The sequence below is a fragment of the Streptomyces sp. NPDC001339 genome, from assembly GCF_042895955.1.
In the GTDB taxonomy this organism is placed as follows: Bacteria; Actinomycetota; Actinomycetes; order Streptomycetales; family Streptomycetaceae; genus Streptomyces.
In genome coordinates this window covers 1-57671 of record NZ_JBIAWT010000015.1, presented here as the reverse complement: position 1 = coordinate 57671, position 57671 = coordinate 1, and the positions used below count along the sequence as shown (strand labels likewise).

Here is a 57671-nt window from a genome sequence, read left to right as displayed (position 1 = left end):
CCGGGTGGGCTGCCCATCGCCGGCAGGAACCACGTGATCACGACGGCGGAGACCAATGGCCCGGCCAGCATCACCGCAACGCCCAGGGCCCGGCCGGCACGGTGGCCCGAGCGGTGGGCGCGTATCGCCAGCAGGATCCCGAACAGCCCGGCAATCAGCCCCATGTCCTCCTTGACCGTGCACAGCAGGGCCGCCCACAACGCCGCGGTGCCGTAGCGACGGGCCAGGCCGCGTTCGAGCATCAGGAGGGTGAGCGGCACCGCGAAGGCCACCTCGTGGAAGCCGGTGTACGAGGCGTTCAGCAACGGCCAGCCCAGCGCGTACACCAGCCCGGCCCCGTCGGCCGCCCGGCGTATCACGGACGGAGCGGCGCCTGCGAAGCAGTGCCGGGCGATCCTGCGCACCACGGGTACCCCGACGGCGAACAGCGCGGCCTGGGCGATGAGGAGCATCCGTGGGTCGTCCCACACCCAGTAGAGCGGTGCCAGCAGCGCGAGCACGGGGGAGAAGTGGTCGCCCAGGAGGGAGAAGCCCGGCGGGAACTCGTGATGGACGTTCTTGATCGGTGACACGGGGAGCTCGAAGTGGGCATAGGCCCGGATCGCCTGGTCGAAGATCCCGAGATCGAAGCCCGTCACCCGCAACGCCGTCCAGGACTGCAACCCCACACCGCAGCACACAAGAAAGCACAACAGCGCCAGTGACCAGCCACGCCTCGCGTCCCGGGCCCCCGGCCCACGCCCCGCGGTCCCGGCCCCCGGCACACGAACCAATGTGTGCCGCCGCCGCTGCGCACCGGCCGTACCGGCCGTACCGGCCACCGCCTCGCCATGACGTTGTTGGTCTGGCAGGCGGCCGGTGTCCTGGCTCGGCATTCGGCCCGATCGGAGACTCATGTCGGCGACGCTACGTTGCTGCGCCGTCCCACAGCCCAGAACCTGGTCGCCCGACGACACACCACTTACACGGCCACCCCTACACGGCCACCCCGACCTGCGGACGGTCGGCGGTGAGCTTCGTCAGCTCGCTCCGGTACGGGGCGATGCCGGTGGCAGAGCGGTCCATGGCCGCAGGGTGATGCCCGTCTGGACGACGGCCTTGCCTGCCGACGATGTCCTCCGCGGCCGGCGCCGACTGGATTCCCAGCACACAGCGCTCAACGAATCAGAACCTCAGCCGTTTCGGATCCATACATGAGCGCAAACAGCCTTTGCAATGAAGTCCTGCCGGCAAAGGCTGTTTGCGCCTGGGCTGTGAGATGTGACCGCCGTCGGAGGTCACCCCGCTCATGGATCCCTTAGGACATTTTTTCAGAGTTCGCAGGATCGTCTACGTCGGGTTTGCTGATCATCTGGCGGTGCACCTTGGGAGAGTAGAACCACAAGCCGACGCCGAGCAGGACGACAAGGGCACCGATGACGCCGAAGTACGGTCCCGCAGCAGCCGCGCTGTAGTACTTCGAAACTTGAGCGATGAGCCCCTGTGCTGCGGCGTCGGAAGCGTAATTGAGGCCTACAACCTGAGAGGCAAATGCGATGGGCGCGAGCTGTGTAGTAGCGGACAGGCCGACGGGATTGACGAACAATTCGCCGATCGCAATCAGACCAAGACTGACCAGAGGCCAGGCCGGATTTGCGGGAGTGTGCGGTCCGTCAAGGAGCCAGGGAAAGAAGAGGAGGGCGAATCCGGCACCCGTGAGGATCAATCCGACAGAAAATTTCTGCGGGGCCGTCGGCTGTCGGCGAAGCTTCGTCCAGAGGGAAGCCAGTACAGGTGCGAAGACAAGCATGAAAACAGGGTTGATTGTCTGCACCAGCGTGGGGTCGATATGGAACCCCCAGGCGTCAAGGTCTGTCTGCTCGTCAGCATAGCTTGCCATGACAGTGAATTGTTGTTCCTCGACGAACCAGAACACCACCATCGCAATGAACAGAGGTATAAAGGCCATCACGCGTCCGCGCTCAATAGCGCTGACTTTGCTGCTGCGCAGCATGATGATGAAATACAGAGCTGGCACTACGAGCGCGAGCACGCTAACCGAGTCGACAACACCATCGGCGCTCAGATGGTCGTTGACCGCCAATATGGTGATTACTGCTGCCAGGATGAGGAAGCCGCCACCGAGCGCCCCGTATACGCGGGTTCGATGGTGAGGCTCTAGAGGGTTGGGAGCCTGTATACCAGTCTCACCCAGAGTTCTGCGGGCACGCAGTAGATATTGGAGGAGGCCAATGGCCATACCGACCGCGGCGGCGCTGAATCCCCAGTGGAAATGATTTCCTTGTGAGCTCGTCTGGTCGGGGCTCGTCAATATGTCCCCGACGACGACGGGGGAAATGAAGGCGCCAATTTGCACGCCCATGACGAACAGCGTGAATCCGGCGTCGCGGCGGTTGTCGCCCTTTTCGTAGAGGTCGCCGACGTTCTTCGTGATGTTCGGCTTCAGTAGACCCGTGCCCACGACAAGCAGGATCATGGCGGCATACAGAGCCGGAGCGCCCCCACCCGGCACCGCCAGCGCGACGTGGGCACACATGATGAGGACGCAGCCCCACGCAATAGAACGACGAGCGCCCAGAATCCGGTCGGCTACCCACCCCCCGGCGATGCCGGACATGTAGAGAGCCGCGCCATACACGGAAACGAGGCTCATGGCCAGATTTTTATCGAACCCCAAGCCGCCGTGGGCGGCCTGGTAGTACATGTAATAGAGTAGAATCGCTTTCATGCCGTAGTAGGAAAAGCGCTCCCACATCTCAGTCATGAAGAGCGTGGAGAGTCCCCATGGATGTCCGAAGAATCTCTTTTGCGAAACGGCGTCAGGTGTGGGGTTATTTACCGACACGGGATCTCTTTCTGTCGACCATTCATCCGGAGCGGTATTACATAGGTTGACCTACATAGGTTGACCCGCCAATGGCGCCCTCGGGGCGACATGCCTGTCGAATTGCCGCGCCCTTGGGGGCCGCAGCACAAGCGGCTCGCAAGGCAGACTACTTCTGCGTGGAATCCATCCGCTTCATTCGGAGCCGCAATGGAGCGGTTCGAATCACCCTGAAAGGGTTCCCCGTCATTACTTCATACGGATGCGGAGGAGGGGGTTCCGCGCGTTGTGTTGCGCGATGGGCGTCCAGGATGCACTGCCGACCGACATCCATGGAAACCCCCTATCGCATGAAAATTACTCGCCCTTCGTCATCCGATCACGCCGTCATTGGAGTAGTCAACCCATCTCCTCGAAAACAAGCCAATGGGAGAGGGTTAAACCGGAAGCAAATGTTGAACCTTTAATCATTTGCCCGAAGGGTTTGCGTGCTGCGCTCCGAAGAGGTCGATATTCGTTCAAATCGGTCGCTTAAGTCATTTATTTTACGTATTCCCTTCTGTGTAGGGCACGCGCGCGCTGAGCGAGTTGGGCTTTCCGGTGCGTATCGCCCTGTTGACGTTCGGGCGTCGGCGGCTTCGGCGGCCGGGGCGTACATGGCGAGTACGGATCCGATGGTCAGGCGGTATGTCGCCGGCCGACCGGCGCGAGGTCCGCGCGCCCTCGTCCTGTCAGTGCCCGGCACTTGGGCTCGCCTGCTGCGGGCCTTGGAGATGCCCGTCGCCTTCGAGGAGGGCTCGCAGGACGTCTGCGACTACGACCGGGCCATCGCGTATGTCACCCCGATCGACAAGGAGGAGTATCGGGGCCTGCTGTCCGAGACGGTGCTCGCCGCCGCCCCCGACACCGGCCACGACCTGCCGTACGACCACCTCTATCTGGCCGACGCGGAGACGTTCGCCTCCGACGATCTGCCGTTGCTCGGCATCGACATTCATGTGGACGATGCGGGCGATGAGCCCTGGCCGCGGGAGAAGCCGTTCCGTGTTCCGGCCCTGCACGTGGCCGGCGTCGAAATCAACGACAGCATCGGCAACTTGTTCTTCCGCGAATTCCACGACTCCGACTGGTCGGACTTCGAGGTGCATGTGGCGGGGCCAGGGACGGCTGTGTACGAGGAGTTTCGCCAGATGGATCAAGAGGACGAGGACGAGGACGGCGGCTGACGGGGTGTGAGCCGGTCACATGGAGACGGGCCCGCGCCAACCGGTCGGCGGCTCGGGCGGAGGCGGGCGCGGGACAGTCGGGCCGCAGGGTGGTTCCGGGGCGTGCTGTTTCCTCGGCACCCGGTCAGGCCGCGGCCGGAGCGAGACCGCGGTGACCGGCGTCAGCCCGAGGTACTCGCCACGGCCCGGCTGACAATCGCGGCTTCCTCCTGAGGACTTCAGCCGCCTGCGATGTCACCAATGATGTGAGCGATGACCCAGATCGCCCAGGCCAGGGGCAGCAGTGCAATGTAGGACACCGCTCGCCGCAGCACCGGCGTGCCCGGATCCAGTTGCTGCCCCGGCTGCCCGGGAACAGGCTCGGCCAGCTTGTTGAGCTTGGCCCTCACGGATGCGTTCCAGATCAGCGTGAACGGCGTGAAGAACACCAGTGAGAACGGGCTCCACCAACCCAGTGCCAGCGTCGCCGCGGTCATCTGCCGGAGCACCGCGGTGCCGCATGTCCGGCAGAACGGCCCCTCCAGCTTCTGGAAGCGCATCACGATCAAGATGCCTTGATGCGCGCGAACGGTCACGGCCGCGGCCGGCATCGCGCCGCAGATGCGGCAGAAGCCCTGCGGGGGAGTCCCATACGCAAGTCCCTGCTGCGCCGGCGCTCCCGGCCCCGGCGCCCCCGGCCACCCCTGGGCATGTCCCTGCGCCTGAAGGGGCGCCGGCGCCTGCCCAGGCACCCCATGCGGCTGCTGTGGCGGCACCGCCTGCCAGGTTCCATGCCCTTGCTGTACTCCCGGCCCCGGGCCGTACGAATTCCCGTACGCACCCTGCGAAGGTGTACTCACGCGTTCCCCGTTTCCATCAGACCTGCTGTATGTCCGGTGTATGTCCGGCGTCGACCACCGTGTCAACACCGCCGGGAGATACAACCCCAAAGCCGCTGACCTCGCAACATTGCCCAAGCCGGCCGGGAGAGTGCCAGAATGTGTGTGGCCGTGAGAGGGGGCGGTGGGGGACTGGTGAGTGCCGTGGAGCAGCCGTTCCTGATGGTTGTCGAGGCCCCGGCGCCCTTGGTGCTCCCGCCGTGGAAGTGATCCTGCCGGGCTACAGAGGTTGACGGCACCGTCAGAAAAGCGGTCTGACCCAGCGGCTCCACTGCTCCTCAGCGTGGTAACCGGCGGCGCGCCAGGCATGCTGACCGAGTTCGTTGTGATCCAGGACCATGGCATCGGCCCGGCGGCCGCCGAGTGTCACGAAACGTTGGTGGGCAGCGGCAAGCAGCGCGGCGGCGATGCCCTGGCGGCGCTGATCCGGGTCGACGGCCAGCCGGTACAGGTGGCAGCGCCAGCCGTCGTAGCCGGCTATGACCGTGCCGACGATTGCTCCGTCCCTTTCGGCGACCAGTAGGGCGTCTGGGTCACGGACGAGGAGGCGGGTGACGCCGTCCGCGTCGTCGGTGATGCTGGTGCCCTCGGCCGACCGAGCCCAGAAGGCCAGCACGGCAGGGACCTCGGCGATGCTCGCGCTACGGATCTTGAGCTTGTCCATCAGGGTTGTCTAACAGCAGTAAGACCGGCCACGCAGGCAATTTCGGCTGTCGGACACCGACTCCACGACGACACCCGTGCGGAAACGGCTGCGGCCACCGATGATCGTCGTGAGGTGCGTGGACCGACGGTGAAGCCGTCCGAGTGCGGAGGCCGGCAGCGGCTCACTGATTCAGCTTCAGCGTCCTGGCTGACGTCAGGACGCCTCCCGAGGCACCCGCGCCGGGCCCTTGCGGCGGCCAGTCGGGGGCGGGGTCCTCTGCGAGCAGCGGCCGGAGGGCGCCGAGAACCGCGCCGATACAGACATCGCGCAACTGGGTGCGGGTACAGGTCTCGTGGGTGAGCCAGTCCACGCACAGGACCTGGACGAATACCAGCCAGCTCTTCAGGACGTCGGACACGGCCTCGCGGGCGCTCTCGTCCGCGAGCGGGAGTACGGCCAGGAGCCGCGCACGGAGCGCGTCCAGCTCTTGGGTCATGATCGTCTGGATCACCGGGTCTCCCGCGAGGACCCGGTTTGCGGCGAGGACGGAGTGGCGGTTCGCCATGAAGTAGTCGAGATGGACGTCCATGCCCTGGATGAGCTGTTCCACCAGGGAGTCCGCGGGGTCGAACCGAGTCCGGGTGAGCAGTTGGTCCGCCGCCTGCTGGTAAACGGCCGCGAAGAGGGCCTGTTTGCTGGGGAAGTGACGGTAGAGCAGGGCCCGGGAGACGCCGGCCTCTTCAGCCACCTCCTCCATCAGCACGTCGGCGTATGGGTGTGCGGCGAAGAGCCGTGCGCCGACGGCGAGGAGTTGGGCGCGGCGGTCGGCGGGGGTGAGTCGCTGGCGAGGAGGCACGAAGGAAGCTTAGTTGACATGCGTCTACTAGTGCATCCAAGGTATGTATGCATACGTCTACTGGCGCATCCAAGGTGTGCATGCGTCTGCTGGCGCATCCAAGGTATGTAGGCAGATGTCAACCAAGCTCCGCACCACACGTCTTGGAGGGAATATGGCCAGGGCTCTGCGCGTACTCACACAGCTGATGGGCTGGGCTTGCGTAGCGATCGGCTTGTTCCACGTGGCGCTCGGCAACGCGGCGATCCCCGGGGCCGGTTCCGCCGGTACGACGGTCGACAGCTGGGGCCGGTTCATGGGGGCCGTCTTCGTCGGCTACGGGCTGGCCTGGCTCTGGGCCGCGCGGCAGCGTCCGATCCCGGCTCGGCCGGTGCGGTGGCTCGCCGGCGTATTCCTGCTGGGCGGCGTGGGCCGGCTGCTCTCGCTCGCCGTGCACGGTTGGCCGCAGTGGTTCCAGATCGCGCTGGCGGTGATCGAACTCGGCCTGCCGCCGTTCTTCTTCTGGCTGGCCGATGCAGAGGAGCGGGCCCCGCACAGCGGCGTGGAGGCCGTGTCCGCCGGCCGATGAACACGCGTGAGCTCGTCCAGACCGAACGCCCGGCGGGGAAGGTGGCGTTGCCGGTGAGGAATTACGCGTGACCCGGATCACTTCATTCGTTCGTAGACGCTCACCTGGCGGCCTCGCTCGACGCTGACCGAGCGGCGCACGAAGCGCTTGTCGAGGGCGCGTTGCTTGGCGTGGTCGGGTGCCGAATGGGCGTGGCGGGGTCCGGGGTCGGTGACGAGGATTATGCGCTGTGCGCTGAGCACGGCTTGTTCTATGTCGTGCGGTCCGGCTTCTATGCCTTTCAGCGTGCCGGATTCCACCGGGCTCTGGGCCAGGGCCAGATCCCGCAGGCCGGCGAATTCATGGGGTGAGACGAGGGCGGTGTCGCGGCGCGCGGCGGGAATGTAGAGCACGCCGTCGGCGGTATGGCGCGTGTGGCCGACGATGGCTGCCGCGGCCAGTACGTCGTCGACGCGGCTGTCCACCCTGCGCAGCCCGAGCTCGGTCGGGAGCAGCGCCAGGAGGGCCAGGGCGAGCGCGGTGGGGAGCAGCACGCGGGGGTGTGCCTTGATGCGCCTGGCGATCGTGGCGAGCAGGACGCCGACGAGGAGCGCGAGGCCTATGTAGGCGAACAGGACGTAGCGGGTGATGTAGAGGGGTTTGGCGAGGGAGACCGCGGCCAGGCCGATCTGCGGTACGGCGCACAGCGGGAGTGCGACGGCTGCGAGGCTCACGTGTGCGCGGGGCGCGTCGTCCCGCCGGCGTGCCGTCAGGCGCGCGTACGGCATGCGCGCGCAGAGGGCGCCGATCGTCACGGTGATCACCACACCGAGCACCGTCGACCAGCCGAGCGGCTTGATCCAGGAGACCTGATCGGCCTGGGCCCGGCTGGCCAGCACCAGCGGCAGGGCCCCGGCCACAGCCGCTACGGCGGCGAGCGCCCACCCGGTACATCGGGCCCGGCCCGGGCGGGTGCACACCACGGTGACGGCATGCGCGACGAGCGCGAGCAGCGAGAACCAGTTGAGCAGCGCGGCGATCAGCACGGCCCCCGCATAACCGGCCCACCGCCAGGCGCCCGGCCGCTCCAGGGCGCACACGAGAAGCCAGGTCGCCAGGGCCACGAAGGCGAGGACAAGGGCGTAGGACCGGCCCTCCTGGGAGTACTCCTGTACCGCGGGAACGACCGCGAGGGCGAGCCCTGCCCCGATCCCCACCCAGCGCCCCGAGAGCCGGGCACCGATCAGCGCCGTCAGTGCGCAGGCGCCGGCGGTGGCGAGCACCGAGGGCAGCCGCAGGGTGACCAGACTGTCGCCGAAGAGGGCGAATGCCCCGTGCATCACCACGTAGTACAGGCCATGGACGACGTCGACCTGGCCGACCATGTGTCCTATCTCGGCCAGTGACCGATGCGCCGCTTGCCAGGTCGCCGCCTCGTCCCGCCACATGCTGTGCTCGCGCGTGATGCCCCACAAGCCGAGGATGAGCGAGAGGACGGCCGGGCCGGCACAGATGGATATCCGACCGTGCTGCACTGTTGTATCCCCATGGGTCGATTGCGTCGGGTCCGGTATGTCGGTTCGCTGATGAAGACTATGCGATGCGCCCTCCCGGCACCGCCGGCTCGCCTCTGCCCGGGGCACGCCGAGCCACCCCCGTAGGGAGCAGGGAAGGACGGCTTGGCCGCCCGCGGCACGAGGCCGGACGCCGCTCTCCGGATCCGGCGGCCCCCTATGAAACCCCCTATCGGGCTTTTCACATCCCCTATCGGCCCTAGAAATTTCCGGTCACCGGAAAGTAGGGGTGAGTTGCCCGCATGATTTTCCGGGACGACCTTGACACATGTTCGGGCACCGATGGATGCTGCGGTCGCACTCGTTTTCCAGATCTTGTCGGGTTGTCAAGTCGGGTTGTCAAGAAGACAGATGCAGGCGGCGCTGTATAGCGAGAAGTGTCGTCCACAGGAAGGCCCCACGTTATGAAGCGAGCTCTCATCACCGGTATCACCGGCCAGGACGGGTCCTATCTGGCCGAGCATCTGCTTGCCGAGGGGTATCACGTATGGGGGCTCGTACGAGGACAGGCCAACCCCAGAAAGTCTCGCATCAGCAGCCTGGCCAGCGAGGTCAGGTTCGTCGAGGGTGACCTGCTGGACCAGGGCAGCCTGGTGTCGGCGGTCAACACGGTCCAGCCCGACGAGGTCTACAACCTCGCCGCCATCTCCTTCGTACCGATGTCCTGGCAGCAGGCGGAGCTGGTCACCGAGGTGAACGGCATGGGTGTGCTGCGCATGCTGGAAGCTCTTCGCATGGTGAGCGGCATCGACAAGTCGCGCACCCCCGACCGCGGCCAGATCCGCTTTTACCAGGCGTCCTCCTCTGAAATGTTCGGAAAGGTCGCCGAGACTCCGCAGAACGAGCGCACCACTTTCCACCCGCGCAGCCCGTACGGTGTGGCGAAGGTCTACGGCCACTTCATCACCCGTAATTACCGGGAGTCCTTCGGTATGTTCGGGACCTCTGGAATTCTGTTCAACCACGAGTCACCCCGACGTGGCGCAGAATTCGTGACCCGGAAAATATCCATGGCGGTGGCCCGGATCAAACTGGGCCTCCAGGACAAGCTGCACCTGGGAAATCTCGACGCGGTTCGTGACTGGGGATACGCCGCCGATTACGTACGGGCCATGCACCTCATGCTGCAGCAGGACGAGCCCGGCGACTACGTCGTGGGCACCGGCCAGATGCACTCGGTGCGCGACGCCGTGCGCATCGCCTTCGAAGCGGTGGGCCTCGACTGGCAGGACTACGTCGTCATCGACCCCGCGCTGGTGCGTCCGGCGGAGGTCGAGACGCTGTGCGCCGACGCCGAGCGGGCCAGGAGCGAACTGGGCTGGAAGCCCACAGTCGACTTCGAGCAGCTGATGCACATGATGGTCGAGTCGGATCTGGAGCGGGCCTCCAGCGCGCACAAGTACCGCGACCTGATGCTCACCGCCGCCTGGTAGCACGGCGGCCCGGGGCGCGGAATCCGACCGACTGGGAGAAACCTGAGATGGAACAACGGCACGGACCCATTCTGTTCGTCAGCATCGCCGATGCAGGCCTGATCAACCCCCTGCTGGAGGTCGCCGGCGAACTCTCCCGGCGGGGCGTCCCCGACCTGTGGTTCGCCTCGACCGAGGACCGGAGAGCCGATGTCGAGGCCATCAAGGGCCGGACTCCGGTCGGGTTCGTGTCGCTCGGCGACCGGCTGGAGAAGCCGCCCGCCGTGTGGGACGCGGCGACCTACGCCCGCGCCACCCAGCCGCCCCGCCGCGGCAGCCCCACCTCCCGTGCCGCCAACGTCGTGCACTACCTGCGCGAGGTCGCCGACTCCGACATCCTGGAGACGATGTACCGGCGCACGCTCGCCGAGGTCGACAAGCTCCAGCCGGCGCTGATGGTGGTGGACTCCTCCAGTGTCTACCCGGCGGACGCCGCCATCGCCCGCAAGGTGCCTTACGTCCTCAGCGTCCCCGTCTCGGTGAGCGAGGTGTTCGCCGACCGCTTGCCGTGGAGCCACCCCACCCCCAACTCCGGCCTGCCGAGCCGGATGACCCTGCGCCAGAAGGCCGCCAACGTCTCCTTCCGGCTCCGTGTGATCGCCGGAATCCTCAAGAACGTCCCCCATGCGGAGTTCGCCAGGAGCCGCAAGGAGGCCGGGATCGAGAACGTGACGGCCGCCCAGTCCTTCTACGGAGACCAGGCCGCGGCGATCGTGGCGTACTCCGTCTTCGGCATGGAGTACCCCTTCCCGGCCGTGCCGCCCACCCTGAAGATGGTCGGCCCCGCTGTGCCGCCGCTGCCCCAGGCCCCCGACGGCGACCACGAGTTGACCTCCTGGCTGGACGCCAACGACTCCGTCGTCTACATCGCCTTCGGCACCCATATGCGCCTGACACGCAGTCAACTTGCCATGATGACCGATGCGGTCGGGCGGATCGGTCCCCGCCACAAGGTGCTGTGGAAGCTGCCCGAGCACCAGCAGGCACTGCTCCCCGCACAGCGCCCGGACAACCTGCGCCTGGAGACCTGGGTGCCCTCCCAGCTCGATGTGCTCGCCCACCCCCACGTCCGGGTGTACTTCAACCACGGCGGCGGCAACAGCGCCTACGAGGGTGTCTACTTCGGCAAGCCCGGCCTGGTCATGCCGTTCTGGATGGACTGCTACGACCATGCCGCGAGGGTGGTGGAGAGCGGTGCGGGCCTGCGGGTGGAGTGTTCGCTGCGGACCACTGCGGACGAGGTCGCCGGAAAGCTCGTACGCCTGCTGGAGGAGGACGGGTTCCGTGAGCGCGCCCAGTACTGGGCGCAGCGCTACCGGGAGGCCGGCGGTGTCGCGGCCGCGGCCGACACCGTCCAGGAGCAGTACGCGGCACTGGCCCGCGCCTGAGCCGCCCGGCCCGCTCGACGCGGGCCCCTCGCCCCGTTCCCTCCCCAGGAGTTGAGAGAGCCCCATGGCATTCCGCATCCCGGTGTCCAAGCCGTACCTCACCGACCAGGAGCTGCGCTACGTCAGCGAGGCGGTGACGACCGGCTGGATCTCGTCCCAGGGCCCGTACGTCAAGGAGTTCGAGCAGTCCTTCGCGGAGTACAACGGCGTCGCCCACGGCGTGGCCTGCTCCTCGGGCACCACGGCGCTCACCCTGGCGCTGCGGGCGCTGGGCATCGGGCCGGGGGACGAGGTCATCGTCCCGGAGTTCACCATGGTCGCCTCGGCGTGGGCCGTGACGTACACGGGCGCCACCCCGGTCTTCGTCGACTGCGGGGACGACCTGAACATCGACCCCGCCCTCATCGAGGAGAAGATCACCGCGCGCACCAAGGCCGTGATGCCGGTGCACATCTACGGTCGGCGCTGCGACATGGACGCGATCATGGAGCTCGCCTACGAGTACAACCTCAAGGTGGTCGAGGACTCCGCGGAAGCGCACGGAGTCGAGCCGGTCGGCCATATCGCCTGCTTCTCGCTCTTCGCCAACAAGATCATCTCGGCCGGTGAGGGCGGCATCTGCCTGACCGACGACCCGCACCTGGCCGGGCAGTTGGCTCATCTGCGCGCCATGGCCTTCGACAAGGACCACACCTTCCTGCACAAGAAGCTGGGCTACAACTTCCGTATGACCAACCTCCAGGCCGGCATTGCCAAGGCACAGGTGGAGAAGCTGGACGCGATCCTCGCCGAGCGCCGCCGTATCGAGGAGCGCTACGACAAGGCGCTCGCCGGAATTCCCGGCATCACGCTGATGCCGCCCCGCGAGGTGCTGTGGATGTACGACCTGCGCGCCGAACGCCGGGACGAACTGAGGGAGTTCCTCGACGCCGAGGGAATCGAGACCCGGGTCTTCTTCAAGCCCATGAGCCGGCAGCCGATGTACCACGACCCTGTATGGCCGACGCTGCGTGCCCATCGATTCTCCGAGGACGGGCTCTATCTGCCCACCTACACCACCATCACCGCAGCGGAACAGGACGAAGTCGCCGGGAAGATCGCCGCCTTCTACTCCTGACCACCCCCTCACCACGGGCGGAGCCGATCGCCCGCTCTCTCCCCACCGCCACCGGCCGCCGGCCGCCCAGGGCGGGGGCCGTGCGCCGATCACGGCCCCCGGCTGCGCGCGCCGACGGCCGTCGGCGTAGGGGGCGTATGCCGGCCGCCTCTACGGGGCGTGCCGCCCGGGTGAGGGGGGTGCTAGCTATACCCCCGCTCCTGGGTCTAGACGGCTTACGCCGCTGCCCGCCACTCACTAACTTCTTCTTGTGTCAGCGCATTTGCGCCGGCACAAGGCGCTCGGGAACCAGAGCACTCTGGCCCCGACCGGAACGGGAAACGGACGCAACACCATGACTCAACCGGATCTCTGGAACACGTCGCCCGCGCAGACACACCGCAAGGCGCCCCGGTATCCGCGGCTGGCCCTCGCCTGGATGATGCTCGTGGACGTCGGCGTACCGCTGGCTCTCTTCTACATCCTGCGCGAACAGGGCATGGGCCTGGTGGGCGCTTCGCTGGTCTCCAGCATTCCGCCCGCCCTGCGCACCGTTTACCTGCTCTTCAAGGAGAAGCGTGTCGATGTCGTGGGCATCTTCATGCTGACGCTGTTCGGGCTCGGCACCGCGCTGGCCCTGCTCTCCGGCGACGCCCGGCTGGTGTTCGCCAAGGACGGCTGGCTCACCGGCGCATTCGGTGTGTGGATGCTCGTCACGCTCATGATGAAGCGCCCCTTCTTCCTGCACGCCGGCAAGAACATCGCGCTGGCCAAGGTGGGTCACGAGGGCGCGGCCACCTGGGAGGCCCGCTGGGACCAGGAGGCCCCCTTCCGCCGCGGGCTGCGCACCCTCACCGCGATCTTCGGTGTCGCCCTGCTGGGCGACGCGGTGATCCGGGTGGCAATCGCCTACATGCTGCCGCTGGACAGCATCCCGCTGGTCACCAACGTCCAGTACTTCATCCTCATGGGCATCCTGTGGCTGTTCCTCGCGGTGTACTCCAAGAAGCACAATCTGCGTGCATGAGCGGACCGCCGGCCGACGCCCCCGCCCGCGAGGGCGGCCGGGCCGGCCGGAGAAGGCGAGACAGGACGACGGGCGTCGGGAGCGGACCGCCAGCGGCGGTGGCCCCGACGCCCGTCTTATGTGCTCAGTCGTCGGACGGCTTCAGATACGCCAGCACCGCCAGCACCCGGCGGTTGTCGTCGATGGACGGCGCCAGGTCCAGCTTGGCGAAGATGCTGGCGGTGTGCTTGGCCACGGCGCCCTCACCGATCTTCAGGTGCTGGGCGATGGCCGCGTTGGAGCGGCCCTCGGCCATGGACTCCAGCACCTGCCGCTCCCGCGGGGTGAGCGTGGTGATGGGGTCCTTCTTCGTCTTCTTCGCCAGCAGCTTGGCGATGACCTCCGGGTCCATCGCCGTGCCCCCGCCGGCCACCGTGCGCAGCGCGTCGATGAACTGGTCGGCGTTGAACACCCGGTCCTTGAGCAGATAGCCGATAGCGCCGGCGCCGTCGGCGAGGAGCTCCCGCGCGTACAGCTGCTCGACGTGCTGGGAGAGCACCAGCACCGGCAGTCCGGGCCGCCGGCGCCGGGCCTCCTGCGCGGCCCGCAGGCCCTCGTCGGTGAAGGTCGGCGGCAGCCGTACGTCCACCACCGCCAGGTCCGGCTGCTCCCGTTCGACGGCTTCGAGGAGTTCCGGGCCGGTGGCCACCGCCGCGACGACGGTGAAGCCACGGGCGTTGAGCAGATGGGTCATGCCGTCTCGGAGGAGGTACAGATCCTCAGCGAGGACAACGCGCACGCCGGACTCCATGGGTTGATATCTGCTTGTACGGGGCACGAAATGCTGGAATCCTACCCGCCCGGCAACCGCCCTGCTCCGCACGCCGATCTGTCGGACCAGCGGGTCACCTGGGCCCCGGCCGTCCGAGAAGCGGTGGTCAGCGGGCAGGCGGACGGCCCGGAGCCGACGGCCAGGGTGCCGAGGCGAGGCCCGGCAGCCGGTGATGTGGACCAGTTATACCGTTAGTAGGTGGCACGGCACGAGCCCGGCATGACCGAAACCCGTGCCCGGCACTCTCGCGAAACAGCCACCGGCACCGGCCCGGACGGGCCTTCGGTACCCGCACGGAAGAGTTTCCGGCGCCCGCGTGCACAGGCCCCCGGCACCCCGTGGACAAGGGCCGGGGCACCGCCGTCCGCCGTCGCCCGGCCGGCACGGGGCACCGGGAAGGTGTCCTGAACTCGCCCGGCGCGCCGGACGGTTCGCGGTGGCACCGGCGGCCGGCGGCGCGCCGCCGCGGGCGCGCGCGTCAGGAACGCGCCATCGGGACCGGGGGAGCGCAGGGGATGGTCAGCGTCACCCGGGTCGGGCCGCCCGGCGGGCTGCTCAGCTCGACCTTGCCGTCGAAGGCCTGGACGCGGCGCTCGATGCCGCGCAGCCCGGTGCCCTGGGTCGGATCCGCGCCACCCTGCCCGTTGTCGGTATAGGTGATCTTGAGGGTGTCGGCCTTGTAGGCCGCCTCGACCCAGGCCCTGTCGGCGTCGGCGTACTTGGCGGTGTTGGTCAGCAGTTCGGCGACCGAGAAGTACGCGGCCGACTCCACCGCGGCCTCCAGCCGACCGCTCAGCTCCGTATGTACTTTGACCGGCAGCGGGGCGTCCATCGACAGCGCCCTGATGGCGTCGCCCAGGCCCCGCTCGGTCAGCACCGGCGGGTTGATGCTGTGCACCACAGTACGGAGCTCCTGGAGCGCCAGACCGGACAGCTCCCGGGTCTTGGCCAGCATCTTCAGAGCCTCCTCGGGGTCGGAGGTGATCAGTGCCTCGGCGGTGGAGACGGCCATACCGATGGCCACCAGGCGGGCCTGGGCGCCGTCGTGCAGATCGCGTTCGATGCGGCGCAGCTCGGCGGCCTGGGTGGTGAGCACTTCCACGCGTGAGGCGAACAGATGCCCCATCCGGCGGGTGAGCAGCGCCTGCTTGGAGGGGGCCAGCGCCATCCGCGTCAGGGCGCGGTACGCGTCCAGCAGCGCGGGGGCGCTGAGCACCCCGATCACCGCCACCGCCGTACCGGCCGCCAGCGCCACGGGGGTGGGCATCTCGTGGGAGAGCCAGGCCACCGGCAGTCCGTCCGTGCCCACCACGGACAGCGCGACGGTGTACAGACCGCCGCCGATCAGTGCCAGCGGGGTGAGCACCAGCACCGCCACGATCGGGTCGAGTACGAGCCACAGCACATCGCGCCAGGTGGCGGGGTCGATGAACAGCCACCGCAGCCGCCGCTGGAGCCGGGCGATCAGTCGGCTGCGCTGGAAGTCGTAGCCGTTCCAGTACCAGCCGTTCTCGGTGCGTTCCAGGGCCGGCAGCGGGGAATAGGGGGAGTCCAGCGGGCGGTCCTCCCACTGGCCCAGCAGCCTGCGGGTCACCACGGCCAGCACCCGGGAGGCCGGCACGGTCAGCAGCAGCGCCATGCCCAGCGCCCCGATCCACCGGGGCAACAGCACTACCGGCACCGCCGTGGCGGCCAGTTTGACCACCGACAGCATCGACAACACCACACAGCGCCCCACCGCGGAGCATCCGCGCCGTACCCGATCCACGAACACTGGCGGATCGTACTTGACCGCCGCGGGGACACCATGCTTGCCCATCACTCGTTCACCCGTCTCTCACACCACTTCCGCAGCCTGGCATCCGGTGCCGGCCGCGGGCCATCCGCCTGCCACCCGGCAGGGGGGTGGACCTAGGTCAACCCCCGCGCTCCGGCTAGATGGATTCCGCACGCCGGGCGCCCCTCCTAGGTTGGAGGAGTGCCCGCGGGCCCCGCACCGGCCGCCGTACAGAAGCCGTACGGAAGACGACAGGCCGGCGCCCGGTTGCTTGCGGATATGTGAGGCTCAGTGACGAAAGCGGGACTCGGGGTCCTCGGCTCCGCATCGGCTTTCCTCACCGGCCCAGCTGTGAGTCCTGAGGAGTGGCAATGCCGAAACACATCGCCCTGCTGAACATTCCGGCCCACGGCCACGTCAATCCGACGCTGGCCATGGCGGAGGAACTGGTCCGCAGGGGGCATCGGGTGACCTATGCCACGACGGAGGAGTTCGCACCGACCGTGGCGCGCACCGGCGCCGATGTGCTGCTGTACGAGTCGACGCTGGAGCCCAAGCCGTCGACGGAGGCGCCGCCCGCGGAATTTGCGGCCTGGCTGCCGTTGGTGCTCATCATGGAGAGCGCTCGGACCCTTCCGGAGTTCGAGAAGCATTTCGCCGACGATCTGCCGGATCTGCTGCTGTACGACCGGACGCTGTACCTCACCGGGCGGGTGCTGGCACAGAAGTGGAACCGGCCCGCGGCCCAGCTGTTCCCGTCCTTCGCCTACAACGAGAACGTCACCCTGGACACGATCACCGGTGACGGCGGCGGAGTGGACGACGACCACCCGGCCCGGGTGGCATTCCGTGAGCACTTGCGGGAACTGGCCCGGACCCATGAAGTCCCACCGATTCCGCCGGAGCACTTCTTCACCAGTCCCGAGGACTTCGCGGTGGCGTTCGTACCGAAGGAATTCCAACCCGGAGGCGACACATTCGGCGACGATTTCGCGTTTGTGGGTCCCTGCCTGGGGGACCGCGCATTCCAGGGGAGTTGGCAGCCGCCGGCCTCCGGTGAACCGGTGCTGCTGGTCTCGCTGGGGACCGCGTTCAACGACCGTCCGGAGTTCTTCCGGACGTGTGTGGCGGCCTTCTCCGGCGTGCCCTGGCACGTGGTGCTGTCGGTGGGCGGGGTGGACCCGGCGGAACTCGGCGAGGTGCCGCCCAACATCGAGGTGCATCCGCGGGTGCCGCAACTGGCCGTACTGGAAAAGGCGTCGGTGTTCGTCACCCATTCCGGAATGGGCAGCACCATGGAATCCCTCCACTACGGAACTCCCATGGTGACCCTGCCGCAGACGGTGGAACAGGCCGCCATCGCCCACCGGGTCGCCGAACTGGGCCTGGGCACGGGCCTGCCCGAGGGCGGCATCACCGCCGAGGGGCTGCGCGCGGCAGTGCTCGGCCTGGCATCCGACGCGGCGGTCCGCGAGCGTGTACGGGCCATGGGCGAGCGGGTGCGGCAGGCCGGCGGCGCCCGGCGCGCGGCCGATGCACTGGAGGCCTATCTCGCCCACGCCCAACGGCCCGACCAGGGCTGACCCCGGCGCCCGAAGGCCCTACCGGGCCTGACGCGGCGCCCGCAGGCCCGCCCAGTCCCCCGCTGGGCGACGGCCGGGCCGCTCCCGACCCCCGGGAGCGGCGACCGGCACGGGACGGTGAGGGGGGACGCACGCGCTCCCCCGGCGTCGGGACGGACCCCCTCACCGGTTCCCCGTGGTCGGCCCCGGCGGCCTTCCGTCCCTGTCCGTACGACGACGAGCGGTCGTCGGCTCGCTGGAGCCGTGACCGGGTGCAGGAGTGGCATGAGCGCCGCGGTGGTGGCGAAGGATCTCGTCAAGCGGTACCGCGATGGGGCGCGGCCCGCCGTCGACGCGATGAGCTTCCGGGTCGAACGGGGCGAGGTGTTCGGGCTGCTGGGCCCGGACGGCGCCGGCAAGACCACCGCTGTGTGGCTGTTGACCACACGGGCGCTGCCCACATCGGGCCAGGCGTGTGTGGCCGGCGTGGACGTGGTGCGGGAGGCCACCCGGGCCCGCCGGGTGCTCGCGGTCGTCTCGCCGCGCAACGCCCTGGACCCCTCGCTGAGCGTGCGCAAGAACCTGCTGTTCCACGGGGCGTGCCATGGGATGCGCCGGTCCGACCGGCGGCGCCGGGCCGAGGAGCTGCTGGACCGGATGGGCCTGCGGGAGCGGGCGGAGGACCGGGGCGGCGAGCTGACCGGTGGCCAGGTCCGGCGGGCGCTGCTGGCGCGGGCGCTGATGCCGGGGCCCAGGGTGATGTTCCTCGACGAGGTGACGACCGGCCTGGACGCGCGCACCCGCCGCTTTGTGCACGAGCGGGTGCCGGAGCTGACGGCGGAGGGTGTGACGGTGGTGGTCACCACCCCCGACACACAGGAGGCGGCCCAACTGTGCGACCGGGTGGGCATTCTCGACCGGGGAAAGCTGCTGGTGGTGGATTCGACCGCGGAGCTGACGCGTGCGCTGCCAGGCCGGAACACGCTGGCGGTCAGTGTCGCGGCGGACCGGGACCGCTCCCCGGTGCTGTCCGCCGCGCTGCGGGACATGCCGGGGCTCGACCGCATCGAGGAGATCACCGGAGAGCCGGAACGCGACCGGGAAACCGGCCATGCGGTGATCCGCTACCGCCTGTACACCGAGCGGAAACCGGTCTCCCTGCTGCCGGGTGTGATCGAGATCTGCGAGACGGCGGAGTGCGAGATGCGTGAGCTCAGATTCGGAAAACCCGGCCTGGAGGATGTCTTCGTCTATATGACGGGGCGCGAGCTGCGATGAGTGCCCCCTCCACCGTCCTGCCCGACAAGGACCGGCGCGGCACCGGCCGCCGGGAATATCTGACCATTTCCTTTCTGGCGGAACTGGGCAGGGACATACTGGTATCCGCACGTAGTTCTCCGGTGTTTTTGGCGCAGGTCGTGCTGCAGCTGCTGTTTCTGCTGTATGTGTTCGGCCAGGTATTGCCGGCCAGTGGATATGCCGGAGAGGATTACGGCGAAATTTTACTGCCCGGGGTGATCGCCGCAGGGGCGTTCGGTACGGCGCTGCAGAGCAGCGCGCTGTCGGTGGCGGCGGAATTCTCGACTCCGCGTGGCGTGGAGGAAAGGCTGCTGTCGCCCGTTCCGTTGCGGATCGTCGCATTCGAGAAGATTTGCTTCGGGGCGGTGCGCGGGCTGTTCGCAGGGCTGGTCGCGGTTCCGGCGGGGGCGCTGATGCTGGACGGCGTGCCCTGGCCGGTGGCCGGACTGCCCGCCGCGTTGGGCGCGCTGGTCCTCGCCGCGCTGGCCGGTGCCGCGGCCGGGCTGGCGCTGGGGGCGTGGGTGCCGGTGCACCGGGTGCGCGCGGCGCTGTTCCTCGGTCACGTTCCGCTGCTCGTCACGGGGGCGGCACTTCTGCCGTGGCGTGCGCTTTCGGCCATAAGTTGGTTCCAGGCGGTGTGTGCGGCCAATCCGCTCACCTACGCCTGCGAGGGGCTGCGCGGCCTGCTGCTGGAGGGTCGGGTGGCGACGCTGCCGGGCTGGGTGACGCTGCCGGTGCTGGCAGGGGCGGGCTGCGGGCTCGCCGGGGCGGGGCTGGCGGGGCTGTCCAGGCGGCTCCTCCGCCTACGGCGTCCATGATCAAGTAGGCATAAGGTTCATCTCGTAGCTACGCGTAAGCAGCCGTGTCATCCTGCGTCAAGATGGCGGAAGCTCGCATTGCCTTAAATTTACTTTTATTTGCGATTGTCGGTTCGATTTCTGGTAGCCTCGTGAGCGAGCCGGATAATGAGTGTGAACTGATTCACGTTTGAATGCCTGTGGGCATGGCGTGTGACCGCAGGGGTGGGTTTGCGCACGTAGGCATGGCCTGCCCGCCCTTTGCGGGAAGGAGATGCTGGCCATATGAGGCCGTATGGGGGAGGCGTCGAGCATGAGCCTCGTTGACCGCGAGCGAGAACTTGAGACTCTGAAGCAGCTGTTTTCCGACTGTGTGGAAGGGAATGGTGCCGGTGCCATTGTTTCGGGCCCTATAGGAAGCGGCAAAACAGGACTCCTGCAGGTCGTGGGAGATTTCGTCACCGGAGCCGGCGCCCACTTCCTGTACGTCGGCGCCCGCGCCGGAGGGCCCGAGGCGTTCGGCTGCCTCCGGGAGCTGTGCTACGCCGCCCAGCGGCTGCTGGTCAAGGACTGCGATGCCGCCGACGCCCTGCTGTGCCCGGCCCCCGGCGCCGATCTGTCGCCCTCGGTCGGCTACGGTCTGATGACTGAACTGGTTCAACTGTCCGACCGTACACCGCTGGTCGTCGCCGTCGATGACCTCGAACACGTCGACACCCCCTCGTTGCAGTGTCTGCTGCACCTGGCCCAGCGCATCCGCACCTCCCGCATTCTGCTGCTGCTCGCCGTACGGCAGCACGCCCGCGCGACGTCCAGCGTGCACGCCGAGTTCTTCCGCCAGCAGCACTTCGCCCAGCTGCGTCTGGCCACTCTCACCGAGCGCGGCGTGGCCCGGATGCTCGCCGACCGGCTCGGCACCGCAGAGGCCGAACGGCTGGCCCCCGCCGTCCACGCCACCAGCGGCGGCAACCCGCTGCTGGTGCGCGCCCTGATCGACGACCACCGGCCGGACGCCGGCGAGCCGGCCGGAGCCGGTATCACCCCGGGGGAGTCGTTCCGCTGTGAGGTGTGGGCCTGCATCCAGCGCGGCGACCCCGAGATGCTCGAAGTGGCCCACGGTGTGGGGGTGTTGGGCAAGGCACCCTCGTCCAAGCTGGTGTGGCGGCTGCTCGGCACCGTCCAGGGCGGCCATCTGCACGCCATGCAGGAACTGGTCGACGCCGGTCTGGTGCACGACGGGCACTTCCGTCACCCGGCCGCCGCGGCCGCGGTGACCGGCGCCATGAACCCCGCGCGGACCGCCGAACTCCACGCGCGTGCCGCACGGCTGCTGCACGCCGAGGGAGAACGCGCCCCCATCGTCGCCGGACACATCGTCGCCGGCGGCCAGGGCGGTGAACCCTGGGCCCTGGACATCCTCCAGGAGGCCGCCGAACAGGCCATCGCCGGCGCCGAGGGGCAGCGCGCCGTCGAATACCTCGAACAGGCCCTGGGCCGCTGCACCGACGACGCCCGCCGCGCCACCCTGCTGGCCCTGCACGCCCGTGTCGAGTGGCAGACGGCACCGGCCAAGGTCGCCCGCCGGCTGCCTCTCCTGCAAGACGCCTCCCACAAGGGCCACCTGGACGACCGGCAGACCGGAGAGCTGGCCCGCTACCTGCTGTGGTACGGGCGGGTGGAGGAGGCGGCCCAGGTCATGGCCCGGCTCGACGGATCGGCCAGCGCCCAGGCCGCCGCCGAACTGGCCGAGCTGACCGCCTGGTTACGCGTCTCCTACCCCCACGCCTGCGAGGCCGTCCCGGCCCTGCGGGCGCTGGCCCGGACCTCGGCCGACGCCCCCTGCCCCGTCACGCCCGCCGGCGTCCTGATGGCCGCACTCAAGGGCAACCCCGACGGCGACGCCGTCGCCCACGCCGAACGCATCCTGCAGAGCAGCAGGGTCGGCGAAACCCCTCTGGAGTCCGTCGAGGCCGCCGCCTTCGCACTGATCCACCTCGGCCGACTGGACTCCGTGACCCACTGGTGCGAACTCCTCCAGGAGGAGGCCGCCGCCCGCTCCGCCGCGACCTGGCAGGCCCTGCTGTCGTGGATCCGGGCCGAGGTCGGCCTGCGTCGCGGCGACCTGGCCCGGGCCCGCAGCCACGCCGAGGCCGCCCTGCGCCATATCTCCTGGGAGAGCTGGGGCGTCGTCGGCTGCGGCCCGCTGGCCACCCTGCTGCTCGGCCTCAGCTGCGGCGAGGGCATCACCGAGCCCGGCGCCGAACCCGCCCACCCCGTGCCGCCCGCCGCTCTCCAGACCCGCTACGGGGTGACCTACCTGCGCGCCCGCGGCTACTTCTACCTCACCACCGACCGCCTCCAGGCGGGCCTGGCCGACTTCCTGCGCTGCGGCGAACTGCTCACCCGCTGGGACCTGGACCTGCCCGCCCTGATCCCGTGGCGGATGGACGCGGCCGAGGCCCAACTCGCCCTCGGAGAGCGTGAGGAGGCCAAGAAGTTCGCCGCCGAGCACGAGGCGCTGGCCCGTCGCGGGGAGGAGCGTACCCGCGGCATCGCCCTGCGTGTCCTGGCCGCCGCCACCGACCTGCGCAAGCGCCCCGCGCTGCTGCGTGAGGCCATGGAACTGCTGCGGCTCAGCGGCGACCGGTACGAACTCTCCCGCACCCTCGAACTCCTCGGCGACGCCTACCATGCGCTCGGCGACTCCAGCCGCGCCCGCATGATCGGCGCCGGGGTCACCCACATCACCAGCGAACACCCTCCGCGGGCCCGGCAGTCCGGCACCGCACCCGCCGACCGCAGGCCCCAGCAGTGCTCCGACAACGCCGTCGACCAGAGCGTGGCCGGCCTCAGCGACGCGGAGTGGCGGGTCGCCCGCCTCGCCACCATCGGCTACACCAACCGCGAGATCAGCAACAAGCTGTTCATCACCGTCAGCACCGTCGAGCAGCACCTCACCCGCATCTACCGCAAGCTCAACGTCTCCCGGCGGGCCGATCTGCCCGCCATGTGGTCCCCCGACTACGCGGCCGAACCGGCCTGCTGAGCGGCGCCGTGATTCAGGGGTACCGGACCGCGGAACAGGGGTGCCGTCCACGGCGCCACCAGGGGAGAACGGACAGACCGACGAACCCGTGCAGAGAGGCAGACCAGCGCGCATGAACACCCCGGTGGACAGTGCCGAGTGGATCCGACGGTTCCACCCGAGCGACGACAGCAAGGCCCGTCTGGTGTGCCTTCCGCACGCCGGCGGCTCGGCAGGCTTCTACTTCCCCTTCTCCGCGGCCCTGACGCCCTCGGTGGAGACGCTGACCGTGCAGTACCCCGGCCGCCAGGACCGCTACCGGGAAACCCCGGCCGGCAGCATCGCCGAACTCGCCGCACCTGTCGTCCAGGCCCTGCTGGCCTGGACCGACCGCCCGCTGGCCCTGTTCGGGCACAGCATGGGCGCCGTCGTGGCCTTCGAGGTGGCCCGCCGCCTGGAGAACGACCACGGCATCACCCTCGCCCATGTCTTCGCCTCCGGCCGCCGCGCTCCCAGCCGGGTGCGCGAGGAGAACGTCCACCAGCGCGACGATGACGGCATCGTCGCGGAGATGCGCGAACTGAGCGGCACCGATGCCCGGGTGCTGGGCGACGAGGAGATCCTGCGCATGGTGCTGCCCGCGATTCGCGCCGACTATCGCGCGATCGAGACGTACCGCTGCGAGGCCGGAGCGGTCATTTCCAGCCCGGTCACCGTCTTCACCGGCGACAACGACCCCCGCACCACCCTGGAGGAGGCCGAGAGCTGGCGCGACCACACCACCGGGGACTTCCGCATCCAGGTATACGAAGGAGGGCACTTCTTTCTCGTCAACCACCAGCCCGCACTGGTCAGCGCGGTGACCGACACCCTGGCCCGGGCCGGGGCACGCTGACCCACCCTGCGGGCGCTCCCTCCGGTCCGGTGACCGCGTCGCGGCCGCCCCCGAGGCCGTATGGCCAGTTGTAGGGGGTGGCCGAAAACCGGGTCTTGTGTCAGGGGTGCGCATAGTGTCTTTAGGGGTTACTGTGCGCTGCCCGTCCCCTTAACGTGCCGATCACAGTGATCGCACCTACGCCCGGCGTGCGCCCCGGGCGTCCTACGGGGGAACCTTTGAGTAGTAGACGCAAACTTCCGCGTGCGCTGCCGCGCATCGGCCTGGCCGCCGCGGTCCTGGTCGCCGGAACGCTCACCGCTACGTACGTCGGCGCGTCCGGCCCCGGGCTGGACGGCTTCAGCGACAAGGTCCGCGGCCTGGTCGCCGACATGACCCTGGACGAGAAGATCTCACTGGTGCACGGCGACAAGGACCCCGCCGACATCGGCGAGGCCGGCTACACCCCCGGTGTACCCCGGCTGGGCATCCCCGCCCTCCGGCTCGCCGACGGGCCCGCCGGGCTGCGCCTGAACGAGCCGTCCCTGGCCATGCCCGCACCCGTGGCCCTGGCCTCGTCCTTCGACGACAAGCTCGCCGACGCCTACGGGGCCACCATGGGCAAGGAGGGCCGTGCTCTGGGCGTCGATGCCCTCCTCGCCCCCACGGTCAACTCCATCCGCGTCCCCTACGGCGGCCGCAACTTCGAGACCTTCAGCGAGGACCCGCTGGTCAGTTCCCGCACCGCGGCCGCCGAAACCCGCGGCATCGCGGGCCAGGGCATGATCCCGGTCGTCAAGCACTTCGCGGGCAACAACCAGGAGAACGACCGCGAGACCATCAACCTCAACATCGACGAGCGCACGCTCCAGGAGAACGAGCTCCAGCCTTTCCAGGCCGCCGTCAACGCCGGTGCGGGCGCCGCCATGTGCCAGTACAGCAACCTCAACGGCAAGCCGGCCTGCGCCAACTCCGATCTGCTGCAGGGCATCCTGCGCGAGCAGATGGGCTTCAAGGGCTGGGTCATGTCCGACTGGCGGATGTCGCTGAGCTCCGACGCCATGAACAAGGGCATGGACCAGGAGATGCCCGCCGGCACCTACTTCAAGGACGAGCTGAAGAAGGCCGTCAACGACGGCAAGGTCCCGCAGGCCGCCCTGGACGGCTCCGTCGCCCGCATCCTCGGCCAGATGGAGCGCTTCCACCTGCTGGACAAGCCGGCCCCGCGCCCCGCCCGTGATCTGGCCGCCGGCACCCGCACCGCCCAGCAGGTCGCCGAGTCCGGCGCCGTCCTGCTGCACAACAAGGACAAGGCCCTGCCGCTGGACGGCTCGCAGAAATCGATCGCCGTGATCGGCGCCCGGGCCCGTGACCCCAAGCTCGGCGGCGGCGGAAGCTCGCACGTCCAGCCCAAGGAGAAGCCCACCGCCCCGCTGGACGCCATCAAGAGCCGGGCCGGCAGCGGCACCTCCGTCACCTACGAGGTCGGCGAGGACCCGGCCGGCGCCGCCATCCCCGACTCCGCGCTCAGCCCCGGCTTCAAGCCCGGCAGCGGCCTGGAGCCCGGCAAACAGGGTGCGTTCTACGACGGCCGGCTCACCGTCCCCACCGAGGGAGACTACGTCCTCAACGTCAAGGCCACCGGGGGCGGTGGCTTCGTCCAGGTCGACGGCCGCACCAGCGCCCTGTTCGGCGACACCATCACCACCGGCTACACCGGACTGACGGTGCATCTGACCGCCGGCACCCACAAGGTGGTGCTCTTCGGCTACTCCGACTACGTCGAACCACTCCGCGTCGACCTGCACTGGATCACCCCACAGGCCGCCCAGGCATCCATCGACAAGGCCGTGGCCGCCGCCAAGTCCGCGCGGACCGCCGTGGTCTTCGCCTCCGACGACTCCTCCGAGGGCCTGGACCGGCCGAATCTGTCGCTCCCCGGCCACCAGGACGCGCTGATCAAAGCCGTCGCGGCCGCCAACCCGCGCACCGTCGTCGTCCTCAACACCGCCTCCGCGGTCAAGATGCCCTGGCTGAAGGACACCGCCGCGGTCCTGGACATGTGGTATCCGGGTCAGAAGGGTGCGGAGGCCACCGCCGCGCTGCTCTTCGGCGACGTCAACCCCAGCGGCCGGCTCACCCAGACCTTCCCCGCCGACGAGGACCACACCCCCGTCAGCGGCGACCCGTCCGCCTTCCCCGGCGTCGACGGACAGGTCCAGTACCGGGAGGGGATCTACTCCGGCTACCGCTGGTACCAGAAGAACTCCGTCAAGCCGCTGTTCCCCTTCGGCCACGGACTGACCTACACCTCCTTCGCCTACAGCGGCCTGAAGGCGGCCCGGGCCTCCGACGGCGGTCTGGACGTCTCGCTGACCGTACGCAACACCGGCAGCCGCCCCGGCAAGGAGACCCCGCAGGTCTACATCGGCCCCAGCCCGGACGTGAAGGTGCCACAGGCTCAGCTCGCCCTGGCCGGCTACTCCAAGGTCGCCCTCAAGGCCGGGGAGTCCCGGCAGGTCACCGTGCATGTCGACCCCCAGCAGCTGAAGTACTGGGACACCGGCAGCCACTCCTGGCACACCGGCACCGGCGTCCGGGAGATCAAGGCGGGGCCGTCCTCCGCCGAGCTGCCCCTGACGGCCAAGCTCACCGTCACCTAGCCGCTCCTCCCAGGGAGTCCGCCACCGCACTCGCGGGGCGGACTCCCGCTCCCCGGGCACACACGCGCCGGGGCGGCGGGTCAGCCGCCACTGACCGGCAGGGACCGCAGCCCGCGGATGATCGCGGACCGGCGGCGTACGAACGGCCCCGTGCGGTGTAGTTCCGGCAGCCGGGTGGCCAGCACCCGGAAGGCGACCTCGCCCTCCAGGCGGGCCAGCGGAGCGCCCAGGCAGTAGTGCTGGCCGCCGGCGAACGCCAGGTTGTCCGGCGTGACCGGTCGGGTGATGTCGAAGCGGTCCGGCTCGTCCCACACCAGCGGGTCGCGGTTGCAGCCTCCCGTGAGCACCACCACCGGGGTGTCCGGCTCGATGACCTTGCCGTCGATCTCCAGCCGCTCATGGGCCACCCGGCTGGACTGCTGCACGGGCGCCTCGAAGCGCAGCGACTCCTGTACCGCCTGCGGTGCCAGGTCCGGGTCGGCCACCAGCTTCGCCCACTGGCCGGGCTGGTCGAGCATGGTCAGCAGGCCCACGCCGATGAGGTTGACGGTGGACTCGGCGCCCGCCAGCGTCAGCAGCTGGCACATCGAGATGAGTTCGCGGGTGGTGAGCTTGTCCTCGGCCCGCGCCTGGATGAGCCGGCTGACCACGTCGTCGCCGGGGTGCGCGGTGCGTTCCTCCAGCAACTCCTGGAACAGGGCGTCCAGTTCGTCCAGGGAGCGCTGGACGTTCCGCAGGTGACCGGCCGAGGTGATCTCGTCGAAGATGGTGCCGAACGCCGGGCCGTGCTCCAGGAACCGGTCCAGGTGGTCGCCCTCGATGCCGAACAGTGAGGCGACCACCGACACCGGGATCACATTCGCGTACGCGGTCATCATGTCGAACTCGCCGCCGGTGTCGACCCGGTCGAGCAGTTCATGGCACACCCGCTCGATCTGCGGGCGGAAGGCGCCGATGGTGCGCGGGCTGAAGGTGGGGGCCGCGAGTTGGCGCAGCCGGGTGTGGTCCGGGGGGTCCTGGCCCAGCATGGAGTTGTCGAACGTGGTGGTCGCCGGGCTGACCGGGGTGCCGTCCCGCTTGAGCACGCCCAGCCGCCGGTCGCGCAGGATGCGCGCGGCCGTATCGTGGCTGGCGGTGATCCAGGCGCCCAGCGCGCTGCGCTGCAGCGTGTCGCCCGCCCGCACCTTCTCGTACAGCGGGTACGGGTCCTCCGGGCCGCGCAGCAACAGGGCGTGGGGATCGCCCAGTTCACCCATGGTCCACAGCATCCGCAGCTGGGACGCCAGCTCGTCGCCGGAGGGGACACTCATGCCCCGCTCCCGTCGATCGCCTCGGCCAGGCCGCTGACCGTGGGGGTGTCGAAGACCTGCTGGATGCGCAGCCGCACCCCGAAGTCCTGGGCGATCCGGGAGGCGAGCTGGGCGGCGGTCAGGGAGTTCCCGCCAAGCTGGAAGAACGACACCTCCGGCTGAACCGAACGGGCGCCCAGGATCTCCCGGAAGATGCCGGCGACCTTCGCCTCGGTGCCCGCCAGCTCGCCCTGCCCCGGGTCGCCGGGGGCGGCCAGCGCCTCGGCCCGGCGCTCGGCGGCCAGTTCCCCCAGCGCCGTGCGGTCCAGCTTGCGGTCCTCGCGTACCGGCAGCCGCTCCAGACGGTGGACCATCGCCGGTACGAGGTGGCCGGGCAGCCGCTGGGCGAGGTGGGCGCGCAGCGCGTCCGGGCCGGGGACCTGTACGGCGGGGCCGGATGCGCCGGCGTAGAACAGGCACAGGTCCTCGTACGCCCCGTCCGGCCCGGCCAGCGGCACCACCGCGCAGCTGCCGACGCCGGGCACCGCCCCGGCCCGCTGCTCGATCTCGGCCAGTTCGATGCGGTGGCCGCGCACCTTGACCTGGGTGTCCTCGCGGCCGTCGAAGTACAGGGTGCCGACGGCGGAGAAGTGGCCGCGGTCGCCGGTGCGGTAGCCGCGCCGGACCGTGCCGCCGAGCTCCAGCTCCACGAACTTCTCGGCGGTCAGCCCGGGCGACTTGAAGTAGCCCAGGGCCAGGCCCGCCCCGGCGAGCACGACCTCGCCGGTCTCCCCGGCGGCACACGGCCGGTCGCCGTCGAGCACGTACGCCTCGGTGTGAGGGAAGGGCCGGCCCAGCGGGATCGCGCCCTCTTCGCAGTCCCGGGGGGTGACGAGGTGGTAGGTGGCGGCCACACTGGACTCGGCCGGGCCGTACATGTTGTACAGCGGGATGCCGGGGTGTGCCTCCAGGAACCGGGCGGCGTGCTTGGCGGACAGCGCCTCGCCGCCGACGCCCACCGCGCGCAGCCCGGCGAACGCATCCAGGTCGGTGTCGACCATGCTGTGGAAGACCGCGGTCGGTGCGAACACCGTGTTCACGCCCTGCTCGCCGATCAGCTCGCGCAGGCCGGTGGCCAGTTCGAGGGTGTCGTCCAGGAGCACCAGGGTGCCGGCGGTGAACAGCACACCCCAGGAGTCCAGTGCGAAGGCGTCCCAGGTCGCCGAGAGCGCCTGCGGCATCACCACGCCGGAGTCCAGCGGTGCGAAGACCCAGTCGTCGAAGAGCCGCACACTGCCGCGGTGGGCGGTGACCACGCCCTTGGGCGTGCCGGTGGTGCCGGAGGTGAAGAACACCGCGCACGGGTCGTCGGGCCCCACCGGCACCGGGGCCGGACGGCGTCCGGACGCCGCCGCCCCGGCCGGACCGCCGTGCGGCGGCCGCCACTGCGGCACCGGCCACGGGCCGTCCAGCGAGCTGACCACCAGCGGCCCGTCGAGGTACGTCACCAGCTCGGTCAGCCGCGCCCGGGGCCAGCGCACGTCCAGCGCCGCGTAGGCCGCGCCGCGCTTGAGGACCGCCAGCAGTACGGCGAACAGTTCGGCGGAGCGGGGCAGTGCCACCGGCACCACCGCGCCCGGCCCCACGCCGCGCTCCGCCAGCTCGGCGGCGAAGGCATCGGAGGCCGCGGCGAGTTCGCCGTAGCTGACGGAGCGGCCGCGGTGGCGCACGGCGGTGCGCTCGGGCCAGCGCTCGGCGCACCAGGCGAACAGCTCGTGCATGGTCTGGGCCCGCCGGAACGGGCCGGCGGCCGCGTCGGTGGCCGGTCCGGAAAGGGTCTCCGGCCGGGAGAGGGCCTCCGGCCGGGAGGGAGTCTCCGGCCGGGAGGGTGAGGGAGTCATCGAGGTCATCGGGTGTCCTGTGCGCGAGTCGGGTCTGCCTGGCGGGCCCGTATCTGCTCGGCGAGCTCCGCCGGCGTGGGGTTTTCGAAGACTTCCGACAGCTTGAGCCGGGCCCCGGTCGTCTTCTCGATCTCCTGAGCCAGCTGGGCGGCCAGCAGCGAATGGCCGCCGTGGGCGAAGAAGTTGGTGTCCTCGGACACGCCGTCGCGCCGCAGCAGCCGGGCGAACAGGGCTACGAGGTGCGCGGTGTCCCCGCCGGGCGCCGCTTCGGCGGCTTCGCCGGACGGCTCGGGCACCGGCCGGGCCAGGTCCGCCACCGCCGCGCGGTCGACGGTCCGCCAGCGCGTCAGCGGCAGTTCGGACACGAGCACGAACCGGTCGGGGCGGGCCCGGGCCGGCAGCCGGTCGCGGGCGTGCCGGGCCAGCTCCCGCTCCACGTCCGGCTTGTCCGCGGCCTGCACCACGGCGGTCAGCGTCACCGTGCCACCGGTGGACTCCTGCGCCGTCACCGCCACGGCCCGTACCGCCGGGTGGTCCGCGATGCGGCTCTCCACGTCGTCCAGGGCGATGCGGGTGCCGTTGACCGTGACCTGCCGCTCCAGCGGGCCGTCGACGGACAGCAGACCGTCCTCCAGCCAGTGCGCCAGCACCCCGGTGCGCACCCCGTCCAGCCGCAGCTCGCCGCGTACCCCCACCGGGAGTTCCCGCCCGTCCGGCGCGACGACCCCGGCCGCGGCATCGCGCACCAGCGCTCCGGCCGGCGGCCGGTAGCCCTCACAGTCCTGCCAGACCACCTCCAGCGCCGCCGTCCAGCAGCCGGCCTGTGCGGTGCCCCACAGCGCGAACACCGCACAGCCCGCGGACAGCAGCTGCCGGGCCAGCGTGCTGGGCAGCGGCTCCCCGCCGCACAGCACCTTGCGTCCCGCCAGATGACCGCCGAGCGGCTCCAGCAGGGTGCGCCAGGTGCTGGGGGTACCGTGCAGCACCGTCACGCCATGGCCGGCGATCAGCTCGCCCAGCAGCCGTGCGTCGCCGTGCGCCGCGTCGGAGCCGGTGACCAGGCGCGCGCCGCGGGACAGCGCCAGCAGCAGCTCATGCGCACAGGCCGCGGAGTCCGCCGGGGCCAGCCACAGCACGGCGTCCTCCGGGCCGCAGCCGACGGTGGCCGCCACCCCGGCGACGGACTGCCCGAGCACCTCGTGCCGCAGCGCGGCGCGCCCGGTGCTCGCCCGGTCCTGTGGCGTCCGGGGTGCCAGATACGCCACCGCGTCCGGCTCCGGGAACCGCACGCCGTCGGCCGGGTCCCCGCCGTCCACCGCGGACGGCACCGGCGGAATGCCCACCACCGGCACCGGCGAGGAGCCCTGCGGGCCGGTGACCGCCGCGGTCAGCAGGGCGACGCCACCCGCCTCCGCGGTCAGCGCCACGGCCTGTTCCAGCGGCAGCTCCGGATCCACCGGCAGCACGGTCGCGCCCGCCAGCCAGCCGCCCAGCACCGCGGTGGCCCACCAGGCGCCACGCGGCGCGGTCACCGCCACCGTGTCGCCCGGGGCGGCCCCGACGGCGGCCAGCAGCCGGGCGCTGTCCTGCGCGGCCCGCCACAGCTGGGCGTAGCTCACCTCGGCGCCGTCGACCAGCGCGGTCGCCTGCGGGGTGGTCCGCACCCGGTCCAGCACGGCCCGCAGCGGGCCGGGGGCGTCCGAGGTGGGCCGGGCCCGCTCGGCGGCCCTTGCCACCGCCCGGTCCGCCTCGGTCCACAGCGGCAACTCGCCCATGGGGAGGTCGGGTTGGGCGGCGGCGGCCACCAGCAGCGTGTCGTAGCGGCGCATCAGCGCCGCCACTCCGCCCGCCGAGTGCAGCTCCGCGTTGTGCACCGCCTTCAGACGGCTGCCTCCGGCCGACGGCAGTACCACGAACTCCAGGTCGAACTTGGAGTGTCCGGCGTCCACCTCCACCACCCGGGCCGGCAGCCCGCCGAGGGTCACCGCGGCCTGCCCGCCCAGCGGCAGATAGTTGAAGATGTGCCGGAACAGCGTGGTGCGCCACGACGCGTCCGCCCGGTCCACCTCCGGAAGCAGCACGTCCACCGGCGCGTCGGCGTGCGCGATCGCCTCGAAGAACAGATCGCGCACCCGCCGGGTGAAGGACCGGAAGCCCTCCGCCGGGTCGTAACGCACCCGCAGCGGAACGATGTTGACGTGGTAGCCGATGGCCCGCTGCGCCTGCTGGCCGCGGACGTTGACCGGGAAGCCCACCGCCAGGTCGGGCCCGGCGCCGTGTGCTGCCAGCAGCAGGTAGTAGGCGGCCAGCAGCACCACCACGTCCGGCGCCCGCAGATCCTTCTGCAGCGCCGCCACCCCGGCCACCGCCTCCTCGGAGAAGGCCCGGGTGAGCTGGCTGCCGCGCAGCGTCGGCCGCGGGCTCTCCGTCCCGTCGCACCACAGGCCCAGCCCGCCCGCGTCGAAGCCCCGCAGATGATCGCGCCAGAACTGCACACTCTCCGGCCGCGGTACGGGCTCCGCCCAGGCCGGTACGGTCTCCCCGGCAGCCGCGGTGCCGGCCAGTTCGGCGTCGTAGGCGGCGGCCAGCTCCTCCAGGAACACCGACATCGACGTCCCGTCGAAGATCAGGTGGTGGACGGCCACCCCCACCGCGTCACCGTCGGGGCCCGCGTAGTGCCCCACCCGCAGCAGCGGCCGCCCGTCCAGCGGGAAGGGCCGGGTCACCAGTTCGTCCAGCGCCGCCGGCACCGACTCGGGCGCTGCGCCGCCGCCCTCCACCTCCAGTGCCGCCAGGGCCTGTCCGGGGGAGAGAACCTGTCTGGTCAGACCGGTGCCGTCGGCGTGGAAGACCGTACGCAGCGTCTCGTAGCGGCGCACCAGCGCCTGGACGGCACGGCGCAGCACGGCGTGGTCCAGCCTGCCGTCGATCTCCAGCGCCACGCCGGGCACATTGTTCACGCTCTCGTCGGGGATCAGCTGCTCCAGCAGCCACAGGCCCTCTTCCTTACGGGTGGCCGGTGAGCGGGCGCCGAGTGCGTCGGCAGGCCGGGCGGTCGGGGTCGCGGAAGACATGTCGGATCGGGATCCCTTTCGTGGCACCGGGTCAGCGGGCCTGGTCGGCCCGCGTACCCGGGGTGTCCTGTGCGTCTCGTGGGGACGGGCCGGCCCCGTCCCGGTCCCCCTCGGGCACGACGAAGGAGTGCGGCACCAGGTGCGCCGGCAGCCGCTCGGCGAGCGTGGCCCGCAGCTCGGCGACCACGGTGCTGGTCCGGGTGGCCCGCGCCGGGTGGTTGGCGTACGCCGCAGGGTGCGGGCCGACCCGCTCCGTGGCGGCGCAGGAGACCACCGCCGGCTCCGGACCGCGCGGCACGAACACCACGTCCACCAGCCCGGGGGCGCCGGACGCGGCCCAGCACACGGCCGTGTCGTAACCCAGCTCGTCGCCCAGCGCGTACAGCGCCTCGGGGTCGGCCGCGGCGGCCGGGGCCCCGCCCGTCTCCAGCGCCTTGAGCACCGTCTCCACCCCGGCCCCGGTCTCCAGCAGCCGGGCCGCGGCCACCTCGTGCGCCACCCGGGCGTCGGGCACGTCCACGATCCGCACCGCGGCGGCCGGCCGGGCCCGCAGCCGCTCGGCGGCCCCCGTGACACCGGAGACCTCCATGCCCCACACCAGCGTGGGCAGCGCGGCCGCATCCGTCACCGGCCGGGGCGCCTTGCGCAGCACCGCGTCGTAACGGTGCCGGCTCAGCTCGTTGTGGTGCCGGGCGCGCTTGAGCCGGATGTCCACCGCGGCGACGTCCGGGACCTGCCGCGCCACCGAGGTGAAGAAGTCCGGGTCGACCAGCAGCTCCTTCTCGTTGAGGACGCTGTCCTCGACATGGGCGTGCGCGGCGCCCGGCCCGGTGTGCTCGGCCAGCTCACCGGCGAGCACCGCCGTACGGAAGGCCCGGTGCAGCCGAAGATTGCGCACATCGCCGATGAACACCGCGCCACCGGGCGCCACCAGCTCGGCAGCCCGGCGCACCACCTCGGCCAGATAGCCGCCGTTGGGGAAGTACTGCACCACGGAGTTGAGCACCACCGTGTCGAACTCCCCCTCCAGCCCCGTGAAGTCGTCCGCCTCCTGGCAGCGCAGCACGACCTGGCCGGCCAGCTCCGGCACCTCGGCGACCTGCGCGGTCAGGCTGTCGATGACGGTGGGGGAGAAGTCGGTGGCCACGTAGTGCTCACAGTGCGGGGCCAGCCGGGCCATCAGCAGCCCGGTGCCGACCCCGATCTCCAGCACCCGGCGCGGGCGCAGCGACAGGATGCGTTCGACGGTCGCGTCCCGCCACTCGCGCATCTCCTCCAGCGCGATGGGCAGCCCGGAGTAGGTGCTGTGCCAGCCGACGAAGTTGTCGCCCAGCCCGCCGGTGCCGGGCAGCTCCCCGTACACCCACTCATAGATCAGCTGCCACTCGCCGACCCGCTTGCTCTCCTCCTCGGGCGTACGCGAGCCGGGCACGGCGTCGGTGAGGGTCAGATGGGCGACCAGGGACGGGGCCTGGGCACCGTCCTCACCGGTCTCCACCCGCACCCGTGCGACGTCCGGATGCTCGGCGATCACCTGCTCCACCAGGTGGAGTTCGGTCGGCGGCGTCGGCATGGGGGGACTCCTGCAAGTCGAGTGGACGGACGGGGAGGAGGTCCGGCGCCCCACGCCCGCCGCCTGCGGCGACCGGCGCGCACCGGTGGCGGGTCAGGACAGCAGCTCGGTCACGGCGCGCCCCACGCCCGGCTCCCGCAGCAGCCCGGAGTGGTCGATGTCGAACCGGACCTCCCGCGCCGCGATCTTCAGGGAGTCCGCCAGCTGGGCCAGTTCGTCGGAGCGGATCACCTCCACCGACGCGGGCGCCGGGGACACCGTCAGCTGCCCGGCCGCCACGAGGTAGGTGAGATAGCTGCGGAACCAGCCCACCAGCTCCTCGGCCCGCTCGGCATCCAGCCCCACCCGGTCGAAGGCGGTGGTGCCCACCTCCTGATAGATGCGGATGAACTCCTGGCACAGCAGCCCGAGGTCGTCCTGCTCCTGCTGGGCCCGCAGACCCGCCTGGTGCGCCGCCTCGACCTCCTCGGGCGTCAGCACCGCCGACAGCGCGCCCACGACCCGGTAGAAGCCGTAGTGCAGCACGGTCAGCCCGGTGGCCGCCGTCGGGTCGAACAGCACCACCTTGGGACGCTGCTGCCAGGCGGCGATCTCGTCGGCGAGGGCGAGCGCGAAGACGCTGGAGGCGCAGTAGCCGAAGACGGCGGCCACGCGCACGCCGCCGTCCCGCAACTCGTCCGTCCACCGGGCGACATATTCCGGACCGGTCATCCCCTTTTCGTCGCCCACGGCCGGCGGAACGGCTTCCCAGAGCGGGTGCGGGGTATCGATCTGCCCGGCGAGTTCGGCAAAACCGGCCTCGGGACGTCCGGTCACGGTGAAGTCGACGGTGAGAATTACCTCGTCGCCTTCCTTGCCGTTCGGGATCGCCCGCCAAGTTCGCAGTTCGGCCATGCTTTCCCTGCCTCCTGGGATAGGCGATTGGAAAGGGGGGTTGAATACGTGTCAACGTAACCTCGCGGGAATACGGTGGGACACCCCTAATCCGTCCGGACCCGCCCCTACCCCTGCCCGGGCAGCCCACGGAGGCCGAAGAGACAGGTCTCCTAGGGGCGAGTAGGGGTCGGACGTGGGGTTGGCCGCGGTCGGGCGCCTCACTAGCGTGAAATCCGACCGGCTCCCGGTCGGGGCTCGCGAGAAGCTGACGCCGCGTGGGAGCGGCGAAGTCGGAAGCCGCAGGCTTCGCCAATTCACCCGTTGCGCACTTCTCGGGAGGCGTGCCTTGTTCCCCGACGTCATGCCGTTGGTGCTCTCCGCCGACAGCCCGGCGGCGCTCCGCGCCCGCGCCCACCGCCTGCGGCAGCACCTCGACGGCGTCACCGACACCCAACTGCCGCCCCTCGCCCACGCATTGGCCGCCGGTGACCGTGCCCTGCGGCACCGCGCGGTGCTCCTCGCCGGCGGCGCCGATGACGCCCGCCGGCGACTGGCCGACCTGGCCGCCGGGCGTACCCCGTACGCCACCGCACCCGGTGGCACGGACCCCGTACGCACCGGCGCCGTACGCCACACCCAGCGGCCCGTCCTCGTCTTCCCCGGCCAGGGGCCGCAGTGGGACGGCATGGCCCTGGACCTGATGGAGCACAGCGAGGTCTTCCGCACCGAGATGCACCGCTGCGACCGGGAACTGGCGCACTTCGCCGACTGGTCCGTGACCGACGTGCTGCGCCGGGCCCCCGGTGCTCCCGCGCTCGACGGCGCGGACGTGGTCCAGCCCGTCCTCTTCGCCGTCATGGTCTCCCTCGCCGCCCTGTGGGAGCACTACGGGGTCACGCCGGCCGCCGTCGTCGGCCACAGCCTCGGCGAGGTCGCCGCGGCCACCGCCGCCGGTGCGCTCGGCCGCGCCGACGGCATGCGCATCAGCGCCCTGTGGAGCGCCGCCCAGGCCACCCTTGCCGGGCGCGGCGAGATGCTGTCCGTTCCGCTGCCGCTCGACGAGGTCGAGCGCCGGCTGCGGGGCCGCGACGGCCTGGGCGTCGCGGGCGTCAACGGCCCCGGCTGGGCCGTCGTCTCCGGCGACAGCGCACCGGCCCTGGACCTGCTCGCCGACCTCCGGGCCGAGGGCGTACCCGCCCGCCACGTCCCCGTCGGCCTCGCCGCGCACTCCCGCCACATCGAGGAGCTGCGCGAGCGTCTGCTCACCGACCTCGCGCCCGTCCGCCCCGGCACCGCCCGCGTGCCGTTCCACTCCACCGTCGTACGGGAGGGCGCCGACGGCGCTTCCGGCGCGGCCGCCCTGCACCGGCCCGGCGTGGACACCACCGGGCTGGACGCCGCCTACTGGTACCGCAACCTGCGCACCCCCGTCCGCTTCGACCTGGCCACCCGCGCACTCGTCGAGCGCGGCGCCCGGGTGTTCGTGGAGATCAGCCCGCACCCCGTACTCACCGTCGGCCTCCAGGACACCGTCGAGCAGGCGGGCGCCGACGCCACCGTCCTGGCCTCGCTGCGGCGCGGCGAGAACGGCCCCCGCCACTTCCTCACCGCGCTCGCCGACGCCTACGTCAGGGGCGTCGGCATCGACTGGCGGGCGGCCTTCGACGGGGTGCCGGCGGGACAGCTGCCGGACACGGCCGCGACGGCCGAGGTGGTGACGGTACGGGCCCGTGCCGCCGGGGAGGCGGCAGCGGCGCCCGGTCTGGAGCCCGCCGCGCACCCCCTGCTCGCCACGGTCGCCGAACTCGCCGGCCCCGCACCCCACATCGCGCCGGACGAGGCAGCCGGCCCCGGCGACGGCACGTCCGCCGCCCGCCTGTTCACCGGCCGTATCGACCCCGGAGACCACCCCTGGCTCGCCGGGCACACCGCCCTGGAGCGGGCCGTGCTGCCCGCCGCCGCGCTGGTCGACCTGGCCCTGCACGCCGGCGCCGAACTCGGCTGCACCGGCCTCGCCGCCTTCACCCAGCACCTGCCGGTCGTCCTCGACGAGACCCGCCCGCTCCTGCTCCAGCTGCACGTCTCCGCCGCGGACCCCACCGGTGCCCGGCGGTTCACCGTGCACTGCCGACCCGAGACCGCGCTGCCCGCCCGGGGCGAGGACTGGACCCGGCACGCCACCGGACAGCTCGCCGGACAGCCGGCGGGCCACAGTGCCGGGCCCGGCCTCCCGGAGACCTGGCCGCCCGCCGGCATCGCCCCCCTCGACCCCGCCGCGGCCCGCCGGCGCCTGGCCGCCCTCGGCCTGGGCCACGGCCCCGCCCATACCGGCCTGACCGCCGCTTGGTCGCATGGCGACGACATCCTGGCCGAGGTACGACTGCCCCACCAGGCCGGGCCCGCCGAGCCGTTCGCCCTCCACCCGGCCCTGCTCGACGCCGCCCTGCACACCGTCGCCCTCTTCCCCGCCGCCGACGGCGAGACCACCGGCTGGCTGCCTGCCGAGTGGTACGGCGTCACCCTGCACGCCACCGGCTCCCACGCGCTGCGGCTGCGCATCACCCCCGCGGGTCCCGACTCCGTGGCCCTGACGGCCGCCGACGAGACCGGCCGCACCGTGCTGACCGCCGACCGCATCGCCATGGAACCGCTCCCGGCCGCCTATCTGCGCGACCCGGCCTCCGTCGCCGCCCGCGCCCCCGGCACCGTGCACGGCCCCGGTACGGCATCGGACGGCGTCCCGGACTCCGCACTCGCCGCCCGCCTGGCGGGGATGGAGCCCCCGCAGCGCCTGGCGGAACTGCTGGACCTGGTCTGCGAGCACACCGCCGAGGTCCTGGGCGCCGCCGCCCCCGACACGGTCCCCGCCGACCGGCCCTTCACCGCGCTCGGCTTCGACTCGCTCGGCGCGCTCGCCCTGCGCAACCGGCTGGGCGACGCCACCGGCCTCAAGCTGCGCACCACCCTCATCTTCGACTTCCCCACCCCCGCCGCGCTCGCCGCCCATCTGCGCGACCGGATCGCTCCGCAGGACACCCCCTTCGGCGGCGTCCTGCGCGAACTCGACGAACTGGAAAAGGCATTGACCGCGGCCCTCACCGTCCACACCGGCCCCGACGGCGCCCCCGGCACCGGCACCGGCGCCGCGCCAGGCGGCGAGGACGGCCACAAGCGCGTCCGGGCCCGGCTGCAGGACCTGCTGTTCACGCTGGAGAGCGCCACCGGCGGCACCACGGCCGCCCTCCCCGTCACCGCCGATGACTCGCTGGACACGGTCACCGACGACGAACTCTTCGAACTGCTGGACGAGGAGTTCGACGGCCCGTGAAGACGCGCGGAGATCCGGGTCGGGCAGTACGGCCCCGCGGCCGGACGGCCGCGCCGGAGCACGAGGAGTCCCTGGGGCCGGCCGAGCGGCCCCGCCCGTAGTTCTGCCGGTTGCCAAACGGAGTTGACATCACCATGGCGCACGAAGACAAGCTTCGCGACTACCTCAAGCGGGCGACCACCGACCTGCGGCAGGCCAACCAGCGGCTGAGGGAGCTCGAGTCCAAGGACCGCGAGCCGATCGCGATCGTCGCCATGGGATGCCGCTTCCCCGGAGGCATCGACAGCCCCGACCGGCTGTGGAACCTGCTCACCGAGGGCGGTGAGACGACCGGCGGGCTGCCCACCGGCCGCGGCTGGGACCTCGAAACGCTCTACGACCCCGACCCCGAGCGCACCGGCACCTTCTACATGGGCGGCGGCGGCTTCCTCCACGACGCCGACCGCTTCGACGCCGAGTTCTTCGGGATCTCCCCGCGCGAGGCGCTGGCCATGGACCCCCAGCAGCGGCTGCTGCTGGAGACCTCCTGGGAGGCGCTGGAGCGGGCCGGCATCGACGCCCGTACGCTGCGCGGCAGCCGCACCGGCGTCTTCGTCGGCGCCATGCCCCAGAGCTACGCCCCCAGCTCCCACCGCGTTCCCGAAGCGGTCGAGGGCCACATCCTCACCGGCAACACCACCAGCGTCGCCTCCGGCCGGCTGGCCTATGTGCTGGGCCTGGAGGGCCCGGCCGTCACCGTGGACACCGCCTGCTCCTCGTCCCTGGTCGCCCTGCACTGGGCGGTGCAGGCGCTGCGCCGCGACGAGTGCTCCATGGCGCTGGCCGGCGGCGTCACCGTCATGGCCACCCCCGGCATCCTCATCGAGCTCAGCCGGCAGCGCGCCCTGTCCCCCGACGGCCGCTGCAAGGCGTTCGGCGCCGCTGCCGACGGCTTCGGCGCAGCCGAGGGCGCCGGCATGCTCGTCCTGGAGCGCCTGTCCGACGCCGTACGCAACGGACACCAGGTGCTGGCCGTTGTCCGCGGCTCGGCGATCAATCAGGACGGCGCCAGCAACGGCCTGACCGCCCCCAACGGCCCCTCACAGGAACGCGTCATCCTCGACGCGCTCGCCAACGCCCGTGTGCCCGCCTCGCAGGTCGACGCCGTCGAGGCCCACGGCACCGGCACCGCGCTGGGTGACCCCATCGAGGCGCAGGCCCTGCTGGCCACCTACGGGCGCGAACGGCCCGCCGACCAGCCCCTGTGGCTGGGCTCGGTCAAGTCCAACATCGGCCACACCCAGGCCGCCGCGGGTGTCGCCGGCGTCATCAAGATGGTGCTCGCCCTCCAGAAGGGCGCCCTGCCGCGCACCCTGCACGCCGACGAGCCGTCCCCGCACATCGACTGGTCGGCCGGCAGCGTACGGCTGCTGACCGAGGCCCGTGAGTGGCGGGAGCAGGGGCAGCCCCGGCGCGTGGGCATCTCCTCGTTCGGCATCTCCGGCACCAACGCCCACACCATCCTCGAACAGGCCCCCGCACCGGCGGAGGAGCCCGACGGCGCACCCCGCACCACCACGCGCGGCCTGGTCCCGTGGCCGCTCTCGGCCCGCTCCGAACCCGCTCTGCGCGCCCAGGCCGCCCGCCTCGCCGCACACGTCACGGACCGGGCCGCGGCCGACGACGGTGCCGCGGCGGCCGACATCGGCTGGTCGCTGTCGACCACCAGGGCCACCTTCGAACACCGCGCGGTGGTGCTGGGCACCGGCCGGGAGGAACTGCTGTCCGGCCTCGCGGCGCTGGACGAGGGCACCGCGGCGGCCCACGTCGTCCGGGGACGCGCGGATGCGTCCGGAACCGGCGCGCTGGCCGTGCTCTTCACGGGGCAGGGCGCCCAACGCCTGGGAATGGGCCGCGAGTTGTACGAGCGGTTCCCGGCCTTCGCGGATGCCTTCGACGCGGTGTGCTCGGCGCTGGACGCGCATCTGGGGCGTCCGCTGCGCGAGGTGGTGTTCGGGGACGCGGAGGCGCTGGACCGTACGGAGTTCACGCAGCCCGCGCTGTTCGCGGTCGAGGTGGCGCTGTTCCGCCTGGCCGAGTCCTGGGGCATCCGCCCGGACTTCGTGGCCGGGCATTCGATCGGTGAGCTGGTGGCGGCGCATGTGGCCGGGGTGTTCGGCCTGGCGGATGCCGCCCGGCTGGTGGCCGCCCGTGGCCGGCTGATACAGGCCCTGCCGTCCGGCGGCGCGATGGTGTCCCTGGCCGCCCCGGAGGACGAGGTCCGCGCAGCGCTCGACGGCCTTGCACAGGTGTCGATCGCGGCCGTCAACGGCCCCTGTTCCGTGGTCGTTTCGGGCGATGAGGCCGCCGTACTGGAGATCGCCGAACGGTTCTCGGACCGCGGTGTGAAGACCAAGCGCCTGCGGGTCAGCCACGCCTTCCACTCCCCGCTCATGGACGCGATGCTGGAGGACTTCCGCCGCATCGCCTCCGGACTGACCTACGAGGCCCCGTCCCTGCCCGTGGTCTCCCACGTCACCGGCCGGCTCGCCACCGCCGACGACCTCCGCGACCCCGACTACTGGGTCCGCCATGTCCGCGAGCCCGTGCGCTTCGCCGACGGCATCGACACCCTGCGCGCCGAACGCGTCGGCACCTTCCTGGAGTTGGGGCCCGACGGCGTCCTGACCGCCATGGCCCGCGACTGCCTGCCCGCCGACTCCGACGCCGTACTCGTCCCGTCCCTGCGCCGCGACCGTCCCGAGGAGGAACGGGCCGCGCTCACCGCCCTCGCCCAGCTCCACGTCAGCGGCGTGGGCGTCGACTGGGAGACCTTCTACAAGGACGCCGGAGCGCGCCGGGTCGAGCTGCCCACCTACGCCTTCCAGCGCGACGGCTACTGGCTGGACGCGCCGCACGACTCCGGCCGGACCGGCACGGACGCCGAGCCGGCGGCCGCCGACGCCCACTTCTGGCAGGTCGTGGACAGCGCCGACCTCCAGGCCCTGGCCGACACCCTGGACGTGCGCCCCGACGCCCCGCTGAGCGAACTGCTGCCCGCCCTCGCGCAGTGGCGCCGTCGCCAGGACGAACAGCGGGCCGTCGACGCCTGGCGCTACCGCGTCGTCTGGCGGACCGCACCCGAACCGCCCACGGTCCGGCTCACCGGCACCTGGCTCGCTGTCGTCCCGGCCGGCCACGCCGACTCCCCGTACGTGACCACCGTCCTGGACGCCTTCACCCGCGGCGGTGCCCGGATCCGTACGGCCGAACTCGCCGAGCGGGACACCGGCCGGCAGCGGGTGGCCGACCTGCTGCGGGAAGCCGTCGACGGCACCGAACCGGCCGGAGTGCTGTCCCTGCTGGCCGAGGCCGACCAGCCGCACCCAGCCCACCCCGGCGCCGCCGTCTGCCTCGCCCTGACCGTCGCCCTGGCCCAGGCCCTCGGCGACACCGGCATCGACGCGCCGCTGTGGTGCCTCACCCGCGGCGCCGTCTCCACCGGACCCGCCGACCCGCCGACCGCCGTGGAACAGGCCCCGCTGTGGGGCCTGGGACGGGTCCTCGCCCTGGAGCACCCGCAGCGCTGGGGCGGACTCCTCGACCTCCCCGAGAACCCCGACGACCTGGCGCTGCGGCGGCTGTGCGCCGTCGTCGCCGCACCCGGCGACGAGGACCAGTTCGCGGTCCGCGCCTCCGGCACGCACCTGCGCCGCCTGGCCGCCGCGGCCAAGGGCGACCAGCCCGCCGCCCGCACCTGGCAGCCCACCGGCACCGTACTGATCACCGGCGGCACCGGCGCCCTGGGCCGCCACGTCGCCCGCCGGCTCGCCCGCGAGGGCGCCCGCCACCTCGTCCTCACCAGCCGCAGCGGCACCGACGCGCCCCGCGCCCGCGAACTCGCCGCCGAACTGGCCGAGTCCGGCGCCCGGGCGGAGTGCGTCGCCTGCGACGTGGCCGACCGCACCCAGCTCGACGCCCTGCTGCGCCGCCTCGCCCAGGAGGGGCGGCCGGTCCGCACCGTCGTCCACGCCGCCGGTGTGGTCGACGAGATCCCGCTGGACACCCTCGGCCCGGACGCCCTCGCCGCACAGCTGCGCGCCAAGACCGACGGCGCCCGCAACCTGGACGCCCTTCTCGGCGACACCGACCTGGACGCCTTCGTCCTGTTCTCCTCCATCGCCGGTATCTGGGGCAGCGCCGAACACGGTGCCTACGCCGCCGCCAACGCCTACCTCGACGCCCTCGCCCAGCACCGCCGCGCCCGTGGCCTGACCGCCACCGCCGTGTCCTGGGGAGCCTGGGCCCCCACCGGCACCGAGGGCGAGGGCGGCATGGCCGCACAGCTGGACCGCGACCAGCTGCGCCGCCGCGGCCTGCCGCTGATGGACCCGGACCGCGCGGTCACCGCGCTGCGGCACGTCCTCGACCACGACGACACGGCCCTGACCGTGGCCGAAGTCGACTGGGAGCGCTTCTTCCCCGTCTTCTCCGCCGACCGCCCCCGGCCCTTCTTCCACGACCTGCCGCAGGTACGCGCCCTCCTGCGCGCCGCCCGGCCCGGCTGGGACGAGACCGCCACCGGCACGGACACCCCGCTGACCCAGCGGCTGGCCGCACTGTCCGAGGCGGACCGCGACCGCGAGCTGCTGACCTTCGTCCGTACCCAGACCACCCTGGCTCTCGGGCACAGCGACCCCGAACGCATCGACACCACCCGGACATTCAAGGACCTGGGCTTCGACTCCCTGACCACCCTGGAGATCCGCAACCGCATCGCCGAGGCCACCGGACTGCGGCTGCCCTCCACCCTGGTCTTCGAACACCCCACCCCCGCCAAGCTGGCGGAGTATCTGCGCGGCCGGCTCCTGGGCATCCGCCAGGAGTCCGGCACTCCGGTCCCGGTGGCCGCCGCGGCCGACGACGAGCCCATCGCCATCGTCGGCATGAGCTGCCGCTACCCCGGAGGAGTCAACTCCCCCGAAGCGCTCTGGCAGTTGGCAGCCCAGGGCGGCGACGCGATCACCCCGTTCCCGGCCAACCGCGGCTGGAACACCGACGCACTCTACGACCCCGACCCCGACCACCACGGCACCACCTACGCCCGCGAGGGCGGATTCCTCCACGACGCCGGGAAGTTCGACGCCGCGTTCTTCGGCATCTCACCCCGCGAAGCCCTGGCCATGGACCCCCAGCAGCGGCTCCTGATGGAAACCGCCTGGGAGGCCTTCGAGCGCGCCGGCATCAACCCCGCCGCGGCACGCGGCACCAGCACCGGCGTCTACATCGGCGCCTCCGCCAACGGCTACGGCACCGGCCTGCGCGAGACCCCCGACGGCTCCGAGGGCTACTTCCTCACCGGCAGCGTCTCCAGCGTGGTCTCCGGCCGGATCTCCTACACCCTGGGCCTGGAGGGCCCGGCGGTCACCGTCGACACCGCCTGCTCCTCCTCCCTGGTCGCCCTGCACCTCGCGGTCCAGGCACTGCGCCAGGGCGAGTGCACCATGGCTCTCGCGGGCGGCGTGACCGTCATGCCGCACCCCGGTGTCTTCGTCGAGTTCAGCCGGCAGCGCGGGCTGGCCGCCGACGGCCGCTGCAAGGCGTTCGCCGAGGCCGCCGACGGCACGGGCTGGGGCGAGGGCGTGGGTCTGCTCGTCGTCGAGCGCCTGTCCGACGCCGTACGCAACGGACACCAGGTGCTGGCCGTCGTCCGCGGCTCGGCGATCAACCAGGACGGCGCCAGCAACGGCCTCAGCGCTCCCAACGGCCTGGCCCAGCAGCGCGTCATCCGTCAGGCCCTGGCCAATGCCCGGCTGTCGGCGGCGGATGTGGACGCCGTCGAAGCCCATGGCACGGGTACGACTCTCGGCGACCCGATCGAGGCCCAGGCCCTGCTGGCCACCTACGGACGCGAGCGCGATGCCGAACGCCCCCTGTGGCTGGGTTCGCTGAAGTCCAACATCGGGCACACACAGGCGGCTGCCGGCGTCGGCGGCGTCATCAAGATGGTGATGGCGATGCGGGCGGGTGTGCTGCCGCGCACCCTGCACGTGGACGCGCCGTCCTCGCATGTGGACTGGTCGGCGGGTGCGGTGGAGCTGCTGACGGAGCCCCGCGACTGGCCGGAAGCCGGGCGCGCCCGGCGTTCCGCCGTGTCATCCTTCGGCATCTCGGGCACCAACGCCCATGTCGTCCTGGAGCAGGCGCCCGAGCCGGAAGCCGAGACCGGCGACGGCGCGGATCACGTTCCGGCTGTGGGCGGTGTGGTGCCGTGGGTGGTGTCGGGGAAGTCGGAGGCGGCGCTACGGGCGCAGGCGGGGCGGTTGGCCACCCATGTGGCTGGTCTTGAGGATGGGGAACCGGTCGATGTGGGCTGGTCGTTGGTGTCGTCGCGGGCGGTGTTCGAGCACCGGGCGGTGGTGGTCGGCGCGGGCCGTGAGGAGCTGACGGCCCGGCTGTCGGCGCTGGCCGAGGGCACGGAGGCCTCCGGGGTCGTCTCCGGGGTTGCCGGGGACGAGGTGCCGCTGGCGGTGTTGTTCACCGGGCAGGGGTCGCAGCGGGTCGGCATGGGGCGGGAGCTGTACGAGCGGTTCCCGGCCTTCGCCGAAGCCTTCGACGCTGTGTGCGCGGAGCTGGACACGCATCTGGAACGGCCGCTGCGTGAAGTGCTCTTCGAGGATGCGGAGGCGCTGGACCGTACGGAGTTCACGCAGCCTGCGCTGTTCGCGGTCGAGGTGGCGCTGTTCCGCCTGGCCGAGTCCTGGGGTGTGCGGCCGGACTTCGTGGCCGGGCATTCGATCGGTGAGTTGGTGGCGGCGCATGTGGCCGGGGTGTTCGGCCTGGCGGATGCCGCCCGGCTGGTGGCCGCCCGTGGCCGGCTGATACAGGCCCTGCCGTCCGGTGGGGCGATGGTGTCCCTGGCCGCGGCGGAGGATGAGGTCCGTGCCGAGCTGGAGGGCCTCGAAAAGGTCTCCATAGCGGCCGTCAACGGCCCACGCTCGGTGGTGATCTCGGGTGACGAGACGGCTGTACTGGCGCTCGCCGACCGCTTCGCGGCCCGTGGAGTGACGACCAAGCGCCTGCGGGTCAGCCACGCCTTCCACTCCCCGCTCATGGACGCGATGCTGGAGGACTTCCGTCAGGTGGCCGAGGGGCTGTCGTACCACGCGCCCTCGCTGTCGGTGGTCTCCCACGTCACGGGTGAACTGGCCACCGCCGGGGAGCTGTGCGACCCCGGCTACTGGGTCCGCCATGTCCGCGAGGCGGTCCGCTTCGCCGACGGCATCCGCACGCTGGAGCGTGAAGGTGCCGGTGTCTTCCTGGAGTTGGGCCCGGACGGTGTCCTGACGGCCATGGCCCGTGAGTGCCTGCTGAGCGACTCCGACGCTGAACTGATCGCCTCCCTCCGGCGCGACCGCTCCGAGGAACCAGCGGCCGTCACCGCCCTGGCGCGACTGCACACGGCAGGGGCGGCGGTCGACTGGGAGGCGTTCTTCAGGGGTACCGGTGCCCGCCGGGTCGAGCTGCCCACCTACGCCTTCCAGCAGGAGGAGTTCTGGCTGGAGTCGGGCGTCGCGGAGCCCGTGGACACCGTGGTACCCGATCCGGTGGACGCCCGCTTCTGGGAGGTCGTCGACAGTGCCGATCTCGAGGCGCTGGCCGACACCCTCGACGTGGACGCCGAGGCGCCGCTGAGCGAGCTGCTGCCCGCGCTCACCCGGTGGCGCAGTCGCCGCCAGGAACAGCACACCCTCGACTCCTGGCGCTACCGGATCGTCTGGACCACGGCTCCCGAGCCGGCCCCGGCGCGGCTCACCGGTACCTGGCTCGCCGCCGTGCCGGTCGGCCACGCCGACGCATCGACCGTGACGGCCGTCCTCGCCGCGCTCACCCGGCACGGCGCCGATGTGATCCCGATCGAGGTGCCCCGCACCTGTGAACGTGCCGAGTTGGCCGCGCGGCTGGGCGAACTGGCCGCCGACCGGGCCGTCGGCGGCGTGGTCTCGCTGCTCGCGCTGGACGTGGACCCCTACCCCGGTCACGAGGCGCTGCCGGCCGGTGTGGGAGCCACCCTGGTGCTGACCCAGGCCCTGGGGGACGCCGGGGTTCCCGCGCCGCTGTGGCTGCTCAGCCAGGGCGGCGTGGCGGCGGGTGCGCACGACGCCGCGCCCAGCCCGGAGCAGGCGCAGGTCTGGGGCCTGGGCCGGGTCGTCGGGCTGGAGCACTCCGATCGCTGGGGCGGGCTGGTCGACCTGCCCGCCGCACTGGACCGCCGGGCCGCCGACCGCCTGGCCGCGGTCCTCGCCGCCCCCGGCGGAGAGGACCAGGTGGCCGTCCGGGCCGCCGGTGTGCTGCGACGGCGTATGGTCCGCACCCCGTTCGACGCGGGGGCGGCGGGCCGTTGGACGCCGCGCGGCACCGTATTGATCACCGGTGGCACCGGCGCCCTGGGCGCGCATGTGGCGCGCTGGCTGGCCCGTAACGGGGCCGAGCACCTGGTGCTGACCAGCCGCCGCGGAGAGAACGCCCCCGGCGCGGCCGAACTGCGGGCCGAACTGTCCGCGCTCGGCCCCGAGGTCACCGTCGCCGCCTGCGACGTGGCCGACCGGGCGGCGCTGTCCGCCCTCATCGAGGAACTGCGGCAGGACGGCGGCCCCGTACGGGCCGTGGTGCACGCCGCGGGACTGCCGCACGCCAAGCCGGTCATGGAGACCGGGATCGACGAGTTCGCTGGCATCATCGGCGGCAAGGTGACCGGCGCCGCGCATCTGCACGACCTGCTGGGGGACACGGACCTGGACGCGTTCGTGCTGTTCTCCTCCAACGCCGGGGTCTGGGGCAGCGGCGGCCAGGGCGCCTATGCGGCGGGCAACACCTACCTGGACGCGCTCGCCGAGGTCCGCCGCGCCGAGGGCCGGGTCGCGACCTCCGTGGCCTGGGGCTCCTGGGTTGGCGGCGGCATGGCCGTGGTCGGCGCTCTGGACGAGCAGATGCGGCGGCGCGGGCTGCGCGAGATGGCGCCCGAGCGGGCGATCGCCGCTCTGCAACAGGCACTCGACGAGGACACCCCGTTCCTCGCCGTGGCCGATGTGGACTGGGAGCGGTTCACCCCGGGCTTCACCATGGCCAGGCGGCGGCCGCTCATCGAGGACATCCCCGAGGTTCGCCGCTACCTGGAAGCGGAGCGCGAGAGCGCGCCCGCCGGCACCGCCGCGGCCCCGCTGTCCGCGCTGGCGGAGCGCCTCGAGGGCCTGACCGGGCCCGAGGCCCGCCGCGCCGTCCTGGACGTCGTACGGGCCCAGGCCGCCGCCGTACTCGGCCATGACTCGGCCGACGCGGTGCAGCCCAACCGGGCCTTCCGCGACCTGGGCTTCGACTCCCTCACCGCGGTCGAGATCCGCAACCGGCTCCGGAAGGCCACCGGGCTGAGCCTGTCCGCGACCCTCGTCTTCGACCACCCGACCCCCGCCGCGCTCACCGACCGCCTGCTGAGCGAGGTCCGTGGCGGCACGGAGCAGGACGACGCCCCTGCCGCGGCCGGCGGCACCCGCCCGGCCGCCGCGGCCGCGTACGACGATCCGGTCGCCATCGTGGCGATGGGCTGCCGCCTCCCGGGCGGCGTCCGCTCGCCCGAGGAACTGTGGCGGCTGCTGGCCTCCGGCTCCGACGGCATCACCGCCTTCCCCACCGACCGCGGCTGGGATCTGGACGCCCTCTACGACCCGGACCCCGACCACCCGGGCACCTCCTACGCCCGCGAGGGCGGGTTCGTGGCGGACGCCGCGGAGTTCGACGCCGGGCTGTTCGGCATCTCCCCGCGCGAGGCCCTCGCCATGGACCCGCAGCAGCGGCTGCTGCTGGAGACCTCCTGGGAGGTCTTCGAGCGGGCCGGTATCGACCCGCTCGGCCTCAAGGGCAGCCGCACCGGCGTGTTCGTCGGCGCCAGCCCCTCCGGTTACGGCGAGCGCATGGGGGACGCCGCGAGCGGCTCCGAGGGCTATCTGCTGACCGGCGGCGCCCCCAGCGTGATGTCGGGCCGGCTGTCCTACACGTACGGCCTGGAGGGTCCGGCCGTCACCGTGGACACGGCCTGCTCCTCCTCCCTGGTCGCCCTGCACTGGGCCGTGCAGTCGCTGCGGCAGGGCGAGTGCTCCCTGGCGCTGGTCGGCGGCGCCACCGTGATGGTCACGCCGCTGGCCTTCGTGGAGTTCAGCCGTCAGCGGGGCCTGGCCTCCGACGGCCGCTGCAAGGCGTTCGCGGAGGCCGCGGACGGTACCGGCTGGGGCGAGGGCGTCGGCCTGCTCCTGCTGGAGCGCCTGTCGGATGCCCGCCGCAACGGCCACCAGGTCCTGGCGGTGATCCGTGGTTCGGCCGTCAACCAGGATGGTGCCAGCAACGGCCTCACCGCTCCCAACGGGCCCTCCCAGCAGCGCGTCATCCGGGCCGCGCTGGAGAGCGCCCGGCTGACGGCGGCCGACGTGGACGCGGTCGAGGCCCATGGCACCGGCACCGCACTGGGTGACCCGATCGAGGCTCAGGCCCTGCTGGCCACCTATGGGCAGGGGCGGGAGGCGGACCGGCCGTTGTGGCTGGGTTCGGTGAAGTCCAACATCGGGCACACCCAGGCGGCCGCAGGTGTCGCCGGTGTCATCAAGACCGTACTGGCTCTGCGCGCGGGCGTATTGCCCCGCACCCTGCACGCCGAGGTCCCGTCCTCGCACGTGGACTGGTCGGCGGGTGCGGTGGAGCTCCTGACGGAGCCCCGCGACTGGCCGGAGACCGGGCGGGCCCGCCGGGCGGCGGTCTCCTCGTTCGGCATCTCGGGGACCAATGCGCATGTGATCGTGGAGCAGGCGCCGGAGGTTTCCGGGGCTGCGGTCGATGAAGACCGTGCTCCGGCGGCCGGAGTTCTGCCGTGGGTGATCTCTGCCAGGACGGCGGGTGCGTTGCGGGAGCAGGCGCGGCGGGTGGTGTCGTGGGTTGCTGGGGGTGATGTGTCGGCGGTGGATGTGGGTTGGTCGTTGGCGGTGTCGCGGGCGGCGTTGGATCATCGGGTGGTGGTGGTCGGTTCCGGGCGGGATGAGTTGGTGTCCGGGTTGTCGGCGGTGGCTGAGGGTGCGGTGGCTGGTGGTGTGGTTTCGGGGGTTGCCGGGGATGAGGTGCCGCTGGCGGTGTTGTTCACTGGCCAGGGTGCGCAGCGGGTGGGGATGGGGCGGGAGTTGTATGCCCGTTTCCCGGTTTTTGCGGATGCCTTTGATGCGGTGTGTGCGGAGCTGGATGCGCATCTCGAGCGGCCGTTGCGTGAGGTGATCTTCGGGGATGCGGAGGCGTTGGATCGTACGGAGTTCACGCAGCCTGCGCTGTTCGCAGTGGAGGTGGCGTTGTTCCGTCTCGTCGAGTCGTGGGGTGTGCGGCCGGACTTTGTGGCTGGGCATTCGGTGGGTGAGTTGGTGGCGGCGCATGTGGCCGGGGTGTTCGGGTTGGCGGATGCGGCGCGGTTGGTGGCGGCTCGTGGGCGGTTGATGCAGGCGTTGCCGTCCGGTGGTGCGATGGTGTCGCTGGCGGTGGCGGAGGATGAGGTCCGTGCCGAGCTGGACGGCGTCACGAGTGTGTCGATCGCAGCCGTCAACGGTCCGAATTCCGTGGTGATTTCGGGTGATGAGGCGGCCGTACTGGAGGTTGCCGAGGGGTTCGCGGCTCGTGGTGTGAAGACCAAGCGTCTCCGCGTCAGTCACGCGTTCCATTCGCCGTTGATGGACGGGATGCTGGAGGACTTCCGTCGTATCGCCTCTGGGCTGGCCTACGAGGTCCCGTCCCTGTCAGTGGTCTCCAATGTCACGGGTGAATTGGCGACGGCGGAGGAGCTGTGCGACCCCGACTACTGGGTTCGTCATGTCCGTGAGGCGGTGCGTTTCGCCGACGGTATCCGTACGCTGGAGCGTGAAGGCGTCGGGGCTTTCCTGGAGTTGGGTCCGGACGGTGTACTGACGGCGATGGCCCGGGACTGCCTGTCGGGCGACTCGGCCGCCGTGTTGGTCCCGTCCCTGCGCCGTGACCGTCCCGAGGAGTCGGCGGCGGTGACCGCTCTCGCCCAGCTGCACGTCACAGGTGTGCGGGTGGACTGGGAGGCGTTCTTCGCCGGTACGGGCGCGCGCCGGGTCGAGCTGCCCACGTACGGCTTCGTACGCGAGCGCTACTGGCCGCAGGGTGTGGCCCGTACGGGAGATGTGGCGTCGGTCGGCCTGGGTGCCGCCGGACACCCGCTGCTGGGGGCGACGGTGGCCCTCGCGGACGGCGGCGGAGCGGTGCTGACGGGTCGGTTGTCGTTGGCATCGCATCCGTGGCTGTCGGGGCATGCGCTGGCCGGGCAGGTGCTGTTGCCGGGGACGGCGTTGCTGGAGCTGGCGGTACGGGCCGGGGACGAGGCCGGTTGTGGAGTGGTGGAGGAGCTGACGCTGGAGGCGCCGCTGGTGCTGCCGGAGCGTGGCGGTGTGGCGGTGCAGGTGGCCGTCGGGCCCGCCGACGACTCCGGCTGGCGCGAGGTGGGCGTCCACTCCCGTACCGATTCCGGCGCGGAGGAGTGGGCGCGGCACGCCTCCGGAACGCTCTCCCCGGCCACTCCTGCCCCGGTCGAGGGTCTCGGCCAGTGGCCTCCGGCCGGTGCCGAGCCGGTGGACATCTCCGGCCTGTACGAGCGCCTGAACGGCATGGGCTTCGCGTACGGCACGGCGTTCTCGGGGCTGGAGCGAGTCTGGCGCCTCGGACGGGAGCTGTTCGCCGAGGTGAGCCTGCCGGAGGAGGCCGCGGCCCAGGCAGGGGCGTTCGGGCTGCACCCGGCGCTCCTGGACGCCGCGCTGCACCCGCTCGGCCTCGGCGTCGTCACCCCCGACGACGGTGTGGCCCGTATGCCCTTCTCGTGGACCGGGGCGCGGCTGCACGCGTCGGGGGCGGCCGCGCTGCGCGTCCGCCTGGCTCCGGCCGGGGAGAACGCGGTCACGATCGCCGCGTACGACACTTCCGGTGAGCCCGTTGCCACCGTCGATGCACTCGTCCTGCGCCGGATCACCGCCGAACTGCTCGACGGCGAGCGGCCCAAGGGCGCTGAGCTGCTGTACGGGCTGGAGTGGGTGGGCGTCCCGGCCCCCGGCGCCGACGTGGCGCGCCCGGGCCGGTGTGCGGCCCTGAGCGGGGACGGTTTCCTCGCGGTACCCGGTGTGCCGGAGGCGGTGAACCTCGCCGCGGTTCCGGACGACGTCGAGCTGGTGTTCGCCGCCGTCGACGGGGCGGCGGACGCGGACGGTGCCTCGCCCGGCGCCGTGACTCGCGTGCTGGAGCTCGTCCAGGCGTGGCTGGCCACCGAGGCCACCGAGGACGCCCGGCTGGTGGTGGTGACCGACGGTGCGGTGTCGGTCGCCGGCGAGGACGTACGGGATCTGGGTGCGGCCGGGGTGTGGGGTCTGGTGCGGTCGGCGCAGTCCGAGCACCCGGGGCGCTTTGTGCTGGTGGACCTCGACGAGCGGTCGGCGTCCGCCGAGGTGCTCATCGCCGCCGTTGCCTCGGGTGAGCCTCAATTGGCCGTGCGGGAGGGCTCGGTGACGGCCGTCCGGCTGGCGCGTGCCGTACCGGGGCAGCTCGCCGTGCCCGCGGGCACGGACGCCTGGCGGCTGGAGCCGACCGGTACGGGCACCGCGGACGGCCTGGTCTTCGCGGACAACTCCACTGTGGCCACCGCTGAGTTGGGTGTGGGTGAGGTGAGGGTTGCGGTGCGTGCGGCGGGGGTGAATTTCCGGGATGTGCTGATCGCGTTGGGGATGTATCCGGATGCGGGTGCGGTGATGGGGTCGGAGGGTGCTGGTGTGGTGGTGGAGGTGGGTCCCGGGGTGTGTGGTGTTGGGGTGGGGGATCGGGTGCTGGGGTTGTTCGCGGGTGGGGTGGGGCCGGTGGTCGTGGTTGATGAGCGGTTGGTGGTGCGGGTGCCGGAGGGCTGGTCGTGGGCGCGGGCGGCGTCGGTGCCGGTGGTGTATGTGACGGCGTTTTATGGGTTGTTCGATCTGGGTGGTCTGGGGTCGGGTGGGTCGGTGTTGGTGCATGCGGGTGCGGGTGGGGTGGGGATGGCTGCGGTGCAGTTGGCGCGGTGGGCGGGGGCGGAGGTATTCGCGACGGCGAGTCCGGCCAAGCAGGGGGTGTTGCGGGGGTTGGGGCTGGACGCGGGGCATATTGCGTCGTCGCGGGACACCGGTTTTGCGGAGGCCTTCCGGGCGGGGACCGGGGGGCGTGGGGTGGATGTGGTGCTGAACTCTCTGGCGGGGGAGTTTGTGGATGCGTCGTTGGGGTTGGTGACGGCGGGGGGTTGGCTGGTGGAGATGGGCAAGGCCGATGTGCGGGATGCGGCCGAGGTGGCGGAGGCGTATCCGGGGGTGGGGTATCGCGCGTTCGACCTGGGGGATCCGTCGGTGGAGCGGGTGGGGGAGATTCTGCGGTTGGTGGTGGGGTTGTTGGAGGAGGGTGTGCTGGCGGGGTTGCCGGTGCGGGCATGGGATGTGCGGCGGGCGCCGGAGGCGTTCCGGTTCATCAGTCAGGCGCGGCATGTGGGGAAGAACGTGCTGATGCTGCCGCGTGATCTGGACCGGGCGGGGACGGTGGTGGTGACGGGCGGGACGGGTGCGTTGGGTGCGGCGGTGGCCCGGCATCTGGTTGCGCGGCACGGTATCCGTCACCTGCTGCTGCTCAGTCGGAGTGGTCCGCGGGCTGCGGGGGCGGCTGAGTTGGTCGCCGATCTGGAGGCGTTGGGGGCGCGGGTGCGGGTGGTGGCGTGTGATGTGGCGGATCGTGAGGCGTTGGCGGGGGTGTTGGCGTCGGTGGAGCATCCGTTGACGGGGGTGGTGCATGCGGCTGGAGTGGTGGATGACGGTGTGGTGGGGGCGTTGGATGGTGGGCGGGTGGCGGAGGTGTGGGATGCGAAGGTGCGGGGTGCTTTGCATCTGGATGAGTTGACGCGGGGTGTGGATCTGGCGTGGTTTGTGCTGTTTTCGTCGTTGTCAGGGGTGGTGGGGGCGGCGGGGCAGGCGAATTACGCGGCGGCGAATGCGGCGTTGGACGGGCTGGTGGCGCGTCGGCGTGCGGTGGGTTTGCCGGGGGTGTCGTTGGCGTGGGGTCCGTGGGCTGAGGTCGGTGGTATGGCCGGGGGGCTGGGTGAGCGGGATCTGTCACGGATCGCTCGTTCGGGGGTGGGTGCGCTGTCGACGGAGGACGGCCTCGCCGCACTCGACACCGCCCACTCCATGGCAGCGCCGCAGCTGATACCCGTACGCCTCGACCTGGGCGCCCTGCGTGCCGAGGCGGGGCGGGGCGGGCTGGTGCCCCTGTGGCACGGTCTGGTGAAGGTTCCGGCGCGGCGCGCGGTCGCCGCGGCGACCGCCGACGGCGGGGGACTGGCCCGTCGGCTCGCCGATCTGGCACCGGACGAGGCCGGGCGTACGCTCACCGAACTCGTCGGCACGCATGTCGCGGCGGTGCTCGGGCATGCGGCTGCCGAGGCCGTCGACCCGGGCCGGGCGTTCAAGGACATCGGCTTCGACTCGCTCACCGCCGTCGAACTGCGCAACCGTCTCCACACGGTCACCGGACTGCGGCTGCCCGTGACCCTGGTCTTCGACTACCCGACCCCGGCCGCTCTCGCGACGTATCTGTACGGTGAACTCGTCGGGGAGGCCGCCGAGTCGGCCGTACCCGCCGTGGCTCCGGCGGTTTCCGCTGCGCTGGACGGCGATCCGGTCGCCATCGTCGCCATGAGTTGCCGCTACCCCGGCGGCGTCGCCTCCGCCGAGGACCTGTGGCGGCTGGTCGCCGAGGGGCGTGACGCCATCGCCGGATTCCCGGCCGACCGCGGCTGGGACACCGACGCGCTCTACGACCCGGACCCCGAGCGGCAGGGCACGTTCTACGCCCGCGCCGGCGGGTTCCTGCACACGGCCGGAGAGTTCGACGCCGAGTTCTTCGGGATCTCACCGCGTGAGGCCCTGGCGATGGACCCGCAGCAGCGGCTGCTGCTGGAGACCTCCTGGGAGGCCTTCGAGCGCGCCGGCGTCGACCCGGCCACACTGCGCGGCAGCACCACCGGCGTGTTCATCGGTGCCGCCAAGTCCGGCTACGGCGAGGAGCGTCCGCAGGAGGCCGACGGTGTCGAAGGGCACCTGCTCACCGGCAACGCCGGCAGTGTCCTGTCCGGGCGGGTGGCCTACACCCTGGGCCTGGAGGGCCCCGCGGTGACGGTCGACACCGCGTGCTCGTCTTCCCTGGTGGCACTGCACCTGGCGGCTCAGTCGCTGCGGCAGGGCGAGTGCGACCTCGCCCTCACCGGTGGTGTGGCCGTCATGGCGACCCCCAGCCTCTTCATCGAGTTCAGCCGTCAGCGCGGGCTGTCGGCGGACGGCCGTTGCAAGGCGTTCGCGGACGCCGCGGACGGTACCGGCTGGGGCGAGGGGGTCGGCCTGCTGCTCCTGGAGCGCCTTTCGGACGCCCGGCGCAATGGGCATGAGGTGCTGGCGGTGGTCCGCGGTTCGGCCGTCAACCAGGACGGTGCCAGCAACGGGCTGACCGCGCCCAACGGTCCGTCCCAGCAGCGTGTCATCCGCGCCGCACTGGCCGGTGCCCGGCTGACCGCGGCCGATGTGGACGCGGTGGAGGCGCACGGCACCGGTACCCGCCTCGGTGACCCGATCGAGGCCCAGGCGCTGCTGGCCACGTACGGCCAGGACAGGGACACCGAACGCCCGCTGCACCTGGGCTCGTTGAAGTCCAACATCGGCCACACGCAGTCCGCTGCCGGCGTCGCGGGCGTCATCAAGATGGTGATGGCCATGCGCCACAGCATGCTGCCCAAGACCCTGCACGCGGACGTGCCCTCGTCGCGGATCGACTGGTCGGCGGGTGCGGTGGAACTCCTGACGGAGTCCCGCGCGTGGCCGGAGACGGGTGGCCGTCCGCGGCGCGCGGCGGTTTCGTCCTTCGGCATCTCCGGTACCAACGCCCACACGATCCTGGAGCAGGCCCCGCACTCCGAGGAGCCCCCGGCGCAGGACGGGCCGACGCCTGCGGCCACCCTCCCGTGGACGGTCTCGGCCAAGGACGAAGCCGCACTGCGCCACCAGGCACGCCGCCTCCTCACCCACGCCGAGGCACACCCGGAGCTGTCGGCGGCCGACATCGGACTGTCGCTGCTCCGTACGCGTACGCCGTTCGCCGAGCGCGCGGTGGTGCTGGGCACCGGCCGTGAGGAGCTGCTGTCCGGCCTCTCGGCGGTGGCCGAGGGGACATCGGCGCCGCACGTGGTGCGAGGGGCGGTACAGGCCGGCCGCACGGCGGTTCTCTTCACCGGGCAGGGGGCGCAGCGGGTCGGTATGGGGCGGGATCTGTACGAGCGGTTCCCGGCCTACGCGGACGCCTTCGACGAGGTGTGTGCGGAGCTCGACGTCCACCTGGGGCGTCCGCTGCGTGAGGTGATCTTCGGGGATGCGGAGGCGCTGGACCGTACGGGCTTCACGCAGCCTGCGCTGTTCGCGGTGGAGGTGGCGTTGTTCCGTCTCGTCGAGTCGTGGGGTGTGCGGCCGGACTTTGTGGTGGGGCATTCGGTGGGTGAGTTGGTGGCGGCTCATGTGGCCGGGGTGTTCGGGTTGGCGGATGCGGCGCGGTTGGTGGTGGCTCGTGGGCGGTTGATGCAGGCGTTGCCGTCCGGTGGTGCGATGGTGTCGCTGGCGGTGGCGGAGGACGAGGTCCGCGCCGAGTTGGCCGGCGTCACGAGTGTGTCGATCGCAGCCGTCAATGGCCCGCAGTCGGTGGTGATTTCGGGCGACGAGACGGCTGTAATGGAGGTCGCCGACCGCTTCGCGGCTCGTGGTGTGAAGACCAAGCGTCTCCGCGTCAGTCACGCGTTCCATTCGCCGTTGATGGACGGGATGCTGGAGGACTTCCGTCGGGTGGCGGCGGGGTTGTCGTACGAGGCCCCGTCCCTGCCAGTGGTCTCCAATGTCACCGGCGAACTCGCCACTGCCGACGACCTCCGCGACCCCGACTACTGGGTCCGTCACGTCCGTGAGGCGGTCCGTTTCGCCGACGGCATCCGCTCCCTGGAGCGCGAAGGCGTAGGAATCTTCCTGGAGTTGGGGCCCGACGGAGTGCTGACCGCGATGGCACGCGAGTGTCTGTCGGCCGACTCAGGCGCTGTACTCGTCCCCTCCCTGCGCCGGGACCGCCCCGAGGCACAGACGGCGCTCACCGCCCTCGCGCAGCTCCATGTTTCCGGTGCGGCCGTCGACTGGTCCCCGTTGTTCCGGGGCGCCCGCCACGTGGAGCTGCCCACGTACGCTTTCCAGCACAGGCACTACTGGCTGCGTTCCGCCGCCACCGCCCGGACCGCGGCCCCCTCCGCGCTCGCCGCCGACGGTGAGTTCTGGGCCGCCGTGGAGCGCGCGGACGTGACGGCTCTGGCAGGCACGCTGCACGCCGACGGGGCGCAGCACGAGCAGCTGAGCGCGCTGCTCCCGCTGCTGTCCTCCTGGCGCAAGCGGCAGGACGAGAGCGCCGCGCTCGGTGCGCTGCGCTACCGGACGGCCTGGCGACGGATCGCGGACCCCGCCGCCTACGGCGGTCCCGCCACGGCCGTGCTGCCCGGGACCTGGCTGCTCGCCGTGCCCGAGGAGCACCGCACCGCCGACGCCATCGCCAAGATGGCGGACGCGCTGGAGGCCCGGGCCGAGAACCTGCTGCGGGTCGAGGTGGCACCCGGCGACGCCGCCGCCGAGGCGCTGGCCGCGCGGATCGCCCGTACGGCTGGTGCCGAGCCGGTCGCCGGTGTGCTGTCGCTGCTGGCCCTGGCCGGTGAGGCTCACCCCGAGCACCCGTACGTCACGTACGGGGTCACCGGGAACCTGACGCTGATCCAGGCCCTGGAGGCCTCCGGTGTCCCGGCCCGTGTGTGGTGCGCCACCCGTGGTGCGGTGTCCACCGGCCGCGACGACCACCCGGCCGACCCGGCACAGGCACAGCTGTGGGGCTTCGGCCGGGTGGCAGCCCTGGAACTGCCGGAGCGGTGGGGCGGCCTGGTCGACCTGCCCGCCGGCGAGGACGCCGACGCGATGGACGACCGCCGGATCGACGCACTGTGCGGCGTGCTGACGGGAACGCTCCCCGGCACGGCGACCGGCCCGGACGGCGATGGTGTGGTGGAGGATCAGGTGGCGGTGCGTGGGTCTGGGGTGTTTGGGCGGCGTTTGGTGCGTGCGTCGTTGGAGGGTGTGCGGGGGGAGGGGGT

General features: G+C 71.5%; 27 protein-coding genes (1 of these 27 running past the window's edge). 14 read left to right on the top strand and 13 right to left on the bottom strand.

The window, feature by feature from the left end; genetic code table 11:
* Window positions 1–668: the start of a DUF2079 domain-containing protein gene (locus ACFY12_RS32015; RefSeq protein WP_390719460.1), read on the bottom strand. 853 nt of this gene lie to the left of the window's left edge; 668 of the gene's 1521 nt are visible here — the first part of the coding sequence; the start codon lies at window positions 666–668; its stop codon lies off the left edge, out of view.
* A 629-nt stretch (window positions 669–1297) separates the two neighbouring features.
* Entirely contained in the window at window positions 1298–2845 is a 1548-nt protein-coding gene (locus ACFY12_RS32010; RefSeq protein WP_390719459.1) for a peptide MFS transporter, read from the bottom strand.
* 713 nt (window positions 2846–3558) lie between these two features.
* Here ACFY12_RS32010 and ACFY12_RS32005 point away from each other — a divergent pair.
* The gene (locus ACFY12_RS32005; RefSeq protein WP_390719458.1) at window positions 3559–4050 is read left to right on the top strand and encodes a DUF6924 domain-containing protein; all 492 of its coding nucleotides are present in this window, start codon (window positions 3559–3561) and stop codon (window positions 4048–4050) included.
* A gap of 218 nt (window positions 4051–4268) precedes the next feature.
* Here ACFY12_RS32005 and ACFY12_RS32000 read toward each other — a convergent pair whose 3' ends face one another.
* From ACFY12_RS32000 to ACFY12_RS31990, 3 genes are all read right to left on the bottom strand, one after another.
* Window positions 4269–4589, bottom strand: a complete 321-nt coding sequence (locus ACFY12_RS32000) for a hypothetical protein (protein ID WP_390719520.1) — start codon at window positions 4587–4589, stop codon at window positions 4269–4271.
* A 580-nt stretch (window positions 4590–5169) separates the two neighbouring features.
* Window positions 5170–5592 (bottom strand): GNAT family N-acetyltransferase, encoded by a 423-nt coding sequence (locus ACFY12_RS31995; protein ID WP_390719457.1) that lies wholly within the window; start codon window positions 5590–5592, stop codon window positions 5170–5172.
* A gap of 163 nt (window positions 5593–5755) precedes the next feature.
* Window positions 5756–6430, bottom strand: coding sequence for a TetR/AcrR family transcriptional regulator (locus tag ACFY12_RS31990; RefSeq protein WP_390719456.1), 675 nt, complete (start codon window positions 6428–6430; stop codon window positions 5756–5758).
* Window positions 6431–6584: 154 nt separating this feature from the next.
* Here ACFY12_RS31990 and ACFY12_RS31985 point away from each other — a divergent pair, with 154 nt between their 5' ends.
* Window positions 6585–6998 carry a DUF4345 domain-containing protein gene (locus ACFY12_RS31985; protein ID WP_390719455.1) on the top strand — a complete coding sequence of 138 codons (414 nt, stop codon included), beginning with the start codon at window positions 6585–6587 and terminating at the stop codon, window positions 6996–6998.
* A 77-nt stretch (window positions 6999–7075) separates the two neighbouring features.
* Here ACFY12_RS31985 and ACFY12_RS31980 read toward each other — a convergent pair whose 3' ends face one another.
* The gene (locus tag ACFY12_RS31980) at window positions 7076–8512 is read right to left on the bottom strand and encodes a glycosyltransferase family 39 protein (RefSeq protein ID WP_390719454.1); all 1437 of its coding nucleotides are present in this window, start codon (window positions 8510–8512) and stop codon (window positions 7076–7078) included.
* Window positions 8513–8955: 443 nt separating this feature from the next.
* On the opposite strand from ACFY12_RS31980, the gene ACFY12_RS31975 reads away from it, so the two are divergent.
* The 4 genes from ACFY12_RS31975 (at window position 8956) to ACFY12_RS31960 (ending at window position 13534) form a co-directional block, all read left to right on the top strand.
* Window positions 8956–9984: a GDP-mannose 4,6-dehydratase gene (locus ACFY12_RS31975; RefSeq protein ID WP_390719453.1), complete on the top strand. Its 1029-nt coding sequence runs from the start codon at window positions 8956–8958 to the stop codon at window positions 9982–9984.
* Window positions 9985–10031: 47 nt separating this feature from the next.
* Window positions 10032–11411 (top strand): glycosyltransferase, encoded by a 1380-nt coding sequence (locus ACFY12_RS31970; protein WP_390719452.1) that lies wholly within the window; start codon window positions 10032–10034, stop codon window positions 11409–11411.
* A gap of 64 nt (window positions 11412–11475) precedes the next feature.
* Window positions 11476–12528, top strand: coding sequence for a DegT/DnrJ/EryC1/StrS family aminotransferase (locus ACFY12_RS31965; protein WP_390719451.1), 1053 nt, complete (start codon window positions 11476–11478; stop codon window positions 12526–12528).
* A gap of 334 nt (window positions 12529–12862) precedes the next feature.
* A complete protein-coding gene (locus ACFY12_RS31960; protein ID WP_390719450.1) occupies window positions 12863–13534 on the top strand; it encodes a VC0807 family protein in 672 nt (223 codons plus the stop codon).
* 124 nt (window positions 13535–13658) lie between these two features.
* Here the strand turns inward: ACFY12_RS31960 and ACFY12_RS31955 are convergent, their stop codons facing one another.
* Entirely contained in the window at window positions 13659–14312 is a 654-nt protein-coding gene (locus ACFY12_RS31955) for a response regulator (protein ID WP_390719449.1), read from the bottom strand.
* 511 nt (window positions 14313–14823) lie between these two features.
* Window positions 14824–16119: a histidine kinase gene (locus ACFY12_RS31950; protein WP_390719448.1), complete on the bottom strand. Its 1296-nt coding sequence runs from the start codon at window positions 16117–16119 to the stop codon at window positions 14824–14826.
* Between the two features lie 374 nt (window positions 16120–16493).
* Between ACFY12_RS31950 and ACFY12_RS31945 the strand changes: the two genes are divergently transcribed.
* The 6 genes from ACFY12_RS31945 (at window position 16494) to ACFY12_RS31920 (ending at window position 26342) form a co-directional block, all read left to right on the top strand.
* On the top strand, window positions 16494–17705 hold the full coding sequence (locus ACFY12_RS31945; RefSeq protein ID WP_390719447.1) for a macrolide family glycosyltransferase: 1212 nt from the start codon (window positions 16494–16496) through the stop codon (window positions 17703–17705).
* Between the two features lie 264 nt (window positions 17706–17969).
* Window positions 17970–18962, top strand: coding sequence for an ABC transporter ATP-binding protein (locus ACFY12_RS31940; protein ID WP_390719446.1), 993 nt, complete (start codon window positions 17970–17972; stop codon window positions 18960–18962).
* Window positions 18959–19801, top strand: a complete 843-nt coding sequence (locus ACFY12_RS31935; RefSeq protein WP_390719445.1) for an ABC transporter permease — start codon at window positions 18959–18961, stop codon at window positions 19799–19801. The genes ACFY12_RS31940 and ACFY12_RS31935 overlap by 4 nt, the downstream gene beginning before the upstream one ends.
* Before the next feature lie 274 nt (window positions 19802–20075).
* Entirely contained in the window at window positions 20076–22826 is a 2751-nt protein-coding gene (locus ACFY12_RS31930) for an AAA family ATPase (protein ID WP_390719444.1), read from the top strand.
* A gap of 112 nt (window positions 22827–22938) precedes the next feature.
* Window positions 22939–23700, top strand: a complete 762-nt coding sequence (locus ACFY12_RS31925; RefSeq protein WP_390719443.1) for a thioesterase II family protein — start codon at window positions 22939–22941, stop codon at window positions 23698–23700.
* A 218-nt stretch (window positions 23701–23918) separates the two neighbouring features.
* On the top strand, window positions 23919–26342 hold the full coding sequence (locus ACFY12_RS31920) for a beta-glucosidase (protein ID WP_390719442.1): 2424 nt from the start codon (window positions 23919–23921) through the stop codon (window positions 26340–26342).
* Window positions 26343–26422: 80 nt separating this feature from the next.
* Here the strand turns inward: ACFY12_RS31920 and ACFY12_RS31915 are convergent, their stop codons facing one another.
* The 5 genes from ACFY12_RS31915 to ACFY12_RS31895 form a co-directional block, all read right to left on the bottom strand.
* Window positions 26423–27652 (bottom strand): cytochrome P450, encoded by a 1230-nt coding sequence (locus tag ACFY12_RS31915; RefSeq protein WP_390719441.1) that lies wholly within the window; start codon window positions 27650–27652, stop codon window positions 26423–26425.
* On the bottom strand, window positions 27649–29541 hold the full coding sequence (locus ACFY12_RS31910) for an AMP-binding protein (protein ID WP_390719440.1): 1893 nt from the start codon (window positions 29539–29541) through the stop codon (window positions 27649–27651). Before ACFY12_RS31910 ends, ACFY12_RS31915 begins: the two co-directional genes overlap by 4 nt.
* Window positions 29538–32606 carry a condensation domain-containing protein gene (locus ACFY12_RS31905; protein WP_390719439.1) on the bottom strand — a complete coding sequence of 1023 codons (3069 nt, stop codon included), beginning with the start codon at window positions 32604–32606 and terminating at the stop codon, window positions 29538–29540. Before ACFY12_RS31905 ends, ACFY12_RS31910 begins: the two co-directional genes overlap by 4 nt.
* Window positions 32607–32637: 31 nt before the next feature.
* The gene (locus ACFY12_RS31900; protein ID WP_390719438.1) at window positions 32638–34179 is read right to left on the bottom strand and encodes a class I SAM-dependent methyltransferase; all 1542 of its coding nucleotides are present in this window, start codon (window positions 34177–34179) and stop codon (window positions 32638–32640) included.
* Window positions 34180–34272: 93 nt separating this feature from the next.
* A complete protein-coding gene (locus tag ACFY12_RS31895; RefSeq protein ID WP_390719437.1) occupies window positions 34273–35073 on the bottom strand; it encodes a hypothetical protein in 801 nt (266 codons plus the stop codon).
* Between the two features lie 328 nt (window positions 35074–35401).
* Here ACFY12_RS31895 and ACFY12_RS31890 point away from each other — a divergent pair, with 328 nt between their 5' ends.
* A complete protein-coding gene (locus ACFY12_RS31890) occupies window positions 35402–38383 on the top strand; it encodes an acyltransferase domain-containing protein (protein ID WP_390719436.1) in 2982 nt (993 codons plus the stop codon).
* A gap of 134 nt (window positions 38384–38517) precedes the next feature.
* Window positions 38518–57671 (top strand): type I polyketide synthase (locus ACFY12_RS31885; RefSeq protein WP_390719435.1); only part of this gene is annotated, 19154 nt, incomplete at its 3' end.

Coding starts and splice junctions, on each gene's coding strand:
- ACFY12_RS32000 (WP_390719520.1), bottom strand. CDS start 4,589: ATGCGCTTCCAGAAGCTGGAGGGGCCGTTCTGCCGGACATGCGGCACC.
- ACFY12_RS31995 (WP_390719457.1), bottom strand. CDS start 5,592: ATGGACAAGCTCAAGATCCGTAGCGCGAGCATCGCCGAGGTCCCTGCC.
- ACFY12_RS31985 (WP_390719455.1), top strand. CDS start 6,585: ATGGCCAGGGCTCTGCGCGTACTCACACAGCTGATGGGCTGGGCTTGC.
- ACFY12_RS31975 (WP_390719453.1), top strand. CDS start 8,956: ATGAAGCGAGCTCTCATCACCGGTATCACCGGCCAGGACGGGTCCTAT.
- ACFY12_RS31970 (WP_390719452.1), top strand. CDS start 10,032: ATGGAACAACGGCACGGACCCATTCTGTTCGTCAGCATCGCCGATGCA.
- ACFY12_RS31965 (WP_390719451.1), top strand. CDS start 11,476: ATGGCATTCCGCATCCCGGTGTCCAAGCCGTACCTCACCGACCAGGAG.
- ACFY12_RS31960 (WP_390719450.1), top strand. CDS start 12,863: ATGACTCAACCGGATCTCTGGAACACGTCGCCCGCGCAGACACACCGC.
- ACFY12_RS31945 (WP_390719447.1), top strand. CDS start 16,494: ATGCCGAAACACATCGCCCTGCTGAACATTCCGGCCCACGGCCACGTC.
- ACFY12_RS31940 (WP_390719446.1), top strand. CDS start 17,970: ATGAGCGCCGCGGTGGTGGCGAAGGATCTCGTCAAGCGGTACCGCGAT.
- ACFY12_RS31935 (WP_390719445.1), top strand. CDS start 18,959: ATGAGTGCCCCCTCCACCGTCCTGCCCGACAAGGACCGGCGCGGCACC.
- ACFY12_RS31930 (WP_390719444.1), top strand. CDS start 20,076: ATGGGGGAGGCGTCGAGCATGAGCCTCGTTGACCGCGAGCGAGAACTT.
- ACFY12_RS31925 (WP_390719443.1), top strand. CDS start 22,939: ATGAACACCCCGGTGGACAGTGCCGAGTGGATCCGACGGTTCCACCCG.
- ACFY12_RS31915 (WP_390719441.1), bottom strand. CDS start 27,652: ATGAGTGTCCCCTCCGGCGACGAGCTGGCGTCCCAGCTGCGGATGCTG.
- ACFY12_RS31910 (WP_390719440.1), bottom strand. CDS start 29,541: ATGACCTCGATGACTCCCTCACCCTCCCGGCCGGAGACTCCCTCCCGG.
- ACFY12_RS31905 (WP_390719439.1), bottom strand. CDS start 32,606: ATGTCTTCCGCGACCCCGACCGCCCGGCCTGCCGACGCACTCGGCGCC.
- ACFY12_RS31900 (WP_390719438.1), bottom strand. CDS start 34,179: ATGCCGACGCCGCCGACCGAACTCCACCTGGTGGAGCAGGTGATCGCC.
- ACFY12_RS31895 (WP_390719437.1), bottom strand. CDS start 35,073: ATGGCCGAACTGCGAACTTGGCGGGCGATCCCGAACGGCAAGGAAGGC.